This window comes from Shewanella seohaensis, assembly GCF_023283775.1.
Taxonomy (GTDB): Bacteria; Pseudomonadota; Gammaproteobacteria; order Enterobacterales; family Shewanellaceae; genus Shewanella; species Shewanella seohaensis.
In genome coordinates, this window is sequence record NZ_JAKILE010000008.1 from 1 (window position 1) to 57671 (window position 57671).

A 57671-nucleotide genomic window follows, 5' to 3' on the forward strand; every position below is an offset into this window, starting at 1 on the left:
ATGAGACCGCATCTGAGTTTGAATATGGCAACCCCTAATCAGGTGCACAATAGAAAAGGCCAGCTACTGGAGCTGGCCTAAAAACTGTCAACCTATCTTAGGACGAGACATTGATATGAAGATAAACGCTTATCTATATGAGTGGGCTATCTGCTTAGTTGGGTAAATGCCCATAACTTACCACCCGCGTGACTTGCCACTGACCATTGGCGTGTTGCCAGACCATTAGAAATTTGGCTTTGCCGTCACAACTGCCTGTTTCTTTGCTGCAAAATTTATGTACGCCCTCAGTTATCGCGCCAAAGTCCTTGATGGGATAGGCTTGAAAGCTCTCTTCAACCAGTGAGCGGGTGTATTTACCGCAGGCATAGTTTTTAGTGTTGTTGATCATCGATTGGCGGTTCCAAGTGACACCACCATTGTCATGGTAAAACTCGACCTTATCTGCAAAGTAACTTTCATGCAGCTTGAGTTGTTGCTCATCAGCACAACGATTAAATGAATCAAATACCTTACTATCCATGTCTTTCATCTCGGCAACGAGGTTATCTTCACTCGAAAATGCACTCATTGACACAAGCAGCAAGCTGATTGCGATTAACTTATCCATAGCTCTCCTTGGTATAAACTGGTCCACCTAATATAAAGTAAGTGGAAAGCAATAACATAATGATCTTTTGGCAAGCGAACAAGGACGAATGGTAAAGCGTTTGGGAAGCCGCAAAGATGTTGTCTTTTACTTATCAGTGGGTGTTATGCAGGGAGATATTCGTCAATACGAATCCGTAGCAAACGACTCTGCTAGTCTTCGACCACTTCTTGCTGTGGCACAGCTTTGAGATTGGCGGTTTTACGCGTCGATGGGGTTTGGGCGCGACTGTTACCGTAAGCATAGGTCACCACTGCAGCACCTTCGGGGGATAAATCGAGTTCTAAATCTTCGCTAGGAATACAGCAGCAGGGCAGACATTCGTCGGCATTAAGCTCGGCCAAAGGCTCGGTTAAATAGCTGACACTGCCGCTAATAATGCGGGTCTTGCAAGCGCCGCAAAAACCACTGCGGCACTCAGAGAAAATGGTCACTTTTTTGGCTTCGAGTGCTTGCAACAACGAATTGTGCTGCTCGGTAAACAGCAGCACAGGTTGCCCTTGAAGGCGCACAATGGGCGCCTTGGCAAAGGGGTTGTTTAACAGTAGGTTCGATTTAGCCATAAGCAATCAAATCCCGTTAGAGATCGAAATCGAGGAATTCATCACTGTCGACGGCCGAATCGATTTGACCGACAAGATAAGATGACACTTCGACTTCCTGCGGCGCCACTTGTACTGCATCACTTTCTAACCAGTTCTTCATCCAAGGCAGTGGGTTAGACTGCTCGGCATAAGGCAGTGGCAAGTTAACTGACTTCATCCGTTGGTTAGTGATGTACTCAACGTATTGGCAGAGGATCTGCTCGTTGAGACCGATCATTGAGCCGTCTTTGAACAGGTATTTTGCCCATTCTTTTTCTTGCTCGGCGGCCTTGAGGAACAGGTTGTACGCTTCCTGTTGGCATTCCACAGCAATTTCGGCCATTTCAGGATCATCTTTGCCGCCCTGCATAATGGTTAAGATATGCTGGGTGCTGTTTAAGTGCAGCGCTTCGTCACGGGCGATAAGACGAATAATTTTCGCGTTACCTTCCATAAGCTTACGCTCAGCAAATGCGAATGAGCAGGCAAAACTAACGTAGAAGCGAATCGCTTCGAGGGCGTTAACTGACATCATGCACAGGTACAGCGCTTTCTTTAGCGTGCGAGTGTTGACTTCGACTGGCTCGCCATCGATCACATGGGTGCCTTCACCTAACAGGTGGTAAACCTGCGTGAGTTTAATTAAGTGATCGTAATATTCGGCAATGTCAGTCGCGCGGCGCAGGATCTCTTGATTCACCACGATATCGTCAAAAATCACTGAAGGATCGTTCACGATATTGCGAATAATGTGCGTGTATGAGCGCGAGTGGATGGTCTCGGAGAAAGACCAAGTCTCAATCCAAGTTTCTAATTCGGGCAGCGACACTAAGGGCAGAAATGCCACGTTAGGCGAGCGGCCTTGGATAGAGTCGAGCAGCGTTTGGTATTTCAGGTTCGAAATAAAAATATGCTTTTCATGATCTGGCAGTGAGTTGTAATCGATTTTATCGCGGCTCACGTCAACTTCTTCTGGGCGCCAGAAGAAAGACAACTGCTTTTCAATCAGTTTTTCAAACACTTCATATTTTTGTTGGTCATAACGAGCGACGTTAACCGATTGTCCGAAGAACATAGGTTCACGGGTAGCATCGTTGGGTGTTTGGCAAAAAGTAGAGTAGGTCATGGTACGAGTATTCCAATAAGTCGGGATCCCAAAGGGATCCCGCAACCGTTAACATTGAAGATTAGATTTTGCAGGCGCCGCCAGCACAGCCGTCATCTTCTTTCTCTATGTTGGTAATGTCATCGTGTTGATCCGATGCACCATCGCGAGTGTTATGGTAGTACAGCGTTTTTACACCTAACTTATAGGCATTGAGTAAGTCTTTCAGCAGAGTCTGCATCGGAACCTTACGGCCTTCGAAACGCGTTGGGTCATAGTTAGTGTTGGCCGAAATTGCTTGGTCAACGAATTTTTGCATGATACCCACGAGCTGTAAGTAACCTTCGTTGCTTGGCATTTGCCATAGCAGCTCGTAGTTGTATTTCAGCTCATCAAAATCAGGCACCACTTGCTTTAACTGGCCATCTTTACTGGCTTTCACACTGATCAAACCGCGTGGAGGTTCGATACCGTTAGTCGCGTTTGAGATCTGTGATGACGTTTCAGACGGCATCAGCGCAGACAGGGTCGAGTTACGTAAACCGTGCTGTTTGATGTCTTGGCGCAGTGTTTCCCAGTCTAAATGCAATGGCTCGCTGCAAATCTTATCTAAATCACGTTTGTAGGTATCGATAGGTAAAATACCTTGGGCGTAAGTGGTCTCATTAAATAATGGGCACGCACCTTGCTCTTTTGCCAGATTCATTGACGCCTTAAGCAGATAGAATTGAATCGCTTCAAAGGTCTTGTGAGTCAGGTTGTTCGCGCTACCATCGGAGTACTTCATGCCATTCTTCGCTAAGTAGTTAGCGAAGTTGATAACACCAATACCTAAGGTACGACGGTTCATCGATGAAATTTCAGCCGCTTTGATTGGATAATCTTGGTAATCCAGTAGGTTATCCAGTGCACGTACCGCTAAATCGGCTAATGGTTCAAGCTCGGCTAAGTTTTTGATCGCACCTAAGTTTAATGCTGACAGTGTACAGAGCGCGATTTCACCGTTTGGATCGTCAATGTTGTTCAATGGCTTGGTCGGCAACGCGATTTCAAGACAAAGGTTAGATTGTCTGATCGGAGCGACTTTCGAGTCGAACGGACTGTGGGTGTTACAGTGGTCGACGTTTTGGATGTAGATACGGCCCGTTGAAGCACGCTCTTGCATCATCAATGAGAACAGTTCAACTGCTTTCAATGTCTTCTTACGAATACTGCTGTCTTGCTCATATTGCAGGTACAGACGTTCGAATTCGTCTTGATCTTCGAAGAAGGCATCGTAAAGACCTGGCACGTCTGATGGGCTGAACAGGCTGATGTTTTCGCCTTTGATCAGACGTTGATACATCAGCTTGTTGAGCTGTACGCCGTAGTCTAAGTGGCGAATACGGTTATCTTCGACACCGCGGTTGTTTTTCAGTACCAGCAGGGATTCCACTTCTAAGTGCCAAATAGGGTAGAAGAGGGTCGCAGCACCACCACGAACGCCGCCTTGCGAGCAAGACTTAACCGCCGTTTGGAAATACTTGTAGAAAGGTAAGCAACCCGTGTGGAAGGCTTCGCCGCCACGGATTGGGCTACCTAGTGCACGGATACGACCGGCGTTGATACCGATACCTGCGCGTTGGCTGACATACTTCACGATAGAAGAGGCGGTCGCGTTGATAGAATCTAAGCTGTCGCCACATTCAATCAGAACGCATGAACTGAATTGACGCGTTGGCGTACGTACACCCGCCATGATTGGCGTGGGCAGAGAAATCTTAAAGGTCGATACCGCGTCGTAAAAATCTTTAACGTATTGCAGGCGCGTTTCTTTTGGATAACGGGCAAACAAGCAGGCCGCCACCAGAATATAGAGGAACTGGGCGCTCTCGTAGATCTCGTGGGTCACACGGTTTTGTACCAGATACTTACCTTCGAGCTGTTTTACCGCCGCGTAGGAGAAGTTCATATCGCGCCAATGGTCGATATAGGTATCCATGATATCGAGTTCTTCGCGGGTGTAATCCTGCAGAATATGCATATCATACTTACCAAGCTCAACCAGTTTAGTCACATGGTCGTATAACTTTGGCGGCTCGAACTGACCAAAGGCCTTCTTACGTAAATGGAATACGGCTAAGCGCGCAGCCAGAAACTGATAATCCGGTGATTCTGGGGAAATTAAATCCGCCGCAGATTTGATGATCGTTTCGTGGATAGCTTCGGTTGGGATCCCGTCGAAAAACTGTAAATGCGTGCGAAGTTCAACTTCAGAAACAGAAACGTTTTTTAATCCCTTGGCTGCCCAAGTAATTACGCGGTGTATCTTGTCGAGATCGATTGTCTCACGTGCACCACAGCGTTTTGTGACTGTCATATTGCTATTCATTGAAGAGAGGCCTTGGTTCTGATATCTGTTCAGGTGAACTAAGTCACCGTACGTTTCCTTGTAAAACAATCAACCTGAAAACCCTTAATACTGCTGACTATGCAGGAGATAGTCGATTTAACGGGGAACTTCTAGTGTGTCTGATTGCTACCTATACACAAGATATGGTGTTTTAAATAATCTGAGATACAAGATAGTGAGGTTTGACGCTATTTGCAAGTCTCAATTCAGGGGGTATCTTGTGGATATCTTGAGGATAAAGAAAAGCGTTAGTGATGACTAACCCAGAAGCTCAAATTGAGATTAGCGTGCGACATTGATGACGTTTTTTTGTGCAAATTTCACAGTGTGATCGATCGCTAAAATAAGCAGCGATCGCGATCGCAAGGATTGACCCTTAACCTAAATTGCATTACCAGCGAAGGGCGCATTATTTCGCCGTTAATCGGATTCGGTTGGGCCGTTAACCTTGGTCAATCCGTTACCGCTATTTGGCCAATGCTTGGCTTAAGGCCGAATGCAAACTCGATGGTGAGTTAAACTGCGCATAGGCAGGCCATGCATCGGGTGTATCGGCCTCACCTAAATATCCCCACAACGCCACACCGCCAAGCATGCCAGCCGCTTGGGCCGCGAGTAAATCCCGCTCAGCATCACCTAAATAGAGTATTTGCTGTGGCTGGCACTGCAGCTGCTGCGCGCCCAATAGCATAGGTGCGGTGTGAGGCTTAGGGTAACGAGTCGAATCGCCACTGATCATCACTGGCATACGCGAGCTGAGCTTAAGTTTATGTAATAGAGGGCGTGTAAAGCGGGCGGGTTTATTCGTGATCACCCCAAATGGCACACGGCATAACTCGAGCCAATCGAGCAGGGGAGCGATACCATCAAACAACTGGCAATGGTCGCCATTGATCCTTTGATAGTGTGCGAGGAGTCCTTGCTGTACTTGAGTGCGCAGAGCGTCATCCGCGCCGGGAATCGCCGCATCGACTAAGGCAAAGCTGCCATGGGAGGCGGCGCTACGCATGTCTGCTAAAGGTTTTGCCGCGATACCGACATCAGACAAACTGAGGTTAAGGGCTTGAACCAGATCCGGCGCGGTATCGGCCAGGGTACCGTCAAGGTCGAATAAGACCCCTTTAACCTCAGCTAAGCTCATCTTAATCTACCTTTTGCGTCGCAATCATATAGTTAACATCGACCTTTGGGGTGTACTTAAAGATCCCTGTTAGCGGGTTATAGGTGATCCCAAGTGCATCTTTACAGAGAAGATCGGTGTTATCGACTAAGGCCATGAGTTCCGATGGCTTGATGAACTTATTATGGTCATGGGTGCCAATTGGCAACATCTTTAATAGGTACTCGGCGCCGATAATGGTCTCGACAAAAGACTTAATATTACGGTTGATGGTTGAGAAAAACACAAAACCGCCGGGTTTAACCATATCGCAGCAGGCTTGAATGACCGATTGCGGATCTGGCACATGCTCGAGCATCTCCATACAAGTCACCACATCGTAGTATTCGCGGTGATCTTCTCTATGGGCCTCGGCAGTGTTTTTGACATAGTTGATGCTCACGCCAGTTTCCAGTGCATGTAAACGCGCGACTTCTAATGGTTCTTCACCCATATCGAGGCCGTGAACGATCGCGCCGATGCGCGCCATGCTTTCGGATAAAATGCCGCCGCCACAGCCGACGTCCAGCACTTTCTTACCAAAAATCCCGCCTGCCGTTTGATCGATATAGTTAAGGCGCAGGGGATTTAATAGATGCAGCGGCTTAAACTCGCCGTTGAGATCCCACCAGGTTTCGGCCATACGTTCAAACTTTGCGATTTCCTGCGGGTCTACGTTGGTATTCTGTTGCATGCTATTACCTATAGCGGCTGTCATTGTGCGGCTATTATAACGACAATGGGGGATAAACACAGTATTGGCTGATCCTAAGTCTTTGTGGTTGAGTGAAATTTCAGCAATTATCATTAATTCTTAAACACTTTGTGAAGCAGAGCGGTTTTTCTGCTCGGATATTAATCAAGTCTTGGCCTCAATTTCGCCATTAACAACGGATTTTATCGGGTTTAAAAGGGCAAATTGACAGTGTTTTCATCTATTAAGCCACATCCTTCGCAATTCACGAAGGATAGGTCTGGCGACATTAAATAACTGTGTTAGAATGCCAAATCACGTTTTTGGGCCGCTCAATGATACGGATTATACGTTGTCGGCTAATTTTCAGGGGAACGAGCAGTTTATGACTGATCTGGCATCATCTATTTCGCCAATTAATATCGAAGACGAACTAAAGAATTCGTACCTTGATTACGCCATGAGCGTCATCGTGGGACGTGCATTACCAGACGTGCGTGATGGCCTTAAGCCTGTGCATCGCCGCGTGCTGTTTGCCATGAGTGAATTGAAGAACGATTGGAACAAGCCGTACAAAAAGTCTGCCCGTGTGGTCGGTGACGTGATCGGTAAATATCACCCCCATGGTGATTCGGCGGTTTACGATACTATCGTACGTATGGCTCAGCCTTTCTCTCTGCGTTACACCTTAGTTGACGGTCAAGGAAACTTCGGTTCGGTTGACGGTGACTCCGCAGCGGCAATGCGTTATACCGAAATCCGTATGGACAAGTTAGCGCACCAGCTCCTCGCCGATCTTGAAAAAGAAACCGTTGACTATGTGCCCAACTACGATGGCACAGAACAAATTCCTGCTGTATTACCGACACGTGTCCCTAACCTGTTAATCAACGGTTCATCGGGTATTGCGGTCGGTATGGCGACTAACATTCCGCCCCATAACTTAACCGAAGTCGTTAAGGGCTGTTTAGCGCTGATCGCCGATCCTGCGCTGTCTATCGAACAGTTGATGGAACATATTCCAGGTCCAGACTTCCCAACGGCGGCGATTATCAATGGCCGTAAAGGCATTATCGATGCGTATAAGACGGGCCGTGGCCGCGCCGTTATGCGCGCGCTGGCTGAAGTCGAAACCGAAGATAACGGTCGTGAACGCATTATCGTTACCGAAATCCCTTATCAGGTGAACAAAGCGAAACTCATCGAGAAAATCGCAGAGTTAGTCAAAGATAAGAAGATTGAAGGCATCAGCGGCCTGCGCGACGAGTCTGACAAAGACGGTATGCGCATCGTTATCGAAATTAAACGCGGCGAAGTGGGTGAAGTTGTCCTGAACAACCTCTATGCCCAAACACAAATGCAATGTTCTTTTGGTATCAACATGGTGGCATTGACCAATGGTCAGCCTAAGTTGTTCAATCTAAAAGAAATGCTCGAGTGCTTTATCCTGCACCGCCGTGAAGTGGTGACTCGTCGTACCGTGTTCGAACTGCGTAAAGCGCGCGAACGCGCCCATATTCTTGAGGCATTAGCGGTTGCGCTGGCCAACATCGACCCGATTATTGCGCTGATCAAAGCCTCACCTACGCCAGCAGACGCTAAAGTCAAACTGGTTGAGCAGGGCTGGGCACTTGGCCATGTACAGGGCATGCTCGAAAAAGCGGGTGACGATGCGGCGCGTCCTGAATGGTTAGAGCCAGAATTCGGTATCCGTGATGGCTTATATTACCTGACTGAGCAACAGGCTCAGGCGATTCTAGAGCTGCGTTTACACCGTTTAACTGGTCTTGAGCACGATAAGATCATCGCCGAATACGAAGAGTTGCTCGAGTTCATCGCGGGTCTGCTGTTTATTCTGCGCAGCCCTGAGCGTTTGATGGAAGTGATCAAAGAAGAGTTAGAAGAAATTCTGGCTGAATACGGTGATGCTCGCCGTACTGTCATCAACGCCAATGAAATTGATATGAGTCTTGAAGACTTAATCAACGAAGAAGACGTGGTTGTGACCCTGTCACACTTAGGTTACGCCAAATACCAACCGCTGAGCGATTACCAAGCCCAGCGCCGTGGTGGTAAGGGTAAAGCTGCAACTAAGGTGAAAGACGAAGATTTCGTTGAAAAACTGCTGGTTGCCAACACTCACGATACCATTCTGTGCTTCTCAGATTTCGGTAAGATGTACTGGCTCAAGGTCTATCAATTACCGCTGGCGAGCCGTACTTCCCGTGGTCGTCCGATTGTTAACTTGCTGCCGCTGTCCGATGGCGAACGCATTACTGCGATTCTACCGGTGCGTGAATACGCAGAAGATAAGTACATCATCATGGCGACCTCTAACGGTACCGTGAAGAAAACTGCGCTGACAGCTTACAGCAACCCACGTGCTAATGGCATTATCGCCGTGAACCTGAAAGACGGTGACCAACTGATCGGTGTCGATATCACCAATGGTGATGATGAGATCATGTTGTTCTCGAACGAAGGTAAAGTGGTTCGCTTTAAAGAAGGCGAAGAAGTGGCCGTGCTCGATGAAAACGGCAACCCAGTGCTGGACGAAGAAGGCAACCCACAAATCAACTTCAAGGGTGTGCGTCCAATGGGTCGCGGCGCGACTGGTGTTCGCGGTATCAAGCTTGAAGAAGGTCAAAAAGTGGTGTCTCTCATCGTACCTAAGGGCGATGGCGCTATCTTAACCGTGACCGAAAACGGCTATGGCAAACGTACTGAACTGTCTGAATACCCATCGAAGAGCCGCGCGACTAAAGGTGTGGTATCGATCAAGGTGAGTGAGCGTAACGGTGCGGTTGTTGGCGCGGTACAAGTTGGCGGCAATGATGAAATCATGCTGATCAGCGATAAAGGTACCTTAGTCCGTACGCCGGCGAACGGTGTGTCAATCATCGGCCGTAACACTCAAGGTGTGACCATTATCCGTACCGCAAGTGACGAAAAAGTAGTTGGTCTGCAACGTATCGATGAGATCCAAGGCGACGAAGATGAAGTCGAGCTGGATGAAAACGGTATGCCAATCGTCCCAGTTGTCGCTGAAGGTGACTCTGTTCATGAAGAGTCTTTAGAGGATGAACTGGAAGAAGAATTAGATGAAGACGAAGAGCTTGACGACGAGCAAGACGAAGACTAATTCGAGAGTATGAAAACGAGCGTCCAATTGGACGCTCGTTTTTTTCATGGCAACGTTTTATTTTATGAATTCTAATATCATGGTTTGTAAATAAGGAGAGTGGCAGTGAGCGCGATTTATAATTTCTGTGCAGGTCCTGCGATGTTACCCGCAGCGGTAATGAAAAAAGCACAACAGGAATTACTCGATTGGAATGGGCTAGGTGTCTCCGTGATGGAAGTCAGCCACAGAGGTAAGGAATTTATCGCGCTGACCAAGCAAGCTGAGGCGGATTTACGCGAGCTGATGCACATTCCACAGAACTATCATGTGCTGTTTATGCACGGCGGTGGTCGCGGTCAGTTCTCTGCCGTTGTGAATAATTTTTTAGGCAACCAAGGCCGTGCCCTGTATTTAGTCAGTGGTCAATGGTCTTCTGCAGCATTAGCCGAAGCTCAAAAGCTGGCGGGCGACGCGCAAATTGATAGCCTTAACATTGTTGAAAAACATAATGGACTCAATGCAGTAGTGCTGCCTGATCTGCATAAGATTGATGCCGATTACCGTTATGTGCACTACTGCCCAAATGAGACAGTTGATGGTATCGAAATTTTTGATGAGTTAGACAGTCCATGGCCGATTGTCGCCGACTTATCATCTACCATTATGTCTCGCGAAATCGATGTCAGTCGTTACGGCTTAATCTATGCTGGTGCGCAAAAGAACATTGGTCCTTCGGGCTTATCTATTGTGATCGTGCGTGATGATATGTTGAAACTGCCGAGTTTAACCCAATCATCCATCATGGATTACCGTTTAGCCGTTGAGCATGACTCTATGTTCAACACGCCGCCAACCTTTGCTTGGTACTTAGCGGCTGAAGTATTTGCTTGGCTCAAATCCTTAGGTGGTGTGGCCAGTATCGCGAAAATCAATCAGCAAAAAGCGCAAATGCTGTATGCCTGTATCGATGCCAATCCTTTCTATAAAAATGGTGTCGTCGCGGCAAACCGCTCACAAATGAACGTGACTTTCCAACTGGCGGATGAATCCCTTGATGGCGCCTTCTTAAAAGAGGCCGAAGCGGCGGGCCTAGTGGCCTTAAAAGGGCACCGAATCGTTGGTGGCATGCGTGCCAGCCTTTACAATGCGATGCCACTTGAAGGCGTAGCTGCGCTGGTGAGCTTTATGAACGAATTTGCGGCAAAGCATAGCTAAGCCAAGTAGTGAAGTTTACCTAACTTGCTTAACTCGCTGATTGATACGTGTCGTTTAAAGTCAGTATTAACAGCGTAAAGTGAGAAAAAAACGAATGCCTAGGCATTCGTTTTTTATTGGTTGCATAAAGCTTAAAGTTGATATGAAAGCATGCACTAATTAATAGCTAAAGGAAGGCTAGGGGACTTAGGCCGAATTAGGCGCTTCATCCCAACTGTCTTGTTACAGTACTTTGGCAATCGACTTAGCTAAGTAATCCACATTGTCTTCGCTAATGCCTGCAATGCTAATGCGGCTCGAACCCACCATATAAATGCTGAATTCTTTCTGCAGGTGCGCCACTTGCTCAGGATTAACCCCTAGGAAAGAGAACATGCCTTTTTGGCGTGCGATAAAGCTAAAGTCGCGATCCACGCCATTGGTTTTGAGTTTTTCCACTAAAATGGCGCGGTTACCGTTGATACGGTCGCGCATTACTTTGAGCTCATCTAACCACTCTTGCTTTAATTCTGCCGAACCTAGAATAGTTTCGACAATTGCCGCGCCGTGGGCTGGCGGCATGGAGTAGAGGCAGCGAACCACGTAAAGCAGTACAGATTGCGCGATGTTTGCCGTGTTTGCATCTTTTGCAACCACAGAGCATGAACCGATACGCTCACGGTACAGACCGAAGTTTTTCGAGCAAGAGCTACACAGGATCATATTATCGACCGCAGCGGCCATTTTACGCACGCCGTAGGCATCGATATCGACACCATCACCAAAACCTTGGTAAGCCATGTCGATAAGCGGGGTAAAACCTTGCTCCTTGGTGAGGGCAACCACTTTATCCCATTGCTCTGTCGTCAAATCCATCCCGCTCGGGTTATGGCAACAGGCATGGAACAGCACCACATCGTTCGGGCCAATCTGCGCAAGCGCGCTGAGCATCTCATCGAACTTTAACGATTTAGTGTCGTAATCATAGTAAGGGTAGGTTTTAACGGTCAGACCCGCCGCTTCAAACAAGCCTATATGGTTAGCCCATGTGGGATCGCTCACCCATAGCACAGCATTAGGATTGCAGCGTTTAATAAAATCACCGGCAACGCGCAGGGCGCCCGTGCCACCAGGCGTGGATACTGTACGAATTCGGTTGGCGATAATCGCGCAGTGATCACTGCCAAAGGCTAATTCTGTTATCAGGGTATTAAACTGAGACGAACCGGTTGGGCCGATATACACTTTGGTGGTTTCAGTGTCTAAACGGAATTTTTCGGCTTTTTTCACGCAATTAAGGATGGGAGTGTTTCCAGCGGGATCCTTATAAACGCCCACACCTAAGTCGACTTTTTGAGGATGTGAGTCTTCACGGTACTGGGTTAATAGGCCGAGGATAGGATCCGCAGGCATTGCGACGAGTGAGTTAAACATGGCTCCATCTACCTTTTTGGTTATATTGCGACAACATGAATTGCACAGAATATGCGAGATTTATCGTTTGAAACCTAGAATAGCGTGGATAGATGAAAAATTTAAAGCAAAAACTGTGAACTATGGCCAATTAATCTGGCAAAAAAGCCTGCCAAAAAACGCTTTAGATCACAATTTAACCGCAGATATTTTGTGTTTTTGTTATTTTTAGACTGACTTGAGTAATTTTCCGGTTTTAAAAGCCGTTTTTTAGTAAAAAACGGTTGAATCCTGCGTCACTATCGGTAATTTTATAACGACGAAGCACCAACAAGGTCCCCAATCTCCTTTAATTTGTAATCTTAACTTGACGCCATGTAGCGTGAGGTTGCCATTTACCTATTTTCAGTCTGCGTACCATCGATGGTTACGCCCTAAGAGAAAGAAGATTTATTCATGAAGCAATTACGTCTTGAACCTGTTGTGCAAGTCCGCGGTGAGATCAACATTCCGGGCTCAAAAAGCATTTCTAACCGCGCATTATTATTGGCGACCTTAGCCAAAGGCACCACCACGCTCACCAATTTGCTCGACTCCGATGATATTCGTCATATGTTGTCGTCTTTAAAGCAGTTGGGCATTGAATACCGCTTATCGCAAAATAATACTGTCTGCGAACTCACTGGCTTAGGTGGCGCTATTTCGGCGGATACCGCGCAAACGCTGTTTTTAGGCAATGCGGGCACGGCTATGCGTCCATTGTGCGCTGCGCTGACCTTAGGGCGTGGCGAATTTACCTTAACGGGCGAACCGCGCATGGAAGAGCGTCCCATTGGTGACTTGGTCGATGCCCTAAAACAATTGGGCGCTAATATTGTGTACCTTAAGAATGAAGGGTTTCCGCCTCTGACCATCAATGCAACCGGGCTTAACGGTGGCGATGTAGAAATTGCTGGCGATCTGTCTAGCCAATTCTTAACGGCGCTGTTAATGGTTGCCCCCCTCGCTAAGGGCAGTGTGAACATTCATGTCAAAGGTGAACTGGTTTCAAAACCTTATATCGACATTACCTTAGCCTTGATGGCGCAGTTTGGCGTTCAGGTGATTAACCATGACTATGCCCGCTTTGAGATCCCGGCCGGTCAGCAGTATGTGTCTCCGGGTAAAGTGTTAGTGGAAGGGGATGCATCTTCTGCATCTTACTTTTTAGCCGCAGGAGCCATTAAAGGCGGCGAAGTGAAAGTCACTGGTGTTGGCCGTTTAAGCATTCAGGGCGATGTGAAATTTGCCGATGTGCTGGAAAAAATGGGCGCCGATATTGAGTGGGGCGATGATTACATTATTGCCCGTGGCGCACCGTTAACTGCGGTTGATTTAGACATGAACCATATTCCCGATGCTGCGATGACCATTGCCACCGCGGCCTTGTTTGCTGAGGGCACGACCACCATTCGTAACATTTATAACTGGCGCATTAAAGAGACCGACCGATTAGCGGCGATGGCCACAGAGCTGCGTAAAGTGGGCGCCTTAGTGGAAGAGGGGCATGATTATATTCAAATCACGCCGCCAGCTGTGCTCAATACTGCAGAGATTGATACTTATAACGACCACCGCATGGCGATGTGCTTCTCCATGATGGCGTTTGCTGATTGCGGGATTACCATCAATGATCCCGATTGTACCTCGAAAACCTTTCCTGACTATTTTGCCCAATTTGCCAGCCTCAAAGCCTAACCGCTTTCTGTAAGAGGCTGACTTTGGGTCATATCAAGATGATGAAGCCGCATTTGAGCGGCTTCTAAACTTCATAAAAAAATCCACGGATTTTATTTGTATAGTATTGTACAATGCGGCGCGCTCATTTTCGGGGCTCTAGTTAAGAACTCACGGATGATGATTATTTTTTGCGGAGGAATGTATGTCTGAACGGGCTCCTGTAGTCACAATCGACGGCCCAAGTGGTGCTGGTAAAGGGACAATTAGTCAATTATTGGCTAAGCATCTTGGGTGGCAACTGCTTGATAGTGGTGCTATTTACCGAGTACTTGCGTTAGCTGCAATTCACCACGATGTAGAACTGGAAAATGAAGAATCCATCACACTCCTAGCTGCGCACCTTGATGTGAAATTTTTAACCGGCAACGAGAAAGATCCAGTTCAAGTGATCTTAGAAGGTGAAGACGTCACAACTGCGATACGTACTCAAGAATGCTCAAATGCGGCCTCTAAAGTGGCGGCATTTCCCCGTGTGCGGGAAGCCTTATTACGCCGTCAACGTGCCTTTAGAACGGCACCTGGATTAATCGCCGATGGCCGCGACATGGGCACGGTTGTTTTCCCAACGGCATCGGCTAAATTATATTTAACTGCTTCTGCAGAGGAGCGGGCTCAAAGACGCTATAATCAGTTGCAGGACAAGGGCTTCGATGTTAATATCGAGCGCCTTTTAGCTGAAATTATCGAGCGTGACGACCGCGATATGAATCGTCCAGTGGCACCTTTGGTCCCTGCCGAGGATGCGCTCGTTATCGATACTAGCCATAAAGGTATTGATGAAGTACTTGAGCTTGCGCTCAACTACATCAACCAAAAATTATCCAACACTAACTAAGTTATTGTTTGGATAGGTATTCGTATTAAGGATGATACGGATAATTTGACTGACTCCACGTCTAGGATTGACTGTGGTTTATTACATTAAAGTAACCTAAACATGACTGAATCTTTTGCTGATCTATTTGAACAATCCCTTCAAACTCTGGAATTCCGTCCAGGCTCTATCGTTCGTGGTACTGTAGTTGCTATCGAAAACGGTATGGTTCTGGTTGATGCAGGTCTGAAGTCTGAAAGCCCAATCCCAGCTGAACAATTCAAAAACGCTCAAGGCGTTTTAGAAATCGCTGTTGGTGATGAAGTTGACGTAGCTCTTGACTCTGTTGAAGACGGCTTCGGTGAGACTCAACTGTCTCGCGAAAAAGCGAAACGTCACGAAGCTTGGATCGTTCTGGAAAAAGCTTACGAAGATGCTGAAACTGTAATCGGTATCATCAATGGTAAAGTGAAAGGCGGTTTCACTGTTGAATTAAACGGTATCCGTGCCTTCTTACCAGGTTCTCTAGTTGACGTGCGCCCAGTTCGCGACACCGCTCACTTAGAGTACAAAGAATTAGAATTCAAAGTTATCAAACTAGACCAGAAGCGTAACAACGTTGTTGTTTCTCGTCGTGCAGTTATCGAATCAGAAAGCAGCGCAGAGCGTGATGCACTGTTAGAAAACCTGCAAGAAGGTCAAGCAGTTAAAGGTATCGTTAAGAACCTGACTGACTACGGTGCATTCGTAGATTTAGGTGGCGTTGACGGTCTGTTACATATCACTGATATGGCATGGAAACGCGTTAAGCACCCATCTGAAATCGTAAACGTTGGTGACGAAATCAACGTTAAAGTTCTGAAGTACGATCGTGAGCGCACTCGTGTGTCTCTAGGTCTGAAACAACTTGGCGAAGATCCATGGTTAGAAATCAGCAAGCGCTACCCAGAAAACACTAAGTTAACTGGTCGCGTAACTAACCTGACTGACTACGGCTGTTTCGTTGAAATCGAAGAAGGCGTTGAAGGCTTAGTTCACGTTTCTGAAATGGATTGGACTAACAAGAACATTCACCCATCTAAAGTAGTTAACTTAGGTGACGAAGTTGAAGTTCTGGTTCTGGACATCGATGAAGAGCGTCGTCGTATTTCTCTAGGTCTGAAGCAATGTAAGACCAACCCATGGGATGACTTCGCAACTCGTTACAACAAAGGCGACAAGGTTTCTGGTAAGATCAAGTCAATCACTGACTTCGGTATCTTCATCGGTCTTGACGGCGGTATCGATGGTTTAGTTCACCTGTCTGACATTTCTTGGAACGGTACTGGCGAAGACGCAGTATCTGAGTACAAGAAAGGCGACGAAATCCACGCAGTGGTTCTGTCTGTTGACCCAGAGCGCGAGCGCATCAGCTTAGGTGTTAAGCAAACTGAAGACGATCCATTCAACGCTTACTTAGCTGACAAGAAGAAAGGTACTATCGTAAACGGTACTGTTTCTGCTGTTGATGCTAAAGGTGTTACTGTTGAACTAGCTGACACTGTTGAAGGTTACATCCGTGTAGCTGACATCAGCCGTGAGCGCATCGAAGATGCATCTACTGTTTACTCAGTAGGTGATGCTATCGAAGCTAAGTTCATGGGTGTTGACCGTAAGAACCGTTCTATCAGCCTGTCAATCAAAGCGAAAGACGAAGCTGAAGAAAAAGAAGTAATGGCGACCTTGAATAAACAAGAAGACGCTGTTATTAGTAATGCAATGGCTGAAGCGTTTAAAGCAGCTCGCAAATAATCGCCTGTTGTATGGGGAGTTTTTCTCCCCATTAGGTGACTGTGTTTGGCTTGATAATAGGGGATAGCTAGGATGACAAAATCCGAACTGATCGAAAAACTCGCCACCAGGCAGTCGCAGCTGTCGGCGAAAGAGGTTGAAGGCGCAATCAAAGAGATGTTGGAGCAAATGGCAACAACATTAGAAAGCGGTGATCGTATTGAGATCCGTGGCTTTGGTAGTTTCTCGCTTCATTATCGTGCACCGCGTACTGGCCGTAATCCAAAGACTGGTTCATCAGTTGAATTGGAAGGCAAATACGTCCCGCACTTTAAGCCAGGCAAAGAACTGCGTGAACGCGTTGACGCAGTTAATGTATAATTGACCGCATTACAAAAAGCCTCCGTCAGGGGGCTTTTTTATATCTAATGCAAGGCAAAGCTGGTCAGCTCAGTAAATTTCTTGGATAATCAGAAAATTGAAAGGCGTTTAAGGGAGTGCGACGTGAAATCTTTTGTAGCGACAGTCCTTGTGGCACTGTTATTTATCGTGGCATTGATTTTTGGTGCGCGTAATGAACAAGTAGTGACGATCAGCTACTTTGTGGCTCAGGGTGAGTACCGTTTACCCGTAGTATTAGCCGTGGTTTTCTTTGCAGGCTTTATGTTGAGTTGGCTCGTGGCCAGCTATTATATTGTCAAACTGAAATTGGCTTTAGCGGCGACCAGAAAAAAATTAACGGTCCAAACCGCTAAAACTCCTCAAGGTGTAGACGCCTAATATGCTTGAGATCCTCTTCCTGTTGCTTCCTATTGCTGCCGGTTACGGTTGGTATATGGGGCGGCGGAGCATAAGGCAAAACCAGAGTAACCAGCGTAAACAATTAAGTCGTGATTATTTCACCGGCTTGAATTTCCTGTTGTCGAACGAGTCAGACAAAGCGGTCGACTTGTTTATCAGTATGCTCGATGTGGACGATGAAACCATCGACACCCATCTTTCCCTCGGTTCACTATTTCGCAAACGCGGTGAAGTTGACCGCTCTATCCGTATCCATCAAAACTTAATCGCACGTCCCACACTCACCAATGAGCAGCGCGATATTGCAATGATGGAACTGGGTAAAGATTACCTTGCAGCGGGGTTTTACGACCGAGCGGAAGAGATTTTCCTGAATTTGGTGAGTCAAGATGACCATAGCGAAGAGTCTGAGACGCAGCTGATTGCCATTTATCAAGTCATTAAGGAATGGCAAAAAGCCATCGATATCACCAAGCGCTTAAGTCGAAAGCGCCAGCAGGTGCTTAAACCGATTATCGCCCATTTTTATTGTCAGCTTGCGGACGAGACCAGTGATGATGCTGACAAGATCAAGCTATTACAACAGGCATTAAAACAAGATCCTAAGTGCGGCCGTGCCTTACTCACGCTCGCCAAAAAATTTCTCTACGCTAAGGATTACAACCAGTGCAAATCTATGCTGATGACACTGAAAAAGGCCGACATAGAACTCTTCGCCGATGCCTTACCCACGGCGAAACAAGTGTATCGTGATACCCAAGATAAAGAGGGTTATCAAGAATTATTAGCGGGCGCGATGGCCGAAGGCGCGGGCGCCTCTGTGGTGGTAGCGCTTGCTCAACATATGATTAGTCTCGATGAGATACAAGCTGCTGAAAACATGGTGTTAGATGCCCTGTATCGCCATCCCACCATGAAGGGATTTCAGCACTTAATGCAGATGCACCTGCGTCAAGCTGAAGAAGGTCAAGCCAAACAAAGTTTGACTATGCTTGAGCAACTAGTTGAACAACAAATTAAATTCCGTCCAAGTTATCGCTGTAAAGAATGCGGTTTCCCATCCCACACCCTGTATTGGCATTGCCCCTCCTGTAAAAAATGGGGCACCATTAAACGGATCCGTGGTTTAGACGGTGAATAACCTTTAGAAATACCTTGTTAGTGTAACCCAGTTGGAGAGATGATGACGACCAAACCTATCCTCGTAGCGCTTGATTACGATAATAAAAACCACGCCTTACAACTGATAGATCAACTCGATCCCAACATGTGCCGCCTCAAAGTGGGCAAAGAAATGTTTACCCTGTTTGGCCCACAATTGGTGAAAGATATTCACGACCGTGGTTTCGATCTTTTCCTCGACTTAAAGTTTCACGATATTCCTAATACGGTCGCCAAAGCGGTCGCGGCCGCGGCAGAACTGGGTGTGTGGATGACAAACGTGCATGCCAGCGGTGGCTTAGCTATGATGGAAGCGGCGAAAAAAGCGTTGCTGCCCTATGGTAATGATGCTCCTATACTAATCGCAGTAACGGTACTCACTTCTATGAGTGATGAAGATTTAAAACTCATCGGCATTGATGTTCCTGCCTTTGAGCATGTGCAACGTCTCGCGAAACTCACAAAGCAGGCGGGCCTCGATGGTGTTGTCTGTTCGGCTCAAGAGGCAAGCGTACTTAAATCACTCTTAGGTCAAGATTTTAAACTTATCACCCCGGGGATCCGCCCTGTGGGCAGCGACGTGGGTGATCAACACCGGGTCATGACGCCACCGCAGGCGCTTGCAGCCGGTTCTGATTATTTAGTGATTGGTCGACCAATCACTAAGGCCGCCGATCCTCTGGCTGCACTGCAGGCCATTCATCAATCTCTCGCTTGAGAGAAATGATGAAAGCCATTGCGGCTTAAGCACTTATTCGCGCGTTAATTTTACCGTTCACGGAGAATGCCCATGCTGAATACTACGATGTTTAATTATCAAGGTAAGAATGTTGTCGTTGTCGGTGGTACGAGTGGAATTAACCTCGCGATAGCCAATGCGTTTGCGCAGGCCGGCGCGAATGTGGCGGTGGCGAGTCGCAACCAAGACAAGATTGATGCCGCAGTGTTGCAGCTAAAGCAGTCAAATCCTGATGGTATTCACCTTGGGGTGAGCTTTGATGTCAGGGATTTGGCTGCGGTCGAGCAGGGCTTTGATACTATCGCCTCCGAATTTGGCTTTATTGATGTGTTAGTAAGTGGCGCTGCAGGTAACTTTCCGGCTACAGCGACAAAACTCTCTGCTAATGGCTTTAAAGCCGTGATGGACATTGATCTGCTGGGCAGTTTTCAAGTGCTAAAGACGGCTTATCCTTTACTGCGTCGCCCCCAAGGGAATATTATTCAAATCTCGGCGCCGCAGGCATCGATAGCCATGCCAATGCAAGCCCATGTGTGCGCTGCTAAAGCTGGCGTAGACATGCTGACTCGGACATTGGCGATAGAATGGGGTTGTGAAGGGATCCGTATAAACTCCATTATTCCCGGACCAATCGCTAGCACTGAAGGATTTAACCGTTTAGCACCGAGCGCAGCGCTGCAGCAGCAAGTTGCACAGTCAGTACCGTTAAAACGTAATGGCGAAGGGCAGGATATTGCTAATGCCGCGATGTTTTTAGGATCAGAGTATGCCTCGTACATCACTGGGGTTGTGTTACCCGTTGACGGTGGCTGGTCACTTGGCGGTGCGAGCATTGCAATGACCGCATTAGGCGAGTTAGCGACTAAAGCTCAGCAGTGATAACCGTTAGTTAAGTGTTGTAACTTATTTATTTGATAGAGAAATCGGGTGAAAATCCATGGCGAATGCATTACAAGAGCAGCTGCTTAAGGCTGGCCTTGCCAGTAAACAAAAAGTGCGTGATGTGAAGACGCAAAAACGTCGCGATAAAAAGGCGCGGGTAGATGATGGTTCGAGTGCATTGAAACACGAGATCGCCGAGCAAAAACGACTCCAAGCTGAAAAAGATAAAGCATTGAACGAGCAGCGCTTTGCCGAAGCGACAGCCCGTGGGCAAGTGCGTGGCTTAGTGAGTGAATTTACGCAATTTGCGATTAAGATCCCAAGCCATGCCGAGGTCAAGTTTAACTATACCCTCGATAATAAAATCTATTCAGTCTATATCGATGAGAAAATCCAATCGGAACTGCTTAAAGGCCTGTTAGGGATCGTTCGATATGAAGATAAGAGCTACCTTGTCCCCCATAAATTGGCTGAGCGCGTTAATTTGTTGGTGCCACAATGGTGCGGTTATCTATGGCAACAGGATGAAGGGAAGGCGATAGAGGTCGAAGATGACCCCTATGCTGATTATGCGATCCCGGACGATTTAATGTGGTAATCAATGCGTTAATCGTGAGCTAAGCCGAGGACGCATCGCTTATCTCTGGCTACACTAAAACCCTTAAGGCAACTTAAGGGTTTTTTGTTGCCCGTATTTCACATTAACGGTTTTACTGGTTCTGAGTTGCAAAGTGAATTTGTAATGAGATTGTTTTCTGTATTGAACTGGTATAAATTAAAACAACTGTTTAAATCCTACGTTTAAGAGTCTACCCATGAATCCTTACCAAGCTCCGTTAGCGGATATGCGTTTCTTATTGGAACAGGTTTTTGATGCGCCAAATACTTGGGCACAACTCCCTGATATTGCTGAAATGGTCGATATGGATACGGCCGGCGCGATTCTCGAAGAAGCCGCGAAAATCAGTGCTGAATTAATCCATCCGCTTAACCGTGCTGGCGATGAGCAAGGCGTTCTCCATCAGGATAATCGAGTGATTACGCCCGATGGTTATAAAGCCGTTTACGATCAATATTCCCAAGGCGGCTGGGTGGGTCTGTGTGGTGAACCCGAGTTCGGCGGTATGGGTATGCCGAAAATGCTGGGGGTGTTAGTCGATGAAATGGCTTACAGCGCCTGTAATGCATTTACTCTGTATGGCTCACTCACGGCGGGTGCTGCATTGTGTATTAATGCCCACGGCAGTGAAGAGATTAAAGAAACCTATTTGCCGAAACTTTACAGCGGTGAATGGGCAGGTGCCATGGATATGACTGAACCTCAGGCGGGCTCAGATCTACGTAATATCCGTACCCGTGCTATCCCACAGGATGACGGCAGTTATGCCATTAGTGGCAGCAAAATCTTTATCACGGGTGGCGATCATGATTTGACCGAGAACGTCATTCACTTAGTGCTGGCAAAGCTTCCTGAAAGCAAAGGTATTTCGCTGTTCCTCGTCCCTAAAACCATGGTTAATGCCGACGGCAGTTTAGGCCTGGCGAACGGCGTGAGCGTGGGTTCCATCGAACATAAAATGGGGCTTAAGGGCTCGGCTACCTGTGTGATGAACTTTGATGATGCTAAGGGTTACCTGATTGGTGAGCCAAATCGTGGTTTAGTGTGTATGTTCACTATGATGAACTACGAGCGTTTAGCCATCGGTATTCAAGGGCTTGGCAGTGCGCAGGCCGCTTATCAAATGGCCGCCGATTATGCCAAAGAGCGCAACCAAGGCGTTGCCGCTGGCGGCTCACCTACGGGCAGCGATTCCGATCCTATCATTGTGCATGGTGATGTGCGTCGTATGCTGTTGACTATCCGTGCGATGATAGAAGCGGGGCGCGCACTCTCGGTATTTACCGGTAAACAACTCGATTTAGCAAAATATGCCGAGGATGAAGTCAAAGCTAAGGCTGCTCGCTACGTAGGATTGTTAACACCAGTTGCGAAAGCATTTTTAACCGACCGCGGTTTAGATGCCACTATCATGGCGCAGCAAGTGTTTGGTGGTCATGGTTATATTCGCGAAACCGGTATTGAGCAGTTAGTACGTGATACTCGTATTGCACAGATTTACGAAGGTACTAACGGTATTCAGGCCATCGACTTCCTCGGTCGAAAAGTCACTGGCGATAATCTCGCGACCCTTAAGGAGTTTGTGGCCGAGTTAAAGGCGCAAATGCGTGAATTTACTCAGGTCGATGCGGTGAAAGTTTCCGCCGTTTGTGCCCGTTTAGATGCCTTAGTCAATGTTGCCGAATCCATTAATGAGCAAAAGTTGACTCAACCAGCGCTCATTAACGCCAGTGCGGTCGACTTTTTGGATGCCTTTGGCTTCACTCTGTATGGGTTCTATTGGTTAGCCATGTTGGATAAAGCGGTGGGTGCTGAAGATAAACAGTTTGCCGAGCAAAAATCCTACCTCGCTAAATTCTATTTCGACAAATTGCTGCCTAAGGCTGACTATCACTTAGCGCAAGTGCGCGCGGGAGATACCAGCACAATGGCGATGCCAGCAGAGCTGTTCTAACGCAAGCTTAATCGCGTTAAGCGTTCGCATTTACCTAATAAAAAAGCACTGATATTCAGTGCTTTTTGTTTTAATTGCTTTGTATATGACTCTACACCTTATCGGATATTAATCACTTAACTTAACGGTGCTCAGCTCTGTGGTCGTTGCTTGGCTGGTCTGAGTTTTAGTTTCGACAGCACTCAGCAACCGAGTTAAAAAGTCGGCGCTAAAGGCGGGTTTACGTTGCTTTTGGGTTTCAGGACTGATGCCATTCTCGAGCACCACAAAGAGAATATCCCGCTGCTGCGCTAAACGCATAAAACCTGCTAAATTGGCGACGCCTTGCATCGAGCCAGTCTTGGCAAACACTAGATGTTTTAAGGGCGGTTTAGTATATCCCAAGCGATATTGCAGAGTGCCGCTGACACCGGCCTCGGGCAAACTGTCAATGAGGGTGTGAAAGCGTGCATCTTGGTAAATGAGCGCCAGTACATCGGCTAATTGTTTTGCGCTCAACAGGTTATAGCGAGAAAGCCCTGAACCATCGACAATATTGGCGTTGGTTAAATCAATCCCAAGCTCAGTCAGAATATGGCGCATCGCCGCAGCACCATGGGTAAAGCTGCCTTGGGCTTTGTAATAATTTTGCCCCACGCGCTTAAACAAACTATCGGCAATCAGGTTATCCGACTTAAGCAGCATGGTTTTTAACAGCTCAGGCAAGGGCGCGCTGCTATGGCTGGCGATCAGTTTCGCCTTCGAAGGGATGGTGTTGCCTATTTTCACTTTCCCCGAAAGTGACATTTCACCCTTGAGCGTCGCTGTTAGGGTGTCCATGGCAAATTTTTCGGGATCGCTAATGGCAATCGCCAGTGGTATCGCTTCACTACCGGGATAGCAGCCCCGTAGATGATATTGATTCTGGCCAAGGCGTACTAAATCGAGCTGGCAAAAATCATGGCCTGCTTTAGGGGAGAATATGGCGTCGCTACTCACTTTTACCCCAAAACTAGATGTCCTTAATTTGACCTCAGAAGCATGCTTGGCTGAGCTTGGCGCAAACTGCCCATAAACGCAGTTTTGATTGATGATGTAACTCGACACCGGCGCGGCAAAGCAAATACCTAGGTCATCCCACACCCAACCAGGTGCTTGTAATTGCTCTTGTTTATCCCCGATAAGATAGAGATGCCCCTCAATGCTTGTTATGCCTTGCTTTTGTAGATGGGCAAACAAGGCCTTAAGATCGTCCTGAGTCAGCGTCGGATCGCCGCTAAAACGCAGATAAACACTGCCCGCAATATGACCCTGGCGAATGGGCGCATCACTCCAGAGCTCAGTGACATAGCGAAAATCTGGGCCAAGGTTGGCCATAGCGGTAACGGCGGTCAGCACCTTTTGTGTGCTGGCGGGGATAAATAAGGTATCGGCTTGTTGGCTGTATAACAGGGTATTAGTACTTAAATCTCGGGCCAGCAAAGCGACTTGCGAATGACGCGGGGCAATGTCGGCGATTTGCTTGGCAAATGTCGACTCATCCAGCGGATGTATTGCTGCAATCGCTTGGGTTGGCAGCAGAATACTTAACATGCTGCCTAAGAGTAACCCCTTAAGCTTGGGGCGAGTGAATGATGCCTGCAACTTATCCTTGTTTATCGAGTGCGTCATAGGTGTCCTGAATGTCCTTTTTACCATTAGCGGTCATTGCTGCCATCGTCTTTTTCCATTAGACGATACAGCCTTAGGGTGACAAATAAAACCAATCCGATAAAAAGCGGCAAAATGAGTAAGCCGAGCTGCGCTTTAAAATGAAATATACCCCAAGCTAAGGCTAAGGTGAGGGCAAGGGTCAGTAGGATTTTTTTGTTCATGGTGTTAGGCAATAGGGACTTAAGATGTTTTAGTTTACGCTAAAACAACGACCACAGGCACGCTTGCCTGAGCCTGAAGCCCTGTTTTGTGACTCACACACCATTTTGCTTATGGTCTGCCTAGCGTCGATTAGCCATCATGGACAAAAGGTTTAAAGGAAAAACTGAAAAAGCATTTAGTTAGCCGAGAATGCAGGCATAGAAGCCTGATGTTTGTGGGCTAAATTGTTGCATTTTAGTCCTGCTGGTGAGGAATGCGTCGTTTCAGGTCAAATTACCAGCAAAATAGGCGCTATCCCACGTGCTTTTCGCCGAAAAGTCTTGCCGAGTTGCAGTGAAGTCGGTAATTTCTACCCCTTACGATTTTAGGATCTCAGGTAACCACTAAAACCATGCCTCATATTAGTATGCGCGGCTTGCCACAGGCAGTTGTTGCAGAGCTTAGCCAAACATTACTGCAGTCTTTGGCGGCTATATGTAAAGGTAATGCAGAGAGTTTTACATTAGATTGGATCCCAAGCATCAGCTACCGTAATGGCAGAATTGATCAACGCTTTGTCCAAATCGAATTGCTTTGGTTTCCGGTCGACCCTGATATCCATCTTAAAGTAGAACAAACGATCAGGCTGGCAGTGACAGAAGCCTATCCAGAATTAACCCAAATTGCGGTGATGTTTTTGTCACTGACCCCAAGCGCTTCCTATCGGGGTGGTCAGCATGTTTAAAGGAGGATGCCTTGCTAGATAAGCTTGGTGGAATAGCCGTTCAACCCGAGGCTTTAACGTGGTTGCTTACGCCATGCCGATTTAAGGCAGAATTGCTTAGCCGTATCGAAAATGCCAAGGACAGCATTTATATCGCCGCACTCTATCTTGAAGACGATGAGGCGGGGCGCGAAATTTTACAGGCCTTGATGACGGCTAAGGCGAATAACCCCGCGTTAGATGTCAAGATTTTGGTCGATTTTCACCGTGCTAGACGCGGCTTGATTGGTCACAAGGGCGACAGCGGTAACTATCTGATGTACCGCAAGGTCATGGCTGAGGCAGAGCATCCTATCGATATTATGGGCGTGCCGGTCAAATCCCGTGAGTTTATGGGCGTGCTGCACCTTAAGGGCTTTGTGATTGATGATGCTGTGATTTACAGCGGTGCCAGCCTGAATAACATTTATCTGCAGCAAAACGATAAATACCGTTTCGACCGTTACCATGTGATTGAGTCGGCCGAGTTAGCGCGCAGTATGCGCACTATGATCCAGCGCTACATTATTGCCGATCCTGCCGTTGCCTCGCTCACTCAAGATGCGCAGCAAGAAGTCTTGCCACCTAAAACCGATGTGCGCAGCTTCAAACTGCGATTATCACAGGCACAGTACGAGTTTAACGCGACCCGCAGTGGCAACCGTGTCACCCCTTTACTGGGATTAGGCCGCAAACATAACCTGCTGAATAAAGCCGTGATAGCCATGGTGGAAGAGTCAAAAGACAGACTGTTTATTTGCACGCCTTATTTTAATCCTCCCTATATTTTGGTGCGTGCCTTGGCTAAGCATCTGCGTAAAGGCAAACGTATCGACATAGTGGTAGGGGATAAAACGGCGAATGACTTTTACATTCCGCCCGAGCAGGATTTCTCTACCATAGGGGCCTTGCCGTATCTGTATGAGCAATCGCTGCGTAAATTTGCTAAGCGTCAGCAATGGGCAATCGATAATGGCCAGCTTAATATTCACCTGTGGAAACACGGTATCAATAGCTATCACCTCAAGGGGATTAGCGCCGATGGTCGTAAGCATTTGATCACGGGCTCAAACTTAAACCCAAGAGCATGGGCGCTGGATTTAGAGAATGGGTTACTCATTCACGATGAAAGCGGTAGCTGGAAGGCGCAATTCGAGGCCGAGCAAAGCCATATCCTCGAACACACTCAAAGACTGTATCACTACAGTCAAGTGGATACCTTACAAAGCTATCCCGCCCCAGTGAAGAAGATTATGAATCGTATTAGAAGGCTAAAAGCAGATTTCCTGCTCAGACGCATTCTCTAATTGCCCCAATAAAAAGCCCACGAATGTGGGCTTTTTATTGGGTGTCTTGCCAACTATGGATTTTGCGGTAACAGGGTGTGGTGGGTATCGTTTTGATCCCTTGCATAATGCAAGGCGACAATCACTAACAGCACCATCAGCACGCTCAGCAAACCAATGCTTAACTGGCCGCCCATTGGTACGAGCGACATGGTTAAGGCAGCGATTCCCGCGCCGAAATTTTGTAAGCCACCGAGTAGGGCGCCCGCAATACCTGCTTGGCGTGGAAACGGCTCTAGCGCGGCCGAGGTTAATGTCGGAAATAACATGCCAGCGCCACTGAAAAACAAAATTGAGCCTATCAATAAACTCCAACCCACGACAAGCTGAAAGATACCGGGAATTAACATAAACAATGCGCCGGCGCCTAGGAGTGCAACGCCTTGCAAAACCGTACGCTGCGCCTGTTTTTGTCTACCCGCAATCAGGGCGCCGAGTAAATATCCAGGGATGGGCGCGACAAAATAACAGCTCACCATAAACGGCGAGAGCTGCAAATATTGGCCATAGAGTACGCCCGCAATGGCTTCGAAGGCGGCAATGCCAGCAAAGGTCGCGATAAGCGAAAGCAAATAGGCTCGAAAACTGCGGTGGCGCAGTACATGTCGATAGGATGCCAATATGGGTTGTTGCTCTCGCTTATCCTTGGGTAAGGATTCTCTAAAGCCAAAGCAAAGGAGTAGCCAAACCAAACTGCCAAATCCAAACAGCACCCAATACACAGCCTGCCACCCCCAGTAAGCGGAGGCAAAGCTTCCTAAAAAGGGCGCCACTAAGGGCAAAAACACTACGGCCATAGACACATAACTGTTAAATCTAACTAAGTTATCGCCAAAGTAATGATCCCTCGGAATACTGCGGCACAGGGCGCCTGCACTCGCAGTTCCCAGCCCCTGTAGTAGGCTTGCGAAAATCAGTTGGCTAAAACTTGTGGCTTCTGCCGCCATAAACGCGCCAAGGATAAAAATACCAATACCAATGAGCAGCGGCATTTTACGCCCAACGCGGTCGGATAATGGGCCATAGATAAACTGACATAGGCCGTAGGCGAGCAAATAGCAAGCCATGACCGCCTGTAATTGACTGGCATCCACGGCTAAGCCTTGGGCGATAAGGGGGAGTGCGGGGACAAAAATAGTTTGTGCCATCTGCCCACAGGCCACCATAAAAACCAGCATAAAGAGTAACTGTGTGGCGCTTCCTGTGGCGGGTGTCGGCGCTTTTTGTGAGATTAAAGACGGTGCATCGTCTGACATCATAATTCCATTAAAAAAGCAGAGTTGAACGATGGCGCGCATCTTACCCTCAAAACATTTCAGTTCAAGTGGCAATCATATTGATTTACAGGAATATTTTTTAATCTTACCCATAAGTTTTTCTATCGATTTATGGCTGTAAAACTGAGTTTACACTTAGTGTTTATGCTGTTAATCAGGTTTAATAATTGATCGTCGGACGGAGGCTAAGTTAATGATTGGCAGATTTTTATTAACAAGATATTTGATGACAAAGCGTACGGACGAAGAGCGTGCTTGCTCTCCATCCAAAGCAAAGAAAATTGTCGGATTTAGGCAGGAATAAACGGTTAGATGGTGACTTAGTTCGACAGTGTTTTAGTTCGACAGGGTTTCTAAGCCTGTGAGTATTTGATAGCCCACGGTCACGCGTGGTGGCACGGGATAATTTTTATTGCTGAGTAACACCATGGCCAGTTTCTTTGCCGGAATATAAGCCACATAGGCGGCAAAACCACCGGTTGAGCCTGTCTTATTCACCCATTGAGCAGCTTGTGGTGCTTGAGGTGGCATCATAGCGCGCACAGGCACGCTGCCAAACACCACTTCTTGAGTATGTCCCGCAAGCAGCTTGTCGAGTGCAATTGGATAGGGATAATCTTCCCAAATCATTGCTTGGGTCATCATACCCACATCAAAGTAGCCGACATGTGTGGCATCGATAGCCTGTTGCAATGCGGGAGTAATCGCGTGCTGCTGCATGTTGATTTCAGCAAAACGTAACAAATCCACCGCAGTTGTTTTTATCCCATAGGCCTCATCGGCTAATACGCCGGGATTGAGGCGCACGGGCTGGTCTTGTTTATTATAACCTTGGGCGTAATCGGCCATGTTGTTAGCTGGTACTTCGATATAACTGTGGTTTAACCCAAGTTGCGGAAATAGACTGTGTTCCATGGCATCGGCAAAGCTTTTGCCTAACTGTTTTGCGGTAATCAAGCCCAGTAACCCAATGCTGGGATTGGCATAATTACGATGGGTGCCTGCCCCGTAAGCGGGTTGCCAAGTTTTAAAGTAATCCATTAGTTTGGCATTGTTGGTGATATTGTCTGGCACTTGCATGGGCAAATCGCCCGCAGTGTGGGTCGCGAGATTGATAAGATTAATCTGGTCAAAGGCACTGCCCCTTAATTCGGGTACATACTCGCTCACCTTATCCGTGAGTGTGAGCTTGCCTTCAACTTGAGCATAGGTTGCGAGTGTCGCGGTAAAGGTTTTACTGATAGAACCTATCTCAAACAATGTGTTTGTACTGACTTTTTGGTTGCTGGTCTTAGAGCTGACACCATAGGGGAAGAAATACGTTTGCCCATTGAGGCTGATCCCAACGATTGCACCAGGGATCCCATACTCTGTCATTAAGGGATTAATCGCCGAATCGACGAGGGATTGAATGGCCTGCGCTTTTACCTGTGTCGCGTCTTGCGCAGCCGGCGCTGCATGGGCCATCAATGGCATCAATGGCATCGCTGCGAGCAGTACTAAACTGAGTGGAGCAAAATGTTTTACTCCCAATGAGCCTGATGCGCTGTGCGTATTTTTTGCGATTTTCGTGGGTGAAAAGGGCATACAATTCCTTTAATGACAATGGACTACAATGCTGGGATTCAAAAGCGTGCAGATGAAAAGTAGGCTCTGTTTAATCGTAAGGTTTAAAAACAGACACCGATGAAAGGTTTAGCATAAGACAACCCAACTGACTATTAGATTTAGCCCAAGCCGCTGAAGTTTGCGCCATAGTTTAGCAAGCGGTGAATGCTAAGGTACTAAAGCGTTACGGACTAGGTGGGTTGATGTTGCAGACTATTCTAATGTGGGTCAGCGTGATAAGGGCTTTAATTTTTCATAAGCGTAGGAAATAGCGCTTTTCAATAAGGCTAATTGCACCTTCCTCGGCCAAAGGATACACTGCGCCACCGCGTGCAGGTATGCACTTATACAGATTGCACTTATGCAGCGTAAAGCCGGTGTGCACTGAGTACCACCGTTAATAACCCGTTCGACCGAAATAGATTGAGAATTGGCTGCCATGGCTCTAGCTCCCCACGCTGTACATCGCTTATATGAATACCGTAAATCCATATCGACTAAACCCTTTGGCGCCCGTGGTAAAAAACTCATTCGCTGTCATTTGTGTCTACTGGGTGAACAATTTTGTACCTGCTCGCTGCGTAAACAGTTGACGACTCAGGTAAGTTTTCTACTTCTGATGTATAACGATGAGGTGTTAAAACCCACTAACAGCGGTCGCTTAATTGCCGATCTTATCCCTGATACCCATGCCTTTCTCTGGTCGCGTACCGAACCCGCCCCAGAGTTGTTGGCGCTATTGGCTTCAAACGACTATCAACCCTTTTTAGTCTTTCCGGCGCAATATGCCGACCAAGGGCAAACCGTATTGACTGAGGTGCCCATGGCCAGTCTTAGCGAGGGGAAACGACCTTTGCTTATCATGCTCGATGGCAGCTGGCGCGAGGCGATTAAGATGTTTCGCAAGAGTACCTATCTACAGGGCTTGCCTATGCTGTCCTTCGACCCCGACACTTTAGCCACCTATGCCTTACGTAAGGGCAGCCATGACTTTCAATTGGGTACAGCGGAAGTTGCCTCGCTGGCGCTGGCGGCAATGGGCGAGGAGGCCAATGGTAAGGTATTAACGGCTTGGTTCGATTTGTTTGTGGAGTCCTCATTGCTTGGGCGTAACCGCCGCTGCCGCGAGGATATTTTGCCTATCAGCGAGTTTACCGACGCCTTCGAAGCGGCGTACAGTGCCGCAAACCCCGTCAAGCTGTAAACCTTTATTGATTCGCCCCAAGCATACTCGTTCGCTTGGGGAGAGTGCTTTCCTTGTAAACGCCTTTAAATTCTCGCTTTAGCATTCCCGTCACAAATCATTGAACTTATTGATTTTAAAATTTCAATTTTATCCCGTTTGTCTTACACTGGTTTTGCATTGGTCACAGGACGTTACCTAGAACCGACTAAAATTGTTCAGACCACTTTGCCTATGCGAGTGGTTCCACTGTCTTTAGAGTGCGGGATTCGCATATGCCTCAACCATCTGTTACAGCTCGTTTTTTTGTTCCACGCTTAAGCTCATTTCCCCTTTATCTGAGTGGTGTTTTGCTCTGTCTCTCTGTGAGTGGCTGCCAAGAACCCGACATCAAAATCTCCCCTAAAATGGTAGTGGTGGAAAAAGTCACTACGGCAACCGTGCCTCTCTATGGCAATTATATTGGGGTGACCCAAGCTTCCTTAGACGTAGAAGTTAGGGCTAGGGTCGATGGCTTTGTGGAGGAAAAACGTTTTGTTGAAGGCAGCGCGGTCAAAGCGGGTGAACTGCTGTATCAGATTGATAATAAACCCTATGTAGCTGTGGTGAATCGTTTAAAAGCCAAACTGTCCTCACAGCAGGCGATTCTCGATAAGGCCGAGCGAGATGTGAAACGCTTAAAGCCACTGTATGAGCAGGATGCCGCCAGTCAACTCGATTACGATAATGCGCTCTCCACTTTGGCTCAGGCGCGTTCTAACCTCACCGCGAGTCGCGCCGAGGTGGAAGAGGCCGAATTAGAGCTGAGTTATACCGAAATTAAGGCACCGATAGCCGGACTGGTGAGCCGCTCCGAGGTCGACATTGGTGCACTCGTGGGCAGTAAGGGCCAATCGCTCCTAACGCGGGTCAAACAAGTCGACCCGATTTATGTCAGCTTTAATATGTCGGCGCTGGATTATTTGAATGCCCAGCGCCGCCTGACCAGTTACTCGGCGAAAAAGGAAGCCGAGGTTGAAGGTAAGGCTCTCGCAGGATTTGTGCGGATAACCCTCCCCGATAGCAGTGAATATCGCTACCTCGGGGATGTGAGTTTTACCGATCCTCAGGTAAACCCCAACACAGGCACCTTTGAGGTACGGGCCATTCTGCCCAACCCTGAGAAGGAGCTGTTGCCCGGCCAATATACCAATGTGCGGATTAAACTGTCCGAAATCCCCAATGCGATTGTGATCCCGCAAAAGGCTACTCAGGTGGATCAGGGCGGGGTATACGTGATGGTGGTATTGCCCAACAACACGGTTGAGCGGCGCTTTATCGTGATCGATCATCAAGGGATTGAAGGTGTGGTGGTCAAAAGTGGCCTCAAGGCGGGGGAAATGGTGATCACCGAAGGCATGCACCGCGTGCGCCATGGGCAAATTGCCGAGCCGTTAAGCGCGAAGGAATACGCCGAGAAGGAAGATGAGATGTCAAAAGCCGAGGCACTTAAGCGCCAAGCCTTGGAGCAGCAAAAGCAGGAGCAAAAATAATGGCGCAGTTTTTTATTAATCGGCCGATTTTTGCTAGCGTCATCTCCATCGTTATCGTGCTGCTCGGGGTGATTGCGATGTTTAAGCTGCCCGTCGATCAGTATCCTTACATCACGCCGCCACAGGTGACCATTTCTGCCTCATACCCCGGTGCGAGCTCTACCACAGCCGCCGAATCCGTCGCCACACCGCTCGAGCAGGAAGTAAATGGTGTGCCGAATATGATTTACATGAGTTCCAAGAGCACTAACTCGGGCAGTACCAGTGTGACCATCACCTTCGATGTGGGCACCAATGCGGATTTGGCGGCGGTGGATGTGCAAAACTCCGCTCAGCAAGCTTCGGGCGGACTGCCAATCGACGTGCAAACCGAAGGGGTGACTGTCTCTAAAGATGCGTCGGTGGAATTACTAAAACTGGCGTTAACCTCGAACGATGAAAGGTTCGATGAGATTTACCTGAGCAATTACGCCACCATTAATATCGAATCGGCGCTTAGGCGGATCCCCGGCGTGGGCCGCACCCGTAACACGGGTTCACGCAGTTATGCGATGCGGATTTGGTTAAAACCCGATGCCATGGCGGGGTACAGCTTAACCACCACAGATGTGATCAACGCCATCAAGGCACAAAATAAAGAATCCCCCGCAGGCACCATTGGTACTCAACCCAATAATGACGATATCAGTTTAACCTTGCCCATCAGTGTGGCGGGCAGATTAAGCTCGGTGCAAGCATTTAACGAGATCATAGTGCGCGCTAATCCCGACGGCTCCATTATCCGGCTGCGGGATATTGCCGGCGTAGAACTTGGCTCCTCCGCCTATACGTTGCAATCCCAGTTAAACGGTGAAAATGCCACCATTTTACAGGTGTACTTACTCCCCGGCGCCAATGCCCTTGAGGTCACCCATAAGGTGAAACAGGCGATGGCCGAATTGTCGCAAAAGTTTCCCCAAGGGATAAAATGGGAAGTGTTTTATGATGCGTCCATCTTTATCCAAGAATCCATCGATGAGGTGATCCACACCCTCATCGAGGCCTTAGTACTGGTGGTGTTGGTAGTGTATTTGTTCCTGCAAAATGTGCGCGCCACTTTGATCCCCGCCATAGCGGTACCGGTTTCCTTGATTGGAACCTTAGCGGCCATGCTGGCCTTTGGTTTTACCATTAATACCGTGAGTTTACTCGCGCTGGTTCTTGCCATCGGGATCGTGGTCGATGATGCCATTGTGGTGGTCGAAAACGTGGAATGTTTAATCCATGAGAAGGGCATGAGTGCAATCGATGCGACTCGGATTGCGATGAAAGAATTGTCGGGCGCATTGGTTGCCACCAGTTTAGTGCTCTGCGCGGTATTCGTGCCCGTATCATTCTTAGCGGGGATCACCGGCATCATGTACCGCGAGTTTGCGGTGGCGATTACGGTTGCGGTGTTGATTTCTACCCTAGTGGCGTTGACCTTAAGCCCCGCACTCTGCGCCTTATTATTAAAACCCAGCAAGGCACCTCAGCGGGGATTCTTCCATTGGTTGAATCGCAAACTCGACTTGGGGACCAATCAATATGTTGGCTTAGTCGCCTTAACCAATAAATACGCCAAACGCAGTTACTTAGCTTTTGCGATTATGTTTGGTGGTACCTATTTCATCATGTCTCATTTGCCGAGCAGCTTTATGCCCGACGAGGACCAAGGTCGATTCTTTATCGATATGACATTGCCCGATGGTTCTACGGTGAATCGTACCGAGGCGATTTTAAAGAAAGCCGAGCAATATGTGCGCGCCAATCCTGCCGTGGCCTATTCATTTACGCTGGCGGGGGAAAACCGCCGCTCGGGGGCAAATCAGGCCAACGGCCAATTTGAAGTGGTGCTTAAGCCTTGGGCCGAGCGCGAAGCCAGTCATGCCACTGTACAATCGGTGATGAAGGCTATAGATAAGGATCTGAAAAACGTCTTAGAAGCTGAGTTTAACCTATATTTGCCATCGGCCGTCCCCGGCTTAGGCAATGGCTCTGGGGTGGAAATGCAGCTCCAAGATACCTCAGGTACCCATTTTGATGGCTTAATTGAAACCGCCAACGAATTAGTCGAGCAGCTAAAGCTGCAGCCTGAAGTTGCCAGTGCCAGCGTGTCGCTGCAGAGCGCAATCCCGCAATTGCATTTGACGGTCGATGAGGCAAAGGCAATGGCGATTGGGGTGAATGTGAGTGATATCTACAGCACAATCAAAACCTTAACCGACTCCTCAACCGTGAATGACTTTAACCTCTTTGGCCGTGTGTATCGGGTGAAGATCCAAGCGGAAGAGAGTTACCGTCAATTTCCGCACCAAATCAAAGATTATTATGTGCGCTCATCGAGCGGCGCTATGGTGCCGATTGGTGTGCTGGCTAAGTATGATTATACGGTGGGACCATCTTCGGTGACCCACTACAATTTATTCTCCAGCGCCTCCATCAATGTGACGCCCGCAACGGGCTATGCGACAGGCGATGTTATCCAAGCCATCGAGCGGGTCGCAACGCCGATCTTGCCCGATGAGTTTAAATACGAATGGACAGGCATTACCTACCAAGAGGTGCAGTCGGCGAACCAAACCGGCATTGCCATTGGGTTAGCCCTGTTATTTGTATTCCTGTTTTTAGCTGCGCTCTATGAGAGTTGGAGTATCCCGGTCGCGGTATTGCTGATCGCACCCATCGCACTCTTAGGTGCGGCGGTCACGACCTTAATCAGTGGTATGCAGAGTAACTTATTCTTCCAAGTGGCCTTTATCGCCTTAATCGGCATGGCGGCGAAGAATGCGATTTTAATTGTCGAATTTGCCAATCAGTTACACCAGCAGGGGCGGACGCGAATTTCGGCGGCGCTCGAAGCGGCGACCATGCGTTTTAGGCCGATTTTAATGACCTCAATGGCGTTTATTCTTGGGGTGTTACCGCTGGTGTTATCCGAAGGGCCTGGAGCCGTGAGTCGGCAATCAATTTCGCTGCCCATCCTGGGTGGCATGGTGTTGGCAACCACCATAGGTATAGTGTTTGTGCCGCTATTCTTCGTGACGACCGCAGGCTGGGTAAAAAAGAAACCCATTAAACAACCGGTTAAAACAAAAGAGGAATTACTCTTAGATCAAGAAACCGTCGAGGAGGTGAGTCGTGGTTAATCGCCTAACTCTATCCGACTCTCAATCAACGGCGACTCAGCCTTGGATACAGCCCATTTCGTTTGTTTTTCGTTTGCGCGTAAAGCCGCTTTATCTAGGGCTAGTGACGGCATTCAGTGTTGCGGGTTGCGCCATGGGGCCAGATTACCAGCGACCAGAGCTGGCGTTACCGAGTCAGTACCAAGCGCAAATCTTGTCGCAAACCACTGCCGAGCAGGGAAATGTAAAGGACATCTCGGCCCTCTCTTGGCGGCATTTTTACCAAGATCCCGTGCTGATTTCCTTGATTGAACATGCGCTGGCGAACAATCTGGATCTGCAAATGGCGCAGTCGCGCCTGCTCGCCGCCCGTTCAAAAATGACTGTGGTCGACAGTGCGCTTTGGCCAGAAGTCTCGGCAAATTTAGGCTATGAGCGCAGTCTCGATAGCGGTGCAACCAGTAAGGATCCCAGCCCGACTACCGCTGTGGATCTGGCGGGCACTGTTTCGTGGGAGCTCGATCTATGGGGTGCAAACCGCAGGGCGAGCGAGGCCGCCATGGCCGATTATCTTTCGGAGGTTGAAAAGCTCAGGCTCACCTATGTCAGTCTTATCAGTGATATTGCCAGCCGTTATTACGAATGGCTCGATATCGAGCAGCGTTATAGTGTGTCAATCGACACCGTGGGCTTACGGCAGAAGGAGCTGGATATCGCTAAGCTTCGCCATGCCAACGGCGTGATTTCTGGCCTCGATGTGCGTCAGGCAGAGGTAGAGCTTCAAAGCACAAAAGTGACCTTGCCGACGTTAGACTACGAAAGAAAGTATAAAATAAATCAGCTGCATATCTTGCTCGGTGAATACGATTACGCTTTACCATCCCCGCAGGGCTTACCCGAAAATATGGGGTTACCCTATGAGCTCAGCGCAGGCGTGCCCTCCGAATTACTGACGTTAAGGCCCGATGTCAAAATGTCGGAACAAGCAATGATAGCCGCCAATGCACAAGTGGGTATTGCCAAGGCTGCGTTTTTTCCTAAGTTCACCATTTCGGGCCAATATGGCCGGGAAAACAATCACCTTAAGGATATTTTCGATAGCAATGGTGTGACTTGGTCGCTCCTTGGCGGCATTAGTGCGCCGATATTTAATCGTGGGAAAATTGCCGCCGAATACGATATCGCCACCGAAGAGGCGAAGCAGTCGATGCTAAGTTATCGCAATGTGGTGTTGACCGCTTATTTTGATGTGAACGATGCGCTGAATAATCTTAAACGTGCCCAAGAGGCCATCAAAGCGCAGAGAGAATTAGTCCAATCTTCATCGGCTTATGCACGTCTTGCACGGCTGCGTTACCAAAATGGTGTCGCTACTTCGTTGGATTTAATGGATGCGCAGCGGCAATTATTTAGCGCCCAATTAGCCTACAGCGAGATCTTAAGGGATAAGCAATTGGCCAAAATTGCCTTGTATCGAGCCTTGGGTGGTGGTGCAGTCAGTGAATAAAAAAATCCCCGCATGGCGGGGATTTTTATCGGGTTTCGGTGGTGGGGGGATTAGACCGCCACTTCTTTACCATCGAGTTTGCGGATCACTACCGTTGCCGCGCGTGGGCGCAGTACGGTACCAGCAGGCGTTATTTCGGCGGCATTATTCGAATACGGCCAGTTACCCGGATGCTGAATGTTGGCAAAAACTGAAGTGTAATCGGGGCTAATAGCAAAGCCTGTGACTTCGCAATCGTTTGGCCCGACAAAGAAACGCTTTAATTCCATTTGGTTATCGGCCGTCACACTGGCTTGCTTGTTAGCACTGTTGACTAAGGTTGATGGCACAATCGCTAGCATTTGGTCGTTAGTTTCTTCGGCGACTTCTTTGGCACCATTATCGGTTTGCACCCATAAAATACCGCGGGCGTCGAAGGCCAATCCATCGGGGCTTGCGAATTGGTTTAGATCCGTTAAGCCCGACAGGTTGGTCTCGGCATTGCCATCACTCGGTGAGCCGAAGACAAAAATATCCCATGTGAATTCAGTGTCTTTATCACCTTCATCCCAACGAATAATATGCCCAAAGTTATTTTTAAGTCTGGGGTTGGCTGGGTTGGCTTCGGTACGTTTAGAGTTGTTGGTCAGGGTTAAATAGGCTGAACCTGTGAAGGGGTCTACCGCACACCATTCAGGGCGATCCATCGGTGTCGCACCAACTAAATCCGCCGCCCCCGCGGTATTTAAGATAATCTCGGCCAGACTAGCAAAGCTATCACCTAGGGTTTTACCGTCTGTCGTTTGGCTGCCTAAGGTTAAAGGTAACCAGACACCACCGCCATTTTCGTTAAACTTAGCGGCATATAATGTTCCTTCATTCATATACTTATCACCCATTTGCAGGCGATTTGAGCTGTTGGCATCCTGTGGATCCCACACTGCATTCGACACAAATTTATATAAGTATTCGAATTGAGAATCGTGGCCAGAGTAGAACACCACAGGTTTACCTTCGGCTAATTTTCCGAAGGTACAACCCTCGTGACGGAAGCGGCCAAGGGCAGTCCGTTTGATGGCGCGTGAACTTGGATTGTAGGGGTCAATTTCAACGATATAGCCGTGGCCATTAGCCTCGTTGCGATAATCATCTTGTGCACTATTGCCCTTAGGCGTGACATCAAAGCGTGCGAATTCATCGAGACGTTCCTCGGCGTGACCCGCTAAATCATCCCAGCCATAGCGAGTGCTGCTTTTGCTGATCCCGATGCGGGCTTGATCTGCGGCTAAAGTGCCACGGTTGGCAAAGTAACCCGGCCAGTTTTCTTCACAGGTCAAATAGGTGCCCCAAGGCGTGTATCCATTACCACAGTTATTTAAGGTGCCACGAGCCTGACTGCCATCGGGCGAGTAACGGGTTTCAAGTAGCGGTGAATAGGCGAGGGGGCCGGCGATATCCATCACTGTTGCGCCGGTAAAGCGGCGGTTATGGCTGTCGTTGTAAACAACTTCCCATTGATTATTAAAGAGTTTAATTCTAACCACCGACACGCCGTGGGCATTAATTTCCTTACGGATCTCATCGATAATGGTACGTAATCCAGTGGTTTCATCCACGGTTGGGCCATTCGGATGCAGGGCTATCTCATCAATATATTCATGGTTGATACAGAGTAAACCGTCATCGCCTGCGTCATTCAATGGGAAGAAATGCATACCATCATGGTGCATGCCGACGGAGTTTGCTTGGTCATCGGCGGTATTGCTGCCATCGGCTTTCCAAGGTGCAGCCTTAGAATTTAATGGTGTTCCCCAAGGGGCGAGTACTTGCGCGCTGTAACCTTCGGGTACCACAACCGCATCCAAGCGAGCGCCAGCGACGGATGTGAAGTTTAATTTAGCGCTACTTTGAGTCGGTGGCAGTGGCGGCACGGGATCGATAGGGGTTGGGGCAGGGGAATTGTCCGAACCACAACCCACTAATCCCATGCCTGCGAAGGCGGTCATCGCACCTAGGCCTAATCCGCTTTTAACAAAATTACGGCGGGATAAATGTTTATCCAACACTTGATTAAAAGGTTCGTTATTACTTTTATTATAAAGTGTCGGGTCAAAGGTGGCCTTGCTCATATTTTACTCCAGCTAGTTCGATGAATTAAATTTCGAACCTAAGCCTAAAGTAGCAATATGACACTAAAGCTGAGTTTATATGACATTAATACTGCAATATAATAATTTTTCTTGTTTATTAAAAATAACTTAAAAATAAAAATATTCTCAAAACAAATACTGAAAACAGTGTTATTAATTAAGTGATAATGCTGTGGTTAATCTTCTTTTGGCTTGAGGTAATGGCGTAATGAGCGGGGATCCGTATGTCCTGTTCTTGCCATGATATACAAGGTATCTTTATTATTTTCATGAAGTTGTGTAACACACCCACTGCGCAAACTATGGGCACCATAATATTGCGCCGGTAAACCTGCCTTTAGACAATATTGCTTAATGATCCGATAAATATCGTCACCGTTTAAGAATCCACTATTTCGGATGAGTGATGATTTAGATGTAAAATTATCGCTAACTTGATAAGGTCTTAAGGTTTTTCCATCTCGTGAAATTGAGCGAAATAAATGACCTTCGGTAATTTTACTTTCATTTAACCAGTCTTTGACAGCATTATAGGCGGCAAAGGGTTCCGAGTCGGGTAAATTCTTCCATTCCCTTAATCCCTGCTGATTGCTTTTAGAAAAAGGCAGCCGTACTTTTAATTTATCCCGCATAAAACTTAAATATTGTACTTTTAAATTGGCCAATTCTGAGCGGCGAAATCCGCCTTGCAGTCCAAGTTGAATAATGGCCTTATCCCTTGAGCGCAACAATGGATGGGGTTGTTGCTCTATCGCTTGGAGCAATAGCTCGACCTCATCGTACATGATTGGTTGCTGATCATAATCTTGGACTTGCCTATGGTGATTACGACTCAGGCCGCGCATCACACGGATCACCAGTGGGTGTTCGGTGGGGGATGGAAATCCTGCTTGAATATGATAGTAACGGATCGCGGCTAGCCGAGTAGTTAAGGTTTGCTTTGAAAGCTGAGTCCCACTGCTTGCTTGGAGCAATTCTTTTTGATGACCGATAAAAGAAATAATACTGCGCGGATCGGCGGGTAAAGATTGCAGCTGATGCGTCGCACAATATTGCTCAAATAGGCCAAAGCTGGTCCGATAAACCCGACGGGTATTGATGGATATTTCGTATTCAGTTTCGGCTGCCGCGTTAAAAAAATCACTGTGAACCGATTGGGGCAGTGAGCTTTCCTCAAAAAATGGCGAATCCATTTTTTTATCGCTTGCTGTGATATTCGATGTCATGCCAGAGGAACGGCTAGGAGCACTTTCACCTGTGGAATAACGGATAATCGATTTAGACATTAGAGTATTTTACGGCCGATAAAACTGGCGCAATTATACGTAAAAGCAGCCTTTATCTACCAGTGATAATCGTCATTATCACTGGTAGAGCTGTTATTTGTATTTTAATTAATCGCATCGATTAAAAAGAAAGCATTATTTAAGATAAAGGCGTTGGCAAGGCGGGCTCAATAAGAATTAGATGTGTAAGGTGGGTTCAGATAACAGGTTAATAAGCGATAAATATGAGTCTGGTTTTGTTGTTTGTTATTTAGTCAATTACGGCTGTGCGAGTTAAATTTGACGAGAAAAACCCCTGCATTTATTTTGCTAGTCGGTTAACTGTGTAGGTGAGTAGCTATATTTTTAAAAGATGGTTTAACCATTTTATGCGCTTAAAAAGTAGCATAAAAATTTCTCTTATGATTTGCTGATATAAAACTGATATGGATTTAGCCATGCTAAAACAGGGGATTAGAGGACAAGAGAACTACGAGCTCCATCTCGTTTGTTTGTGGAGTGGAGCGTTTAACCTTGTGCTGTAAAAATGAACCTATAAAATGGTGTAACCATTCTTTTAATCTATATTGTTTGTCGGTATCATGAGTCTATTCATAAACCATTATTAGAAAGTCTAAAACGGTACCAATGACGACAAATACGCTATGGGAATATCATCATGCCGCGCCTACCGCGGGCCGAAAATTATTACTGTTAGATAAATCTGAATTAGTGTTTGCCTTGCCGTTAATTTATCGCATGGTTCATCCCGAAAGTGTCACTGAGCGGGCAGAGTGGTTTCAGTTAAATCAGTCCCAATCCAGTTATACCGAATTAATTGCTAATTTAAATTTACTGGTTCAACTGCGCAAAAAAAATCAGCCCGTTGACCAACAACTACAATCTGTAAATCGAATGCTGAATCAATATTTCAGTGATTTGGGCTGGCGCATGGTGCGAAAAGAACTTTCACAAATTAAAAAGCGCCAGAAGAAATCCCATATCGAAGTCAGTAAAGATATTATTTTACGTTTGAAGCGTTATATGGAACTCGAACGTTTGGACAGTTTTGATCAAGCGCTCGATACGTTATTATCGGAACATGCCGCGGCCGTAGCTGCCATGGCTGAAGACGAGAGTCAGGTTTAAAATATTTGTGTGTGATTTTTAACCTTAGCGTACGTGACTTCTTGCGGGTGTCACATACACTCAAAGAGAGAGCTTAAGCGCGAATATAGCTAATTCGCTTCTGCCACCTCTTTTGTAACTTTCTATTTTTGATGAGTTTTGTACAGGGAATAGCATGTCACAGCATAGAACTGTTGCCGTCCTTTGCCGCGTCGAACCAGGGTGTTTAGGACCAGATGGGCGTGAGCATATTGAAGCTTTTTGTACCTTAGCGCAGCAAGCGATGAAGCACTTTGCCGCCGATGTGGTGACTTGGACGCTAGTGCCCCGTTACGATAAAACACTGCCAGAAATGGAATACAGTATCGCCAACAAAAGTTTATCTCGCGTGCAAGTGACACAGTATTTCAATACCCTAGGTCAAGATGTTGATGCCTTTGAAGAAGCCTTCAATGACAAACTCACCGCCTTTATCAATTTATATTTAGCCAGAAAATCATAGCGACACGCTTACTCGCATTCACTAGTACATTCATCTGTTTGCGTGGTCGCCACCGCCTCCACACTTGTGGTGGCATAAGGATTTGTTTATGTCTTATTCAATAACGCCGTCAGCGAACGCTACGGATTATGCTTCTTTATTACAGCAACAGTTTGGTTTTGATGGGTTCAGGCAAGGGCAGCATGAGGTTGTCTCGCAGTTGTTGTCGGGCCATTCGAGCCTTGCTATTTTTCCCACCGGCTCAGGAAAATCACTCTGTTACCAATTTACCGCTCTGCAACTTCCCCATCTAACCTTAGTGGTGTCACCCTTACTGGCGTTGATCAAAGATCAACTGAGTTTCCTGCATGAGAAGGGCATTAAAGCGGCAAGTATCGACTCAACCTTAACGCCTGAATTAACCCAACAGGTCATGCGTGATGCTCGCTCTGGCGAGTTAAAACTCCTGATGATTTCGGTTGAACGTTTTAAAAATGAGCGCTTTAGGCAATTTATTCAATCAATTCCTATCTCTATGCTGGTTGTCGATGAAGCGCACTGCATCTCGGAATGGGGGCATAATTTTCGCCCCGACTATTTAAAGCTTCCCGATTATCGCCGTGAATTAGCAATTCCATTGGTGTTGTTACTCACGGCGACCGCGACACGTAAAGTGAAACTGGATATGGCGGCGCGTTTCGATATCAAGCCACAACATATTGTTCAAACAGGTTTTTATCGTTCAAACCTCGACTTGACCGTCTTTCCTGTAGCAAGCCAACACAAACTGATGTCACTGCAACAGCAGCTTAATCACTTTACTGGCGCGGGGATTGTGTATGTGACATTGCAGCATACTGCGGAGGATGTTGCGGCGAAACTTTGTCAAATGGGCTTTGATGCGAGTGCCTATCATGCGGGGTTTGAGGATGAAAAACGTCAGCAAATTCAGCAGGATTTTATGCAAGGTAAGATCCGCATCGTGGTTGCGACTATCGCCTTTGGTATGGGCATAGACAAAAGCAATATTCGCTTTGTGGTCCACTACGATCTGCCTAAATCCATTGAGAATTATTGCCAAGAGATTGGCCGTGCAGGAAGGGATGGCCAGCTCTCCCATTGCGTGACCTTGGCCAATTTAGATGGCATAAACACGGTCGAAAATTTTGTTTACGGCGATACGCCGGAACTGGCCAGTATTGCAGCTGTGATTGATAACATTCGCGAAGAAACCCACAATGGACGTTGGGAGCTGCAACTTCATCAGCTATCAAATGTGAGTAATATCAGGCAGCTCCCCCTTAAAACCTTGCTGGTTCAGCTTGAAATGATGGGCGTGATTAAGCCGCTTTATGCTTATTACGCCGATATCAGTTACCGTTTTATTGAGCCACAGGCGCAGATCTTGAGCCAGTTTTCCCCCGAGCGTCAGGCATTTTTAAATGACATTTTTACCCATACACAGATGAAGCGAGTATGGGGCAGTTTAGATTTTTCCGCGCTCTACCAAGCCACAGGTGCGGAACGTACTCGAGTATTAGCGGCGTTAGAATATCTTGCCAGTCAACAACTTATCGAATTGGAAGCAAAGCGAGTGACGGATGTCTATCAAGTGAATACTGAGGTGTTAGCACAGGGGCATTTAGCCGACGAACTCCATCAGTACTTTACCGACAAAGAGGCGAAAGAAGTCGCCCGTATTGCCCAGTTAGTCCGATTTTTTGAGCTAACGACTTGCTTAAATTACAATTTGGCCCGCTATTTTGATGATAACGCCGCGCCTCAATCCTGTGGTCATTGCAGTGTATGCCGTGGCCAATTGGCTAAATTGGCGTATACCGACGTGCCAAAGTGGCCTGATGATGCGCAGCTTAAGGCCGATTTGCATGAGCTGGCGCGTACGGCGGAGTCGAAAGGTTTAGCTTCATTATCCTTAGATACTCAATGCTGGTTTTTGGCCGGCATGGCATTACCGCTGTTTACTCGCCTACAAGTACGGAAATTATCGGGTTTTGGTCGCTGCGAACACCTCAGATATGCAGAAATTAAAGCTAAATTAGCGCAGTTAGCCGACGCACCCTGCAGATAAAAAAAGGGCATATCTTGTAAGATATGCCCTTTATATAAATGTACTTATATGTGCACTTATATTAGTACACTTGTATTCTCGCGCGTTTATTTAGCGTAGTGATAAGTTGAATCGACTTTCCAAGTTCTAAAGCGCAGCTCTGTGCCTTCTGGTAGATAAAATACCTTAGGCAAACGGCTGTCGTAACGCATTTTAAGTTCACCAGGAATGCGGACAAAGGCTTCTTTTTTCGCCATCTCTAAACAGGCCATCATAGTGCTTGGGCCTTCAGATACTTCTGACACTTGATAATAGCTATAACCCCATCCCTTAACCGAGAGTTCTTTTAACTCACCGTTCAGACCATGCTTATTACAGTCGACTAATTGGGTTTGGCCAATTTGGATTTCAACCATGTAGTCGTCTTCATTCTCGAGTTTAGGTAAGGTCAAAATATGTTGCACCATACCCGCCTCAGGTGCAGGGAACATTTTCGTGGTTTCTTGTTCGGCATAATTTTTATGGTTAAAACTCGCAACACTGATCATAGGTGCATTTAATCCCGTTGGATGTGGTGGGCTCACTGCTGCGGCATTAAAAGACAGTAATGCAAAGGCAAGGGGAAGTGCCGCAGTGTTAAATACGTGAGTCAATTTCATAATAGTCTCCTAGTGATGTTGATAAGGCCTAGCACAGATGGTTGTACCATCATTTGCTGTATTCCTATCTTTGTAAACGCTGTTGCAGCAAAAAAGGGTTAATCTTTTTGAAAAAAATTTCAAAAAAGATCGGTGTTTTCCACAACCTCATGAAAATAATCGCTTTTAAAAATTTATCTATGCGTAAATTTCTAGCGTTATGATAGCTTCGTCGCGGTTAACCTGAGCTGAATAGCGCGGGAATATCCACCGAATGATTGATGGAGATATCTCTAAACGGCTTAATTTGTTGACTATAATCTGTTCAGAAACAATCAATATCGGGTTGAAATAGGGCATGAATGAATTTGAGCCATGGGATCAAGAAACGGTAGAACAGATTAAACAGGATCCGACCATTCTCAAGTTATTGGCCAAATTACCGCCACACATAGCCGACAGTTATACAAAAGAACAATTAATGGGGATACGTGTTGCCTTGGGGGATAGAACTTGGGGTAAACACTTTATAGATAACCGAGGTACGTTTGCGCTGCCTTTTATTAAATGGCGCTTTTATTATGTCTTTCTTTTAGGCAAAAACAGACGCGCTTATACACGCCGAGAAAAACGCTTCTCCTTGGTTATGTTTAGCCTGTTCTTTATTGCTTTTATCTTGCTGTGTACCTTGTTTGGCCTGTTGCTGTTATATCTGCTTAAATCGGCGCTCGGTATCGATTTATTACCCGAAACCTCACTCGGGATCTGGGATTGGTTTAAAGACACCTTCTTATAAATGGCTTTAAACCAGAGCCTTTATATCTGAACTTTCATATTTGAGGCTTAATATCAGTGCCAAAGGCAAACTTAAACGACTGAGTTTGCCCTTGGCGCAGATGCCGTTCTAAACGTGCAAAACTATCATCATGTCTTTCATTGATAGATACACCATCAATAGAGACACTATTCATAGACATCCCATCAATAGACAAACCATCAGTCACTAAGTTATCCGCAGATAAACCCGTAGCGTGCTGCGACCAATACAAACGCTGTAATTGTTGGTATGCCTCGCAGGGCTGGGGTTTGGCGTTAAGGTGGCTCATCTCCTGCAGCAATGCCAATAAGTCATCGAATTGATAGGCGACCTGGCCAATACTGAGCGGATCTTGACCGATATCGTAGCAATCGCGGCTCTGATTGAGATACTGCTCATGGTCAAAACGGAAGAAGAGGACAGGGATCTCAAGTGGCAGTACATCGATAAATAACGACGAATAATCGGTGATCAGCAGGTCGACACGATGCAAAATCCCATAAACATCGTCCCAATCGCTGATATCTAACACACTGGGATAGGCACAAAACTGCGCTGCGTAGTGGCGTTCATTGGGATGCAGGCGTAGCAGCAACAAGGTATCGGTATCGACTAAATGGTGGGACAGGCTTTGCCAGTCAAAGGCGGCTTGGTAGGGCGAATCGCTATTACCGCTCGTTAAATGTGGGGTCGAATCTGAAGTTAAATGTTGACTGTTTTGCCATAGGGCATCCCGCCAAGAAGGGGCGTAAAGAATCACTCGGCGATAAGCCGTCGCATCCGCCTTTAAGGGCAACGTTTGGCGTTGCTCTGGGTAACGCAGATAGTAATCGGTGCGCGGATTAGTGCTTGATAGCAGCGAATTGTCTTTTAACCGAAAGGCGCGTTGGAAACTCTGACCGACCAATGGGCTTGGGCTTAGCATCAAACTCGGACGGACATATTCCTGATGATAACGCAGCGCCTGCAGCCCAGCTTGCCAAAGGGACTGGGTTTGATACTTGGGGGCCAATGGGCCTGTGGTGATATCAAACTCGATTTTTTTAAGTGGCGAGCCATGCCAGAGATTGATACGAATCGCGCCTGCTGCAAGCCACTGATTAATATCGCCAATATAACTATTGTACACATAATATTTGGCCGTAAGCGCATGGTAAATGCCCAGCAAGCTCCAGCGTGAATGGGCGGTATAGCCTTGTTGCCTGAGGGCATGGATAAGGGCTTTATCGCCGCTTATCCAAATGGTTTGCATGAAGTGTGTCTGCTGCCAATGCAAAAACAGGTATTTGCTATTGTCGGCAAAACGGTTTTTGTAGCAACCCAATACCGCCTTGTTGGCGTTTCTTGGCACCAACCAAGAGAGGGCGAAAATGCATTTCTTCACTAAGGCTAACGCTAGATTTGTGCCCATGATATCCCTCGCTTACCCATTGAGATCCTGTAATTGGGTTCTGCTTACTTGACCAATAGAGGCGTTGCTAAATTGCCCCGAGTTTGCGGTATCGCTAGGTTGGTTTTGATTTCCGTCGTCGAAATCGCTTCGGTGCGGCCTAAGTAAATCACCTGACAAAGGGTGCCGAGATAATCAAACTTGCCTTGCCAGTCGTCACCCATGCCAAAGATATCGACATCTAACGCCACAATATCCTGAGGTTTTTGCTGCCAGTGCGTCTCGGGGATCACGACATCGACGTACTTACAGGCAGCGACCATTTCGGCGCGCTGTTGATAGTTGAAAAAGGCCGCTTTACCCTTGAGCGCATTAAACTCATCGGTCGATACGCCAACGATCAGCTTATCGCCCATGGCCTTTAAGCGCTGAAACAGTCTCACATGACCATAGTGGAACAAGTCGTAGGTGCCATAAGTGATGATGGTTTTCATTGTCCGTTCCCCCATTCATTGGCGATATCTTGCTGGTTTGGAGTAAGTTGGCTTGCACTAAGCTTATTTGCATTGGATTGTGTTGGCGTGGTAGCGCCTGTTGAAACTACTGATGTTGAAAGCGACACTAAACACAGTTTGAGTATGTGGGACCATTGCGCTGCCTTAGGCTTGGCCAGAAACTCCTGCTCAATCAGCGCTTGTTCTTCCTCTGGCAGTTCGGCGCCAAGCAGCTGCAGCGGGCCGTAAACGCCATATTGCGGCGCAGCGTCGCTAATCGAGACGGCTGAATGTACCTCGGGGGATTGAGCGCCTAGCAGAAACAAGCGCCCCAGACACACTTGATAGAGTTGTGGCAGCAGTGCTAATCCCATGCAGGATTGCGGCAGATTGACGCGCCAGAGTGTAATGGGCTGATGCGTAATACTCAGCGCCTGCCTTGATGCGCCAGCAGTTGATGAATTGCACAGACTCCACAGCCAGAGTATTACCAAGAGTGGAACACTAAGGCCAAGTAATATCAAAGCCATAAGCCGACTTGTCCATGGCACATTGGCCTGCAACTGTGCTTGGGTTGAGGCGATAAGCCTAGGGTCTTCAACTTCAATGGCGGTATTAAAGCCAACATTAATCAGCAGGTTTTTACTGATAATGCAGTTATCGACATTCAAGCCTTCACCGACAAAACTGTTGGTTAAAATCACGCTGTTACTCAAACGGCAGTTTTTCTCGATAACACATTGATCGCCTATCATCAGTTGATCGTGCATATCCACATCGGGGGCAATCCAGGTTTGCTCACCAATTGCGCCCCAAGCTGCTTGTTGGTCTAATTTGCCCGTTTGCGCCTTAGCCCCAAGGTGAAAAAACTTGGCGCTTCGACCGCTTGGAATAGGACGGCCTGAGGGCACGAGTCCATCGAAGCAACCATCGCCGATCGCTAAGTTGGCATTTAAGTAGGACTCGAAGTTGTCCAACATGGCGCATTGTCCATGGAGCGGCTCCATCATGGCATTAGTAATATTTGGATCTCGCTCCAACGGCCAATCGAGCAGATACAGGTGATTACAAGCACTTGGCAATAGCAACATGCCAGGATTGCAATCGGCCAGCACTGGCAGGACTAAGTGTTTGGGTCTGTTAACACTGTAATCGACAAAACGTTTGATGCAGGGAGAGCGCAATATATCGCCCCTTACCACAAGGTAGCTTTGGTCGAAATCCAGTTTTAAGCGCGACATTACGCAGTTAACCGGTTCTTGTTCTCTACTGAGGAAGTAATCAATCTTAACGCCCCAGCGGCTACCGTCGCCAAGATGCTGCTCTAAGGCTTTGGCATGGCTTGAGATAATCAGTTTTACCTCAACAATCCCCGCGCTGGCGACATCTTCTAGGGTGTATTCAATCAGGGCACGGTTTCCCATGGGGAGTAATGCTGGACAGTATTGTTTATCCAGCGGCGCCAGTTCGTGTCCATGGCGATTGGCAAAAATAATGGCTTGCATAGTAACCCCCTTAGTAGGCTCCACGGCTGAAAATCACGGCGGGTATGGTCTTGAGTAGCAAGTACAGATCCGCCATTAAAGATTGTTGGTAGATATAATCCACATCCAACTCGACCTGGCGGTCGAAGGGAATGTCAGAGCGGCCAGACACTTGCCAGATACAGGTAATGCCGGGTTTCACCTCTAAACGGCGGCGATCGCTTGGGCTGTATTGCGCGACTTCTCTTGGCAGCGCTGGGCGCGGACCAACCAGTGACATCTCGCCCTTGAGCACATTCCATAACTGTGGCAGCTCATCGATGGAGGTTTTACGGATAAATTGACCGACACGGGTGATGCGAGGATCTTGTTTCATCTTAAACAGCACACCGCCTTGCATTTCGTTCGCCTGTTGTAGGCTGACGAGCCGCGCCTCGGCGTCTTGGTACATGGAGCGGAACTTCCACATGGTAAAAGGTTGATTCCACTTACCGACGCGCTGCTGGCAAAACAGCACAGCGCCGGGGGATTCTAAACGGATAAGTAACGCGACTATCAAGAGCAGAGGCGATAGCAACAATATGGCGATGGCCGCGACCCATATATCGAGGCAACGTTTGACGATGCGGTTTAATAGCAGATGCAAGCGGATGCGTTTGCAACGTTTGAGTGAGCCTGAGTCACTCAAGTTAGGATACAACAGCGTTTCTTGCGACTGTGCCACTGCTTGAGTTGTCGCCTTGAGGCTGGCGTTAGCACGCAGCGCTTTGTATACCCGATATAAAAACAGGGGATTACCAATAATATAGCGGCGCCACATTCTCTTGGGTTCTTGCATTAACCGCCAAATCCACTCCATGCCAATTTGTCTTAACCAGAGCGGGGCACGGCTAATGCGGTTGGAGTAAAAATCGAACAGCCCGCCCACACCGATCCCAACGGCTGGAGTGAGTTTTGCTTGATATTGATTAAGCCAAAGCTCTTGTTTAGGTGCTCCCATGGCCACCAACAGCACGGCAGCGCCAGATTGATTAATCTTTTTAATGACTTGCTTGGTATCAGCCTCATGGAAATAACCATGATGTGTGCCTGCAATTTGCAATTGGGGAAAACGGCGTTGCAACTGTTCAGCAGCTTGGTGGGCCACTTCTGGCGCACCGCCTAGAAGATAGAGCGACAGATTGGCCTCAATCAGGCGCTCACATAGGAGTGGCAACATATCGGTGCCATTCAAATTGCCTTTAAGATCGACACCTTGCCAACGGCAAGCCATACGTACACCAATCCCATCGGCAAACACGGCCTCGCACTCATTGAGTTTTTGATGATATTGAGGATCGCAATAGGCTTTGTTTAAACAGTCGGCATTCACAAAGGCAAACGGGGTTAAGTGATGCTTTGTCCGCTGCGCTTGTTGTACGAGCATATCCAGCATTTGATTCATGCTGAGATTACGCATGGTCACGCCAAAAATTGTGACTTGACTTGCGTGTGAGCGTGACTCTGAGGTCATAAGACGATTCAGTATGGCGCTCGCTAGTGCAAGGAGGTAACGACTGAGGTTGCTATAGGCGTTAACTAAACTTTGCTCGCTGGACTCAAACTCTATCCCCATACGGCGCTGCATGGCACTAATCGAGAAAATCCCGATCCGAGAGATACGGGTTTCTTCTGGAGCATGGATTAAAGGTTCGATGGCAAACTGCGCTTCAGCGCCCAACAGGCCAATGTCTCCTTTGATTAGATTCAGCACTTGCGGCAGGCGATACCCCGCACCTTGATAGGCAAATTGCCACAGACCCACTTGGCCTTGAGCGCCATGTACATATACGCGTTCGAATACGCTTTGTGCCTGAAGCTTACGAAACACACAAACGCCAAGGATAAAGGGCAAGCAGATCAATAGGGCCAACGCCGCCACTGCGCTATCGAAGAGTCGAATAGACCAGCGTACTTGAGTCGAGTTCTGAGTATTCATCATGACCTCCATGCATTTCGCTTAGTGCCAAGTAGGTACGCTCGATAACGGCTTAGTTGTGCGCTTGGCAAGAGTCACAAAGCATAATGCAGGCCAGATTGATAACTTATTTAAAAACAATGGCTAAGGTGTTTTTGTTTGATAGGCTAAGTGGTTTTTCGCAGTTTGCTTTGCATGCTGCAAATCCTTTTGAGATGGAAGTATCGGCTAGGGAGTGACTATCTCAGGCGTTGTTATTGTCTTCATCACCAATGCTTGAAAACAAAGGTTCGAAATCAATATCAAAGTCATAGAGTGCGGCTTACGACAAAAGCAAGGCGGCTGTATGAGCCGCCTTAAATCTGCAAACGATAAATGTGTCACGGTTAATACTGCCATTTATCTCATTTTAATTGGGTCGTGAGTAAGCTTGCCGTCACCCCATCACGTTTGATTTGCATACGTTGGCGATAGCCTAGGTACTTTTGCCCAAGGGTTTCGCACATTTGATATATACCGCGGGGCATTAGCCATTGCAGATAGGCCGCGACCAGCGTGGTCAGGGTGCGATTGGTTTCCTTGATTAAGATCTGCGGCGAAGTCAGCAACGCTTGATTGACTAAATTTTTCGCCATACGGCCATCGCCTAGGCGAATGGCTTGTCTGGCTAAATAGCGAAGCTGATAGGCTCTGGCGGCATTTTCATGCTTTAGCAATATCTTAGGAGCATAGCGGCGCGCCTTAGTGACCATTTGCTCCCAGGATGCCAGTTGTTTCACTAAATTCGCCGACAAGCCGCCGTGGTTTAAGCGATAGTAAGTTAATGGCTCGGGGATCCCCTCCATTTGCCACTGGGTTGTCGCCACGATGCGAAACCAACACTCGATATCTTCCGATTGGCGAAATTGTTCATCGAAATAACAAGTGTAATGTTCGCTGTGGTTCAGCGCTTGGAAGCGAATGTCATTTAAGGTCTCGCGGCGGATCACCGGCGCTGAGCCATTACCCACCGGGTTGCGGCACAGCAAATGGCCAGCATCAATGTCTGTGAGCTGCGGCATCTGGTAAAAATTGATCGGGTTGCCCCGATAATCGATAAAGCTTGAGCGCGAGAAGCTTATCCCGACTTTAGGCGACTTTTGTAGGTGATCCACATGCAGCTTTAACTTATCTGGATGCCAGAGGTCGTCCGAATCGATAAAGGCGACATAGCGACCAATCGCATGGCGAATGCCGGTATTGCGCGCGGCGGCTAACCCCTTATTCACGGCGTGCTGCACCAGTCGAATGCGGCTGTCGCAAAATTGTTTACAGCGGGCAAGGCTATTATCGGTGGCACAGTCATTGACTATGATTAGCTCAAAATCCGTAAAACTTTGAGCTAATACAGAGGAAATGGCTTTTGATACAAAAGCTTCCACATTATAGACCGGCATCACGACAGAGACGGTAGGGATCATAATGAACCTCCTAATGAAGGGGATAAAGTGGGTAAACGCAGTTTTTGTGCGGTGGGTTTCATCACAAAATAGGCGAACAAAGGCATACAAATCAGATAACAGAGGAAGATGCCCATGGCGACGCCTTCTAGCCCCCACAGGGTGCCTAGGCTGATACTCATGGCCAGTAGGCCAATAAAACTAGCATTGGCGACTAAGTTGAGTTTGCTAAGCTCGCAGGAAATCAGCAATTGGCTTGCGGCCTCGCCTAAGGGGCGAGTTAGGCCACTTAAACAGAGCAGAATAAAGACTGGCAATGCGCCAGCGTCGAGCCAGTGTTGGCCATAGACAAAGGGTAAGTACCAAGGGGCGAGCGTACTCTGTAACCCTATGATAGGCAAGGTTACCAGCATGATACTCAGCAGAGCGTGGCGATACTTTAGCAGCGCATCTTCACCATCACTCTGACAAAGATGGGAGTAAAAAGCGGTGCCAAAGCTTTGAATAAGACCAAGGCTTATGCCAAGGCTGGTATTGACCGCGAAGAAATAGATCCCAAGCGCTTCGACACCTAAAAAGTAACCCACTAATAAATAATCAATATTTTGTCTCAGGGCGAGACAAAGATCCCCAAGCGCCACCTGAGTACCAAAATGAAATAGCGCGCGACATTGGCCAAAATCTATCTTGGAGAAACAATGCGCTAATGGGGTGGTGTGAATATTATTAATACCCGAATGTTGCTTGTGCACGGCAATCCAAATCAAGACCACCAGCACCTTGGGCAGAATAATCCCCCAAATCCCCATTCCGCATAACGCTAGGAGGGCGGTGAGCAAACCATCGGCCACCGTCTGCCACAGGTTGGCTTTTGCAACGATACGCATCTTATTTTGGCGTAGGTTGGCGGCGGCATGCAGCATGCCAAAGGGGAGGAGCAAATAGCTTGTTGCCATGAGTATCATAGGTTTCACTATCTGTGCGTCTTGATAGTAAAGGGCGAGCAATCCACTGAGTAAGCTCAAGGCAACAAAAGACAGTACACACACAAAAATATTGATCAGATTGGCGCTGGCAAGATGAGCGGTAAAGGCGTTGTCGTCCATCTTGATCAGCAACGCCGAAGTGATCCTGCGGATGAAAATGCTGAGGATCTCAAAACTGGTCAAAATGATCGCGACTTGACCGAAGACCTCGGGTGTGAGTAAACGGGCTAAGATGATACTGCTGCCAAGGCGCACGATGCGCCCGCCAACTTGAGCAGAGCATAACCAAAGTATGCTGCTAGCCAATTGGCGAATACCTTGGTTGTCCCTGAGGGTTTGTATCAATGCCCATCTGCTCATCGCAACACCTATCAGTTAAGAGTGCCTTTTCTGACTATTCAGTTTCTATGCCAGCTTTTTAATGTTTATTTTATGGTTTAAAAACATATGTTTAGAAACATATTGGCTAGATTGCGATTTAGCAGATCCTTAGGCGTTGCGGTCCATTGCAAAATGCAAATCAAGTTGCAACGGCCGCGAGTATTGAAATGACAACGAAAAACTCTCGAAGGGATCTCACTGAGCACTCGGTTGAGTGGCTTCTGATGATTGTTGCGATGATTGTTGTGATGGTTCCAATAATGAGCTCTTATGGCGAAGACTTGCCGCTTGTCTTGCCTGATTGTGGGCAATACCGAGCACTATGAGTCCTGGCCAGAAGAGATAGGCGAGGATCTCCAGATTCTCACCAAAGGTGTAAAGCAGTAAAATCATCAGTACCGCCATTCCTACCGCCGAGAGTCTCGATTGCATCAAACTGGGTAGCAGGCAGAGCACGCTGACAAACAAGGCCAACGCCAGTGCGAAGGCGCCAACGATCCCCTTCACAAACAAAAGGCCGTACCAAGTGTGGTGCGAGCCAATCGGCATGTACTCCACCATATGGGGGCCGCGCTCAACAATGCCATGGCCCCAGACAATCGCCTCGTTTGCCCAGCGCTCGAGGGCGATTTGGCCAAGGGCCTCACGTACCCGAGTCGAGTCGGCTCTGGCGGCTTTAACGCTGTGAATACTGGCTTCAATGCTAGACAGTACCGCCTCGCCAAAAATGCCCGCTAATAAAAAACATGGACTCACCAATAAATACAACCAAGGGGATTTGGCATAGCGAATAAAGTTGAAATAACAGACGAGGGCAAGGCAGCAGAGGATGGCGAGTCTGGATTGGGAGATAAGTACCATCAAGATACTGCCAGCCAAGCCATAGAAGCGATAACGCTTGTTGGTTTCCTGCAGGGCAAACAGAAAATAAAAGTTGCCTACCATGCCAAGTGCAGGCGCCCAAGGGGTAAATAGCCGCCACCTTGGCATACCGCTGCCAGGGTCGATTTCATACAGGCTGACGGCAAAAAATTCAGGCCCAGGTCCGCCGACAATGCTTAAGGGGGAGACATATAAGGTCGTCGGCAGGTGGAGCAGCCAAGCGAGTACAAACAGCGGAAACAATATCAAGGTATGTTTGCCGACCACACAGCAGGCGCGGTAAATCAGCTGTGGCCGAATGTGCAAACCGCCAATCAGCGGAAATACCGCCAGCAGCGCCCAGCCCTTAGCCCAACCAATGGAGGATTTAATCAATTGGGCTATGCCTAAATGCTCTACCAGATGGCCTATGACTAATGCCAGTAGCATCAACAACATGGCAAATATCCAACTTATTATCGGTAACGAAATCCGGCATCCTTCTGCGTAAAACAGCAGTCTGCCGAGCATTCGCAGCACTAAGATCCAACCAATCACTGGGGCAATCAAATACATGGCACCTAAGAACCAAAAGAAGTAAGTGCCCGTAATGGCGAACCAGACTAGTCGTTCGTCAGAATTTTCTGGAGTATAGGTTTGCGTATCCATAGTATGCTCAATCCGACAATGACCATCATTGAGGCGGCAATGCCACCCACTAAGGTTAGAATCAAGCCCAGCTTGTCAGGCTTTTCGGGGCGAGTCGGTGCTGCAAACAGCTGTAATAACGGGTAAGCGGAGAAGATGTCGGCCTTACCCACATCAATTTTAGCAATCGCGGAAGTAAACACTGCGGTGGCAAGTTGATGGTCGCGGTGTAAATCCTCAAGCTTAGCGGCGTCGTCATTACTGTGTTTTAGCCGGGTTTCCCATTCATCAATCTGGGTGCTCAAGGACGCCAGTTCATGGGCTAAGCCTTCGTTTTCTGTGGTGATATTAATCAGTTTTTGCATCAGCGCGGCGCGGCCATCGATATCATCGACGGAGAGGATCAACATCAACTTTGGATCGCAGCGCGCCAACAATTTTTGGCAGCGGCTATGCAATGCAGCCAACATGGTTTTTTGCTCTGTCTTGGCGCTCAGCACTTGCGGATGTTGCTCGCCATAATGACCATTGAGCCCCACCAGTAGCGCGGTCGATTCGGTATATTTGAATAAGAGTTGTTGGAACAGCTGATCATTTTTCAGCTTGAGCAAGTCAGTGGATTGGGTTGCCGTCAGGGATAAATCGGCCTCCAACAGTTGCTGACTGGCAAGGCCGCCATTGAGTTTAGCGGTAAGATTGACTTGGCTTTGGCGTAAATGCTCAATGGTGACCGCCACTTCCTTAAATTGATCCAACGAGACCAGCCCAGTCTTAGATTGGAAGGCGACAATATTGGCCTGACTCTGATGCACTTTATCGGCAAAGCTCTCCAGTCCCATTCTGACGCCGTTTTCACGGATATGGATTTCATCGATTCTCAGGTGTGAGAGTGTGCCCTGCAGAGTGCGGTAATGTGCCCATGCCTTTTGCTCGGCAAGCTCGGCGCTGTTAGCGCTGATACTGAACTCCATCAGTCCAGTTTGGCTGGGGAGTTTTAACTTAGGCGTGCCCAGCGCTGAGGCTTTTAGGTCTAATTGCGCTGCGGCATCGCTTAATAGCTTGTCGCTTAAGGCGATGGCCTTGTAGTTTTCCCGTGGATCGATGGCAGAACTCAGATAAGGAGAACTGCTCGAACTGCTGGCTTGACCTAGGCTGTCCAAACTCACGACGGCGCCTGCGCCCGCACCGGGTAAAATCAACACCCATTTGCAGGTATAGCGGGTTGGGGTGATAACGATGACAAGACCTGTGATCAGCCAAATCACCGCTAATGCCGACAACACGGTCTTTAGATATAACTTACGGCGGGCGGGGGCGGGCAGGCTGCTGCCATTGACCAGCGCACGCTTTAACCACAGTAGAGGGTAGCCTTCCTGAGATGCTTTCATGATCAATGTCCCCTCGTCGAATCGTCCTAGGGGTGACGTAATCTGTCACCCAAGCGCTGGTTTCGTACTACAGCAAACCGAGTAAACTTGCGGGCACCAGTAAGTCGGTTAAGCTGCGCGCAATCTCACGCACATTGGTCACGCCAGAGTCATAACAGGCGATGCCGTCACCGGGGAGCAACACGGGGTTCATTTGTGGCTGCCAAGACTCACGGATCAAGCTGTCCAATGAACGCTCGACGATATCGGTTTGATCCGAGAGCGGATTGCGGGTCACCAGTAACACATGGCGACTGGCATTGGTGCTTTGGGCGCCGCCAACACAGTTGGCCGCAATCGCACCTGTGAGCAGACGTGTGCCGTAGGGGAAACGTGTCGCTTCGGTATCGACGGCAGATTGTGAGTTACTGCTCGCCGGTTGGGTTAAGTTTGAAATAAACACCCGGATCCCAGGCGCGGTGATCTGCGAGGGACGCACCAGTTTATCCTCAAAACGACGGGTACTTGGGACAAAGATTTGATCGCCAGCACTTAAGAGGAAACGTGGCACTTGGGTGCCGCTAATTACCCCAGATAAATCCAGTAAAAAATGTTGCTGGCCGCGGATCACGCGTACCTGGCGGATCTGGGCGTCGGGTCTAACACCTCCGGATGCGCGAAGGGCGGCGGCTATGGTTCTATCACTGGCCTGATCGCCGCTATGGCTCTTATCGTCATCCTTAATTTCGGTATCGGATTTTTGATTGATAAAGTGCTGCCCAGGTTCAAACACTGAACCTAATACGGTCACTTCAATCGGTGCCCAGGCGATGGGGCTGATATTGACGCGCACACTGCTGGCCTGCATCAATTGCTCGCTCACTAAGGTTTGACTTATGCGCTGCTTGAGGGAGGCGATTGTTAAGCCTTGGGCATTGATGGGCGGTAAGTAGGGCAGATAGATTTGGCCGTTGGCATCAATTTCGACATCGGCACTGAAATCCTCGCCATGTAAAACTCCTACCCGCAATTTATCACCCACAGAGAGCTGCACATCTAAGGCGGCAGTATCGCTGAATGTGGCGCTAACGTTTTGAACTGCTGTTGGAT

Annotated in this window: 45 protein-coding genes (1 of these 45 running past the window's edge); 22 read left to right on the plus strand and 23 right to left on the minus strand. The window is 47.8% G+C overall.

Features of this window, described 5'->3' with window-relative positions; translation table 11 throughout:
* Positions 1-154: 154 nt before the first annotated feature.
* The 6 genes from L2713_RS10610 to ubiG form a co-directional block, all read right to left on the minus strand.
* Positions 155-610 (minus strand): nuclear transport factor 2 family protein, encoded by a 456-nt coding sequence (locus L2713_RS10610; protein ID WP_248967867.1) that lies wholly within the window; start codon positions 608-610, stop codon positions 155-157.
* A 191-nt stretch (positions 611-801) separates the two neighbouring features.
* Positions 802-1212 carry a class I ribonucleotide reductase maintenance protein YfaE gene (gene yfaE, locus L2713_RS10615; RefSeq protein WP_248967868.1) on the minus strand — a complete coding sequence of 137 codons (411 nt, stop codon included), beginning with the start codon at positions 1210-1212 and terminating at the stop codon, positions 802-804.
* Positions 1213-1228: 16 nt separating this feature from the next.
* The gene (nrdB, locus tag L2713_RS10620) at positions 1229-2359 is read right to left on the minus strand and encodes a class Ia ribonucleoside-diphosphate reductase subunit beta (RefSeq protein WP_248967869.1); all 1131 of its coding nucleotides are present in this window, start codon (positions 2357-2359) and stop codon (positions 1229-1231) included.
* 61 nt (positions 2360-2420) lie between these two features.
* Positions 2421-4709: a class 1a ribonucleoside-diphosphate reductase subunit alpha gene (gene nrdA, locus L2713_RS10625; protein WP_011622687.1), complete on the minus strand. Its 2289-nt coding sequence runs from the start codon at positions 4707-4709 to the stop codon at positions 2421-2423.
* A gap of 487 nt (positions 4710-5196) precedes the next feature.
* Positions 5197-5871, minus strand: coding sequence for an HAD family hydrolase (locus L2713_RS10630; protein WP_248967870.1), 675 nt, complete (start codon positions 5869-5871; stop codon positions 5197-5199).
* Between the two features lies 1 nt (position 5872).
* Complete coding sequence (gene ubiG / locus L2713_RS10635) at positions 5873-6583, minus strand: bifunctional 2-polyprenyl-6-hydroxyphenol methylase/3-demethylubiquinol 3-O-methyltransferase UbiG (protein ID WP_248967871.1); 711 nt, start codon at positions 6581-6583, stop codon at positions 5873-5875.
* 385 nt (positions 6584-6968) lie between these two features.
* Here ubiG and gyrA point away from each other — a divergent pair, with 385 nt between their 5' ends.
* Both gyrA and serC read left to right on the plus strand, forming a co-directional pair.
* The gene (gene gyrA / locus L2713_RS10640) at positions 6969-9725 is read left to right on the plus strand and encodes a DNA gyrase subunit A (protein WP_248967872.1); all 2757 of its coding nucleotides are present in this window, start codon (positions 6969-6971) and stop codon (positions 9723-9725) included.
* A gap of 105 nt (positions 9726-9830) precedes the next feature.
* A complete protein-coding gene (serC, locus tag L2713_RS10645; RefSeq protein WP_248967873.1) occupies positions 9831-10922 on the plus strand; it encodes a 3-phosphoserine/phosphohydroxythreonine transaminase in 1092 nt (363 codons plus the stop codon).
* A gap of 222 nt (positions 10923-11144) precedes the next feature.
* On the opposite strand, the gene L2713_RS10650 is transcribed toward serC, so the two are convergent.
* On the minus strand, positions 11145-12335 hold the full coding sequence (locus tag L2713_RS10650) for an amino acid aminotransferase (protein ID WP_248967875.1): 1191 nt from the start codon (positions 12333-12335) through the stop codon (positions 11145-11147).
* Between the two features lie 435 nt (positions 12336-12770).
* Here L2713_RS10650 and aroA point away from each other — a divergent pair, with 435 nt between their 5' ends.
* From aroA to L2713_RS10700, 10 genes are all read left to right on the plus strand, one after another.
* Positions 12771-14051 carry a 3-phosphoshikimate 1-carboxyvinyltransferase gene (gene aroA / locus L2713_RS10655; protein WP_248967877.1) on the plus strand — a complete coding sequence of 427 codons (1281 nt, stop codon included), beginning with the start codon at positions 12771-12773 and terminating at the stop codon, positions 14049-14051.
* A gap of 184 nt (positions 14052-14235) precedes the next feature.
* Positions 14236-14928 carry a (d)CMP kinase gene (gene cmk / locus L2713_RS10660; RefSeq protein WP_248967878.1) on the plus strand — a complete coding sequence of 231 codons (693 nt, stop codon included), beginning with the start codon at positions 14236-14238 and terminating at the stop codon, positions 14926-14928.
* Between the two features lie 102 nt (positions 14929-15030).
* On the plus strand, positions 15031-16698 hold the full coding sequence (gene rpsA, locus L2713_RS10665) for a 30S ribosomal protein S1 (protein ID WP_011622695.1): 1668 nt from the start codon (positions 15031-15033) through the stop codon (positions 16696-16698).
* A 72-nt stretch (positions 16699-16770) separates the two neighbouring features.
* Positions 16771-17058: an integration host factor subunit beta gene (gene ihfB / locus L2713_RS10670; RefSeq protein WP_011072380.1), complete on the plus strand. Its 288-nt coding sequence runs from the start codon at positions 16771-16773 to the stop codon at positions 17056-17058.
* A gap of 123 nt (positions 17059-17181) precedes the next feature.
* A complete protein-coding gene (locus L2713_RS10675) occupies positions 17182-17457 on the plus strand; it encodes a LapA family protein (protein WP_011626213.1) in 276 nt (91 codons plus the stop codon).
* Between the two features lies 1 nt (position 17458).
* Positions 17459-18619, plus strand: a complete 1161-nt coding sequence (gene lapB / locus L2713_RS10680) for a lipopolysaccharide assembly protein LapB (protein ID WP_248967879.1) — start codon at positions 17459-17461, stop codon at positions 18617-18619.
* A gap of 42 nt (positions 18620-18661) precedes the next feature.
* Positions 18662-19357, plus strand: coding sequence for an orotidine-5'-phosphate decarboxylase (gene pyrF, locus L2713_RS10685; protein WP_248967880.1), 696 nt, complete (start codon positions 18662-18664; stop codon positions 19355-19357).
* A 72-nt stretch (positions 19358-19429) separates the two neighbouring features.
* Positions 19430-20257, plus strand: coding sequence for an SDR family oxidoreductase (locus tag L2713_RS10690; protein WP_248967882.1), 828 nt, complete (start codon positions 19430-19432; stop codon positions 20255-20257).
* Between the two features lie 58 nt (positions 20258-20315).
* On the plus strand, positions 20316-20858 hold the full coding sequence (locus tag L2713_RS10695) for a DUF2058 domain-containing protein (RefSeq protein ID WP_011622700.1): 543 nt from the start codon (positions 20316-20318) through the stop codon (positions 20856-20858).
* Between the two features lie 217 nt (positions 20859-21075).
* Positions 21076-22833 carry an acyl-CoA dehydrogenase family protein gene (locus L2713_RS10700; RefSeq protein ID WP_248967883.1) on the plus strand — a complete coding sequence of 586 codons (1758 nt, stop codon included), beginning with the start codon at positions 21076-21078 and terminating at the stop codon, positions 22831-22833.
* Positions 22834-22941: 108 nt separating this feature from the next.
* On the opposite strand, the gene dacB is transcribed toward L2713_RS10700, so the two are convergent.
* Positions 22942-24483 (minus strand): D-alanyl-D-alanine carboxypeptidase/D-alanyl-D-alanine endopeptidase, encoded by a 1542-nt coding sequence (dacB, locus tag L2713_RS10705; RefSeq protein ID WP_248967884.1) that lies wholly within the window; start codon positions 24481-24483, stop codon positions 22942-22944.
* Between the two features lie 26 nt (positions 24484-24509).
* The gene (locus tag L2713_RS10710; RefSeq protein WP_011622703.1) at positions 24510-24686 is read right to left on the minus strand and encodes a hypothetical protein; all 177 of its coding nucleotides are present in this window, start codon (positions 24684-24686) and stop codon (positions 24510-24512) included.
* Positions 24687-25078: 392 nt separating this feature from the next.
* Between L2713_RS10710 and L2713_RS10715 the strand changes: the two genes are divergently transcribed.
* Both L2713_RS10715 and pssA read left to right on the plus strand, forming a co-directional pair.
* Positions 25079-25411, plus strand: a complete 333-nt coding sequence (locus tag L2713_RS10715; protein ID WP_011622704.1) for a DUF1904 domain-containing protein — start codon at positions 25079-25081, stop codon at positions 25409-25411.
* Positions 25412-25422: 11 nt separating this feature from the next.
* Entirely contained in the window at positions 25423-26736 is a 1314-nt protein-coding gene (pssA, locus tag L2713_RS10720) for a CDP-diacylglycerol--serine O-phosphatidyltransferase (protein WP_011716978.1), read from the plus strand.
* A 53-nt stretch (positions 26737-26789) separates the two neighbouring features.
* Here pssA and emrD read toward each other — a convergent pair whose 3' ends face one another.
* The gene (gene emrD, locus L2713_RS10725; protein WP_248968034.1) at positions 26790-28034 is read right to left on the minus strand and encodes a multidrug efflux MFS transporter EmrD; all 1245 of its coding nucleotides are present in this window, start codon (positions 28032-28034) and stop codon (positions 26790-26792) included.
* Positions 28035-28388: 354 nt separating this feature from the next.
* Positions 28389-29528 carry a class C beta-lactamase gene (ampC, locus tag L2713_RS10730; protein WP_248968035.1) on the minus strand — a complete coding sequence of 380 codons (1140 nt, stop codon included), beginning with the start codon at positions 29526-29528 and terminating at the stop codon, positions 28389-28391.
* 571 nt (positions 29529-30099) lie between these two features.
* On the opposite strand from ampC, the gene L2713_RS10735 reads away from it, so the two are divergent.
* The 4 genes from L2713_RS10735 to L2713_RS10750 all read left to right on the plus strand — a co-directional run bounded on the left by L2713_RS10735 (position 30100) and on the right by L2713_RS10750 (position 37028).
* Complete coding sequence (locus tag L2713_RS10735) at positions 30100-30864, plus strand: tRNA-uridine aminocarboxypropyltransferase (RefSeq protein WP_248967885.1); 765 nt, start codon at positions 30100-30102, stop codon at positions 30862-30864.
* Between the two features lie 254 nt (positions 30865-31118).
* A complete protein-coding gene (locus tag L2713_RS10740; protein WP_248967886.1) occupies positions 31119-32375 on the plus strand; it encodes an efflux RND transporter periplasmic adaptor subunit in 1257 nt (418 codons plus the stop codon).
* Complete coding sequence (locus tag L2713_RS10745) at positions 32375-35542, plus strand: efflux RND transporter permease subunit (RefSeq protein ID WP_248967887.1); 3168 nt, start codon at positions 32375-32377, stop codon at positions 35540-35542. Before L2713_RS10740 ends, L2713_RS10745 begins: the two co-directional genes overlap by 1 nt.
* Complete coding sequence (locus L2713_RS10750) at positions 35535-37028, plus strand: efflux transporter outer membrane subunit (RefSeq protein WP_248967888.1); 1494 nt, start codon at positions 35535-35537, stop codon at positions 37026-37028. Before L2713_RS10745 ends, L2713_RS10750 begins: the two co-directional genes overlap by 8 nt.
* A 50-nt stretch (positions 37029-37078) precedes the next feature.
* Here the strand turns inward: L2713_RS10750 and L2713_RS10755 are convergent, their stop codons facing one another.
* Positions 37079-39136, minus strand: a complete 2058-nt coding sequence (locus tag L2713_RS10755) for a PhoX family protein (RefSeq protein WP_248967890.1) — start codon at positions 39134-39136, stop codon at positions 37079-37081.
* Positions 39137-39333: 197 nt separating this feature from the next.
* Positions 39334-40383 carry a tyrosine-type recombinase/integrase gene (locus tag L2713_RS10760; RefSeq protein ID WP_248968036.1) on the minus strand — a complete coding sequence of 350 codons (1050 nt, stop codon included), beginning with the start codon at positions 40381-40383 and terminating at the stop codon, positions 39334-39336.
* A gap of 687 nt (positions 40384-41070) precedes the next feature.
* Between L2713_RS10760 and L2713_RS10765 the strand changes: the two genes are divergently transcribed.
* From L2713_RS10765 to L2713_RS10775, 3 genes are all read left to right on the plus strand, one after another.
* Entirely contained in the window at positions 41071-41571 is a 501-nt protein-coding gene (locus L2713_RS10765) for a hypothetical protein (RefSeq protein WP_109285991.1), read from the plus strand.
* A 154-nt stretch (positions 41572-41725) separates the two neighbouring features.
* Positions 41726-42052 carry a hypothetical protein gene (locus L2713_RS10770; protein WP_248967891.1) on the plus strand — a complete coding sequence of 109 codons (327 nt, stop codon included), beginning with the start codon at positions 41726-41728 and terminating at the stop codon, positions 42050-42052.
* Between the two features lie 88 nt (positions 42053-42140).
* A complete protein-coding gene (locus L2713_RS10775) occupies positions 42141-44120 on the plus strand; it encodes a RecQ family ATP-dependent DNA helicase (protein WP_248967892.1) in 1980 nt (659 codons plus the stop codon).
* Positions 44121-44206: 86 nt separating this feature from the next.
* On the opposite strand, the gene eco is transcribed toward L2713_RS10775, so the two are convergent.
* Positions 44207-44758, minus strand: coding sequence for a serine protease inhibitor ecotin (eco, locus tag L2713_RS10780; RefSeq protein WP_248967893.1), 552 nt, complete (start codon positions 44756-44758; stop codon positions 44207-44209).
* Positions 44759-45095: 337 nt separating this feature from the next.
* Here eco and L2713_RS10785 point away from each other — a divergent pair, with 337 nt between their 5' ends.
* Positions 45096-45533 (plus strand): hypothetical protein, encoded by a 438-nt coding sequence (locus L2713_RS10785; RefSeq protein WP_248967894.1) that lies wholly within the window; start codon positions 45096-45098, stop codon positions 45531-45533.
* A 34-nt stretch (positions 45534-45567) separates the two neighbouring features.
* Here L2713_RS10785 and L2713_RS10790 read toward each other — a convergent pair whose 3' ends face one another.
* From L2713_RS10790 to L2713_RS10830, 9 genes are all read right to left on the minus strand, one after another.
* A complete protein-coding gene (locus L2713_RS10790) occupies positions 45568-46965 on the minus strand; it encodes a CDP-glycerol glycerophosphotransferase family protein (protein WP_248967895.1) in 1398 nt (465 codons plus the stop codon).
* Positions 46966-47009: 44 nt separating this feature from the next.
* Positions 47010-47438, minus strand: coding sequence for an adenylyltransferase/cytidyltransferase family protein (locus tag L2713_RS10795; RefSeq protein ID WP_109285997.1), 429 nt, complete (start codon positions 47436-47438; stop codon positions 47010-47012).
* Positions 47435-48943 (minus strand): sugar phosphate nucleotidyltransferase, encoded by a 1509-nt coding sequence (locus L2713_RS10800; protein WP_248967896.1) that lies wholly within the window; start codon positions 48941-48943, stop codon positions 47435-47437. The genes L2713_RS10795 and L2713_RS10800 overlap by 4 nt, the downstream gene beginning before the upstream one ends.
* Positions 48944-48953: 10 nt before the next feature.
* Positions 48954-50900 (minus strand): exopolysaccharide biosynthesis polyprenyl glycosylphosphotransferase, encoded by a 1947-nt coding sequence (locus L2713_RS10805; RefSeq protein WP_248967897.1) that lies wholly within the window; start codon positions 50898-50900, stop codon positions 48954-48956.
* A gap of 383 nt (positions 50901-51283) precedes the next feature.
* On the minus strand, positions 51284-52339 hold the full coding sequence (locus L2713_RS10810; protein WP_248967898.1) for a glycosyltransferase: 1056 nt from the start codon (positions 52337-52339) through the stop codon (positions 51284-51286).
* Complete coding sequence (locus L2713_RS10815) at positions 52336-53664, minus strand: oligosaccharide flippase family protein (RefSeq protein WP_248967899.1); 1329 nt, start codon at positions 53662-53664, stop codon at positions 52336-52338. Before L2713_RS10815 ends, L2713_RS10810 begins: the two co-directional genes overlap by 4 nt.
* A gap of 216 nt (positions 53665-53880) precedes the next feature.
* Entirely contained in the window at positions 53881-55215 is a 1335-nt protein-coding gene (locus L2713_RS10820) for an O-antigen ligase family protein (RefSeq protein WP_248967900.1), read from the minus strand.
* Positions 55170-56582: a GumC domain-containing protein gene (locus tag L2713_RS10825; RefSeq protein ID WP_248967901.1), complete on the minus strand. Its 1413-nt coding sequence runs from the start codon at positions 56580-56582 to the stop codon at positions 55170-55172. Before L2713_RS10825 ends, L2713_RS10820 begins: the two co-directional genes overlap by 46 nt.
* 67 nt (positions 56583-56649) lie before the next feature.
* Positions 56650-57671: the 3' portion of a polysaccharide biosynthesis/export family protein gene (locus tag L2713_RS10830; protein ID WP_248967902.1), read on the minus strand. It continues 247 nt past the right edge of the window; only the last 1022 of its 1269 coding nucleotides appear in the window; its start codon lies beyond the right edge, outside the window; it ends in the stop codon at positions 56650-56652.

What these genes read in the sequence shown, in the direction of transcription:
- L2713_RS10795 (WP_109285997.1), bottom strand. Translation starts at nt 47,438, where the DNA reads ATGAAAACCATCATCACTTATGGCACCTACGACTTGTTCCACTATGGT.
- L2713_RS10630 (WP_248967870.1), bottom strand. Translation starts at nt 5,871, where the DNA reads ATGAGCTTAGCTGAGGTTAAAGGGGTCTTATTCGACCTTGACGGTACC.
- L2713_RS10695 (WP_011622700.1), top strand. Translation starts at nt 20,316, where the DNA reads ATGGCGAATGCATTACAAGAGCAGCTGCTTAAGGCTGGCCTTGCCAGT.
- L2713_RS10745 (WP_248967887.1), top strand. Translation starts at nt 32,375, where the DNA reads ATGGCGCAGTTTTTTATTAATCGGCCGATTTTTGCTAGCGTCATCTCC.
- L2713_RS10650 (WP_248967875.1), bottom strand. Translation starts at nt 12,335, where the DNA reads ATGTTTAACTCACTCGTCGCAATGCCTGCGGATCCTATCCTCGGCCTA.
- L2713_RS10690 (WP_248967882.1), top strand. Translation starts at nt 19,430, where the DNA reads ATGCTGAATACTACGATGTTTAATTATCAAGGTAAGAATGTTGTCGTT.
- L2713_RS10735 (WP_248967885.1), top strand. Translation starts at nt 30,100, where the DNA reads ATGGCTCTAGCTCCCCACGCTGTACATCGCTTATATGAATACCGTAAA.
- L2713_RS10785 (WP_248967894.1), top strand. Translation starts at nt 45,096, where the DNA reads ATGAATGAATTTGAGCCATGGGATCAAGAAACGGTAGAACAGATTAAA.
- L2713_RS10740 (WP_248967886.1), top strand. Translation starts at nt 31,119, where the DNA reads ATGCCTCAACCATCTGTTACAGCTCGTTTTTTTGTTCCACGCTTAAGC.
- L2713_RS10820 (WP_248967900.1), bottom strand. Translation starts at nt 55,215, where the DNA reads ATGGATACGCAAACCTATACTCCAGAAAATTCTGACGAACGACTAGTC.
- L2713_RS10825 (WP_248967901.1), bottom strand. Translation starts at nt 56,582, where the DNA reads ATGAAAGCATCTCAGGAAGGCTACCCTCTACTGTGGTTAAAGCGTGCG.
- rpsA (WP_011622695.1), top strand. Translation starts at nt 15,031, where the DNA reads ATGACTGAATCTTTTGCTGATCTATTTGAACAATCCCTTCAAACTCTG.
- L2713_RS10610 (WP_248967867.1), bottom strand. Translation starts at nt 610, where the DNA reads ATGGATAAGTTAATCGCAATCAGCTTGCTGCTTGTGTCAATGAGTGCA.
- L2713_RS10710 (WP_011622703.1), bottom strand. Translation starts at nt 24,686, where the DNA reads ATGAACAAAAAAATCCTACTGACCCTTGCCCTCACCTTAGCCTTAGCT.
- ampC (WP_248968035.1), bottom strand. Translation starts at nt 29,528, where the DNA reads ATGCCATTGATGGCCCATGCAGCGCCGGCTGCGCAAGACGCGACACAG.
- nrdA (WP_011622687.1), bottom strand. Translation starts at nt 4,709, where the DNA reads ATGAATAGCAATATGACAGTCACAAAACGCTGTGGTGCACGTGAGACA.
- L2713_RS10760 (WP_248968036.1), bottom strand. Translation starts at nt 40,383, where the DNA reads ATGACATCGAATATCACAGCAAGCGATAAAAAAATGGATTCGCCATTT.
- L2713_RS10775 (WP_248967892.1), top strand. Translation starts at nt 42,141, where the DNA reads ATGTCTTATTCAATAACGCCGTCAGCGAACGCTACGGATTATGCTTCT.
- pyrF (WP_248967880.1), top strand. Translation starts at nt 18,662, where the DNA reads ATGACGACCAAACCTATCCTCGTAGCGCTTGATTACGATAATAAAAAC.
- yfaE (WP_248967868.1), bottom strand. Translation starts at nt 1,212, where the DNA reads ATGGCTAAATCGAACCTACTGTTAAACAACCCCTTTGCCAAGGCGCCC.
- cmk (WP_248967878.1), top strand. Translation starts at nt 14,236, where the DNA reads ATGTCTGAACGGGCTCCTGTAGTCACAATCGACGGCCCAAGTGGTGCT.
- gyrA (WP_248967872.1), top strand. Translation starts at nt 6,969, where the DNA reads ATGACTGATCTGGCATCATCTATTTCGCCAATTAATATCGAAGACGAA.
- nrdB (WP_248967869.1), bottom strand. Translation starts at nt 2,359, where the DNA reads ATGACCTACTCTACTTTTTGCCAAACACCCAACGATGCTACCCGTGAA.
- L2713_RS10700 (WP_248967883.1), top strand. Translation starts at nt 21,076, where the DNA reads ATGAATCCTTACCAAGCTCCGTTAGCGGATATGCGTTTCTTATTGGAA.
- L2713_RS10715 (WP_011622704.1), top strand. Translation starts at nt 25,079, where the DNA reads ATGCCTCATATTAGTATGCGCGGCTTGCCACAGGCAGTTGTTGCAGAG.
- dacB (WP_248967884.1), bottom strand. Translation starts at nt 24,483, where the DNA reads ATGACGCACTCGATAAACAAGGATAAGTTGCAGGCATCATTCACTCGC.
- lapB (WP_248967879.1), top strand. Translation starts at nt 17,459, where the DNA reads ATGCTTGAGATCCTCTTCCTGTTGCTTCCTATTGCTGCCGGTTACGGT.
- L2713_RS10790 (WP_248967895.1), bottom strand. Translation starts at nt 46,965, where the DNA reads ATGGGCACAAATCTAGCGTTAGCCTTAGTGAAGAAATGCATTTTCGCC.
- L2713_RS10810 (WP_248967898.1), bottom strand. Translation starts at nt 52,339, where the DNA reads ATGATCCCTACCGTCTCTGTCGTGATGCCGGTCTATAATGTGGAAGCT.
- ihfB (WP_011072380.1), top strand. Translation starts at nt 16,771, where the DNA reads ATGACAAAATCCGAACTGATCGAAAAACTCGCCACCAGGCAGTCGCAG.
- emrD (WP_248968034.1), bottom strand. Translation starts at nt 28,034, where the DNA reads ATGATGTCAGACGATGCACCGTCTTTAATCTCACAAAAAGCGCCGACA.
- L2713_RS10800 (WP_248967896.1), bottom strand. Translation starts at nt 48,943, where the DNA reads ATGCAAGCCATTATTTTTGCCAATCGCCATGGACACGAACTGGCGCCG.
- aroA (WP_248967877.1), top strand. Translation starts at nt 12,771, where the DNA reads ATGAAGCAATTACGTCTTGAACCTGTTGTGCAAGTCCGCGGTGAGATC.
- ubiG (WP_248967871.1), bottom strand. Translation starts at nt 6,583, where the DNA reads ATGCAACAGAATACCAACGTAGACCCGCAGGAAATCGCAAAGTTTGAA.
- L2713_RS10770 (WP_248967891.1), top strand. Translation starts at nt 41,726, where the DNA reads ATGTCACAGCATAGAACTGTTGCCGTCCTTTGCCGCGTCGAACCAGGG.
- L2713_RS10765 (WP_109285991.1), top strand. Translation starts at nt 41,071, where the DNA reads ATGACGACAAATACGCTATGGGAATATCATCATGCCGCGCCTACCGCG.
- L2713_RS10815 (WP_248967899.1), bottom strand. Translation starts at nt 53,664, where the DNA reads ATGAGCAGATGGGCATTGATACAAACCCTCAGGGACAACCAAGGTATT.
- L2713_RS10755 (WP_248967890.1), bottom strand. Translation starts at nt 39,136, where the DNA reads ATGAGCAAGGCCACCTTTGACCCGACACTTTATAATAAAAGTAATAAC.
- L2713_RS10805 (WP_248967897.1), bottom strand. Translation starts at nt 50,900, where the DNA reads ATGAATACTCAGAACTCGACTCAAGTACGCTGGTCTATTCGACTCTTC.
- eco (WP_248967893.1), bottom strand. Translation starts at nt 44,758, where the DNA reads ATGAAATTGACTCACGTATTTAACACTGCGGCACTTCCCCTTGCCTTT.